We start from the raw sequence: 57,671 nt of genomic DNA, 5'->3' as shown, positions 1-57,671 counted from the left end.
CCCCCGGCCGGGAGTACGTCGACACCGCCGTGATGGAGTTCCGGCCGACGAACGGCTCCACCTCGCTGGGTGCCACCCCGAGCCTGGTCAGCCGGGCCGGTTTCCACCTGCGCGGCAACTCCAGCGCGATGTTCCCGAAGGTGCCGTACCGGCTGGAGTTGCGGGACAACACCGACGACGACCTCGACCTGCCGCTGCTCGGGTTGCCGGAGGACTCCGACTGGGTGATGCGTGGGCCGTACAGCGACAAGGCGCTGATCCGGGACGCCTTCGTCTACGGCCTGGGCCGGGAGATGGGCCGGCTGCACGCCCCCCGGTTCGCCTTCGCCGAGGTGTACGTCAACCTGGACAACCAGCCGGTGGGCGCGGACGACTACCAGGGCGTCTACATGATCGTCGAGACGATCAAGAACTCGAAGAACCGGCTGGACCTCAAGCAGCTCGACGAGGACGACATCACCCTGCCGAAGATCACCGGCGGCTACATCTTCAAGTTCGAGTGGCTGGCCGCCGAGGAGCCGATCCTGCCCTGCCCGGGCGGCGGCCCGAACTGCTGGAACTATCTGGAGGTGGTCGACCCGGATCCGCTGCAGCCGCAGCAGCGGGACTGGCTCAGCCAACACATCCAACAGTTCAACACCATGCTCAACTCGGCCGGGTTCGCTGATCCGACCACGGGTTATCCGGCCTGGATAGACGTGGACTCCTGGGTCGACAACATGATCATCAACGAGTTCACCCGGGAGATGGACTCGTACCTGCGCAGCGCGTACTTCCACAAGGACCGGGACGGCAAGATCGTCGCCGGACCGCTCTGGGACTTCGACCTGTCGTTCGGGGTCGGCGGCTACTTCGGCAACGACCAGGTCAGCGGCTGGCAGTACCAGCAGACCCGGAACCCGGTGGCGAACAACTGGTACAACCGGCTGGTCCAGGATCCGGCGTTCGTCAACCGGGTCAAGGTCCGCTGGCAGCAGCTGCGTCAGGGGCTGCTCTCCAACGCCCAACTCGAGGCCCGGATCAACAGCCTGGCCACCCCGCTGACCGCCGCCGCGGCCCGCAACTTCCAGAAGTGGCCGATCCTGGCCACCCGGATGGTCGGCCCGTTCATCACCCCGACCAACCCCACCTGGGCCGGTCAGGTGCAGTACATGCGGGACTGGATGTTCCAGCGGGCCGCCTGGCTGGACTCCACCGCCGGCTGGGGCGGCGCCACCACTCCCCCGCCGACCACTCCCCCGACCACGCCGCCAACAACCACCGCGCCGCCGACCACCCCCCCGGTGACCACACCCCCGGCCTCCGGCCGATCGTGTACGGCGACCTACAGCGTCACCAGCCAGTGGCAGGGTGGCTTCCAGGGCGACGTACGGGTCACCGCCGGCCCGGCCGCGATCAACGGCTGGCGGGTGGCCTGGACGTTCGGCAACGGCCAGACGGTCAGCCAGGCGTGGAACGCCACAGTCACCTCCAGCGGTTCGGCGGTGACCGCGACGAACGCGGCACACAACGGGGCGCTCGGCGCGTCGGCCAGCACGACCTTCGGTTTCATCGGCTCCTGGACCGGCACCAACAGCCTGCCCACGCTGACCTGCACCGCCTCCGGACGAGCGGAACCGGATCGGCGCCGCACCCCTGGTGGGGTGCGGCGCCGATCCGTTCGCTAGCTGACCCAGTGCGTTCAGTGCACGGTGACGACCGGCTTGGCCACCAGGTCGCGCAGTTCCTCGGGCAGTTCGGCGCCCATCTCGTCGGCGAGCCGGACCGCCTCCTCGATCAGGGTCTCGACGATCTGACCCTCGGGCACGGTCTTGATCACCTGGCCCTTGACGAAGATCTGGCCCTTGCCGTTGCCGGAGGCGACTCCGAGGTCGGCCTCCCGGGCCTCGCCCGGCCCGTTCACCACGCAGCCCATCACGGCGACCCGCAGCGGCACCGGCAGTCCTTCCAGACCGGCGGTGACCTCCTCGGCGAGCTTGTATACGTCGACCTGGGCCCGGCCGCAGGACGGGCAGGAGACGATCTCCAGGCCGCGTTCGCGCAGCCCGAGCGACTCCAGGATCTGGTTGCCGACCTTGATCTCCTCGACCGGCGGCGCGGAGAGCGAGACCCGGATGGTGTCCCCGATCCCCTCGGCGAGCAGCGCCCCGAAGGCGACCGCCGACTTGATGGTGCCCTGGAAGGCGGGACCGGCCTCGGTCACCCCGAGGTGCAGCGGATAGTCGCACTGCTCGGCGAGCTGCCGGTACGCCCGGATCATCACCACCGGGTCGTTGTGCTTGACCGAGATCTTGATGTCCCGGAAGCCGTGCTCCTCGAAGAGCGAGCACTCCCAGAGCGCCGACTCGACAAGCGCTTCGGCGGTCGCCTTGCCGTACTTGGCGAGCAGCCGCTTGTCGAGCGAGCCGGCGTTCACCCCGATCCGGATCGGCACCCCGGCGTCGCCCGCCGCCTTGGCGATCTCCTTGACCTTGTCGTCGAACTGCCGGATGTTGCCCGGGTTGACCCGGACGGCGGCACAGCCGGCGTCGATCGCGGCGAAGACGTACTTCGGCTGGAAGTGGATGTCGGCGATGACCGGGATCTGCGACTTCTTCGCGATCGCCGGCAGCGCCTCCACGTCGTCCTGGGACGGCACCGCCACCCGGACGATCTGGCAGCCGCTGGCGGTCAGCTCGGCGATCTGCTGCAGCGTGGTGTTGACGTCGGCGGTCAGGGTGGTGGTCATCGACTGGACCGAAACCGGTGCGCCGCCACCCACCGGTACGGAGCCGACCATGATCTGCCGGCTCGACCGCCGCGGCGCCAGCGGCGGCGGAGGTACGGCGGGCATGCCGAGGCTGACTGCGGTCACTCTGCACTCACCTTTGGATCAGCGTAATCGGGTTCACCACGTCGGCGGTGATGGTCAGCAGCGTGAAAGCGCCACCGATCAGGATCAACGCATACGTTACGGGCATCAGCTTGAAGTAGTCGACCCGCCCCGGGTCGGGTTTACCCAGTCGAGCGAAGATCCACGACCGGGCCCGCTCGAACCAGGCGATGGCGATGTGCCCGCCGTCCAGCGGCAGCAGCGGCAGCAGGTTGAAGACACCGATGAAGAAGTTCAGCGAGACGAAGAGCAGGACGAACACTTCCCAGAGGCCGTGCTGGACAGCCTCGCCGCCGAGCCGGCTGGCCCCGACGACGCTGATCGGGGTGTCGACGTCCCGCTCACCGCCGGTGATCGCGTTCCAGAGGGCGGGGATCTTCTGCGGGATCCGCTGCAGCGCCTTTGCGGTGTTCACGGCCATGGTGCCGGTGAAGTCGGCGGTCGCGCCGAACGCCCCGACCGGGCTGTACTTGATCATTGACGGGGTGCCGAGTCCGACCCCGAGCGCGGCGACCGGGGCGGCCGGGCCGTCCGGCTTGTCCGGCGACGGCCGCTGCACCGAGGCGAGGTTGACCTCGGAGGTCTGGGAGACGCCGTCCCGGACGTACGTCACCTGGACCGGTCCGGGCGGGGTGGCCCGGATCGCGTCGAGCATGTCGCCCCAGTTGGCCACCGGGCGGGTGCCGACCGCGGTGATCACGTCGCCGTTGCGGAGGCTGGCCTGGGCGGCCGGGCTGGCCGGGTCGCCGGGCTGGCAGGCCCGGGCGACGTTCTCCGGGACCACACAGGGGGCCAGTTCGATCCGGGCCGGCTCGCTACGGATCTGCTCGCTTGTCGTCGGGTAGTCGGGGTTCGGCAGGCCCATGAAGATCGCGGCGAACCAGAGCGTGACGATCGCGAGACAGAAGTGCGCCACCGAACCGGCCGCCATCACCGCGGTCCGCTTCCAGAGCGGCTGCCGCCACATGGCCCGGGGCTCGTCCGCCGGGTCGACGTCGTCGTCCTGCGGAGTCATCCCGACGATCTTGCAGAAGCCGCCGAGCGGGATCGCCTTGATCCCGTACTCGGTCTCACCCCGGCGGAACGACCAGACGGTGGGCCCGAAACCGACAAAATAGCGGGTCACCTTCATCCCGAACCGCTTGGCGACGAGCATGTGCCCGGCCTCGTGCAGGCTCACCGAGATCAGGATTCCCAGGGCAAACGCCACCACCCCGAGCAGGTACAGCATCAGGCTCCTTCCACCGCCATCGCGATGATCTCCTGGGCACGGGCCCGCGCCCAGGATTCGGCGGCGAGCACCTCTTCGACGGTACCCGGTTGGGCGAAATCCGGTGCGGCGTCGAGGACCCGCTCGAGCGTGTCGACGATGCCGAGGAACGGCAGCCGGCCGGCGAGGAAGGCGGCCACACACTCCTCGTTCGCCGCGTTGTAGATCGCCGGACGGCAGCGCCCGAACGTCCCGGCCTGCTTCGCCAGCCGTACGGCGGGGAAGGCGTCGTCGTCCAGGGCCAGGAACTGCCAGCTCTGGGCGGTGGTCCAGTCGACCGCCGGGGCGGCCTCGGCGACCCGCTCCGGCCAGCCGAGGGCGAGGGCGATCGGCAACCGCATGTCCGGCGGGCTGACCTGGGCCAGCGTCGAGCCGTCGGTGAACTCGACCATCGAGTGGATCATCGACTGCGGGTGGACCACCACGTCGATATCGTCGTACGGCACCCCGAAGAGTTCGTGCGTCTCGATCACCTCGAGCGCCTTGTTCACCAGGGTCGCGCAGTTGATCGTGATGACCGGACCCATGTTCCAGGTGGGGTGGGCGAGCGCCTGATCCGGCGTGACCCCGGTCAGCTCGTCCCGGCTCCGGCCCCGGAACGGCCCACCGCTGGCGGTGAGCAGCAGGCGACGTACCTCGGACCGGGTCCCGCCGCGCAGGCACTGCGCCAGCGCCGAGTGCTCGGAGTCGACCGGGACGATCTGGTCCGGTCGCCGCATCGCGGCCCGGACCACCGGCCCGCCCGCCACCAGCGACTCCTTGTTGGCCAGCGCGAGGGTACGCCCGGCGCGCAGCGCGGCCAGGGTCGGCGGCAGGCCGAGCGAGCCGACCACGCCGTTGAGCACGATGTCGCAGGGCCACTCGGCCAGCTCGGTCATCGCGTCCGGACCAGCGATGATCTTGGGGAGTTTGAAGTCGCCGCTGGACCAGCCCCGCTTCGCCGCCTCGGCGTAGAAGGCGAGCTGCAGGTCCTGGGCGGCGGAGGCCTTGGCCACCCCGACCGCCTCGACCTCCAACTCCAGGGCCTGGGCGGCGAGCAGGGCGACGTTGCCGCCGCCGGCACCGAGGGCGACCACCCGGAACCGGTCGGGGTTGCGCCGGACGATGTCGATGGCCTGGGTGCCGACCGAGCCGGTCGAACCGAGCAGGACGATCTCACGCGGGGAACTCACCCGGACATTCTCCCCGATCACCCCTGAACGCCCGCTGAGAGCCCTCAGCCCTCTCCCCCGGCTTCCTCCGCACCCTCCGGCGGGGCCTGCTCGCCCTCGTCCGGCGGGGCCTGCTCGCCCTCGTCCGGCGGGGCCTGCTCGCCCTCGTCCGGCGGGGCCTGCTCGCCCTCGTCCGGCGGGGCCTCCTCGTCGAGAAGGTCGGCCGGGTCGACCGAGAACGGGAACGGCTGCCGCATTTCGAAGACGCTGCCGGCGGCAGCGGCGGCGACCGGGCGGTACTCGCCGTCGGCCAACTCGAACAGGGCGATCGAGGGCACCCGATTACGCAGGTCGACGCGGAGGAAGAACGGCACGCCGGCGGCGACGTACTCGCGGGGCCGGTCGATGATGTCCTTACGCCGGTTGCCGGGCGAGACGATCTCGCCGAGCAGCACCGCCTCCGCGATCGGCACCGCGCTTCGGCCGCCGCCAGATCGACGGAGAACAACAAGATCCGGAATGAACAGATCGTCGCCGGAGACGACGTTGATCTCGGGATAGGCCCAGAACCCGGCCCGCCGCGCCGCGCGGTGCACCAGGTAGGGCAGTTCACGTTCGACAGACTGATGATCGATTCCGGCGTGGGGGGTCACGATCACGCTTCCGCTCAGGACCTCAACCTTGGGGCCGTTGGTCTCCGGCAACAGGTCGAGGGCGAGCTGAGCGGTCCACGGCTCGTCACGCCACCGCAGCACGTCGAACGACGGCTCGGACGCGAAAGGGGCCTGGGCCATCCGGCTCACCCCCTCAGCGGGACATTCTGCTCAGACCAGCCTAGCCGCGCAGCGCCGTACGCACAGCGTCGCACGTTTTGTCCGACAACTGACGCCCCCAAATCCGTTCGGGAGTCGCACCTTCGAATCCATGCCGGCCACGTCCAGCCTGGCCACCGGCTCCCACGCGCCTCGATTCAGAGACCTATCCAGTCACCCTAAGGCGAACTATTAGTGGTCCCGGCCGCAATGACAGCGGACTCCTTCGTCAAGTTCGGCGTCGAAGCGGTGGCGTAGATCGTGCCCCAGCGCCACGAGCTCTTGAAGCTGTTGGGAGGTCAGCCGCCGGCCTTCCCACATCAGCTCGGCAAGACCGGCTGAGTACGCGGGCGCGGGGATTTCCTCGGTCATATCGACCGCACACAACGCGGCAAGGTCACCGACAGGTATTCCGAGAAAGCGGGCGAACGCGCTGACGAGCTGCGGGTCAAGCGCCCTGCCTCCGAAGGCGATCTGGTTGACCGTGGGTCGCGAGAGGTACGGGCCGCCCGAGTAGAGCAGCAACTCGGCAGGGGACGTGCCCTTCAAGTTGCGATAGTGCAACAGCCGGCCGATGATTGCCCTTGCCCTGTCGTCGGGGACGGGCCAACGCGGCGGGGGGAGCATTCCTACCAGTGGCTGCTGCGGCATGGCACGGGCAGTGGCGAGCAGGACCGGCCGCGCCGGCGGCACGGCGACGTAGTCCCAGGCGATCCTGCCCGGGTCAGCCTTGGGATCCGTGGGAGCAAGATCGGCGGGTAGGTCCTGGCCCGCCAACACGAACAGATCTGCGGCGTGCCAGCCCAACATGGGGGCGAGACGCCGCAACGCTTCGGGCGCCGCGATGTCGCCGCCGACATCCCGGACCACGGCTGCGGCCTTCCAGCCGCGCACATCCGTCAGCCGGCGAAGGAGGACCTCGAACTCCATGCGACCTCCCCTGCTCGTTGTTCAGCAGATCGTTGATCTGCCACCCGTCGCCCTGTCCCGTGCGACGGATGGCAGGCTACAACGACCGGAAGCAACTGGACTAGTTCCTTCCTTGCCCCATTCTCGCGTCGCGCCAAACTGCTCCTGGTGCAAGTGAATAGCCGTTGGCCGTCAGGGCCTCGGAGGCCACGTCCTTGACCGGCATATAGCCGGCGAAGTTGTTTGGCCAATAGTGACCCGATTGATTGTCGTATCCGACGATCTGGCCACCGCTGACTTTGAGGTTCCCTGCCATGAACACCGGCTGCTTCTCTGCGAGGCTAGAATGCCCGGCACCCCAACTGCCGTAGGTGTCCGCCCGGTCGTGAGGCATGGATCGGACGGTTCCGTCGCGCATGACGACGAACAAGTGATCACCATCGGCCAGATTCGATCCGTCCGATTGCCAGGAGCCCACCGGAATCTCCGGCTGTTTGCTGTCGTCCGCGCCGTTCTCACCCATCCGGAACACCTTCCGAGGCTGGATCGGATCGCTCGGGCAATTGTGCACCAGGACTGACCGGTCGCCAGCGACCACGTAGTACGTGTGGATGTTCGCGATGGTGAGGTTGTGGACCGTGGCCTCCGCGACCATCCGGCGTTCGATCGCGGTGATCTGGACCTCGGTGCCGGCGCTGGTCCGGAGCCATTGACCAGATCGCAGGTCGGTGGCCTCGGTCCACTCACGCAACTCCGGCACCCAGAACGGGTGGTTGTCGGTGGCGGTGATCTCGGCCGACGCCGCTCCCCGCTCGCCGTCGATGTCGACGACGAGCCTCACCAGGTGCTTGGCACTGTCACGCTTGATCGCGGCGGCGACCGTCTCCACCTGGAGTCGCCCCGTCTTCGGATCGGTGGCGATAACCTTGTCGCCCGGCTCCACGTCCTCGATCGGCTTCGTCGAACCGTCCGCCATCAGGACCGTCGTGCCGGGTACGAAACTGCTGTCGCAGCCTCCGCGAGCCTTGCCAGTGCCACCGCCGCCGCTGGCGCCACCACTGCCGCGCGAGGAGCCGCCTGAGGAACCACCCGGCTTCGATCCGCTACCGCCGGACTTCCCACCGCTGCCGGCGGAGGATCCTCTCGGGTTGGACTTGGCCTGGGCCTGTTTCTGCTCCGGGTTACCGGTCTTCTTCGTATTGTTGACGGCCTTGTTACTGGTCGTATTGGCCTTCTCTGCGGCCTTCTTCTTCGCCAACTGCGCGGCCCGCTTCGCCCGCTCGATGGCGAGCTTCTTGGCGGTCAAGGCCGCCTGCTCCGCTGCCCGAGCCGCAGCCAGCACCGCCTCGGCGGCCCGTTTCGCCGCCCGCCACGCCTGGATCGCGTTGATCGTCCGGTCGATGGCCCGGATCACGCCCGGGATCTTGGCGATCTTGCCCCACGGGATCGCGTCCAGGATCAGGCTGCCGCACGACCACATGTCACCGCCGAAGCAGGCCATGGCGTCGTTGATGCCGATGAACTCCTTCAGCATGTACCAGGCCGAATCGAGGATCACCGACATCAGCGAGCGACCCATGGTGGCCTGCGCCTGGGCGACCTGCGCCGCCGACAGCCCTGCCCCGGCCAGCGCCGCCGCCATCTCTGAGGCGGTCAGCGACACCGACAGACCGGTCGGGTCCGACAGCGTCACCGGGTTGTTGTGGGCGTACGCATAGCCGTTGTTCTGCTGCGGGTCGGTCAGGTCCAGCACCGGGTCGGCGGAGAGGAACCGGCCCACCTGCGGGTCGTACAGCCGGGCCCCGAGCGGGGTGTAGCCGGACGAGTCGTCCCGCAGCGCACCGAGGAAACCGGTGTTGCCCTGCATGTTGAACGCCGGACCACGCTGGTTGCCGAACGGGTCCTGCTTGCGCAGCCGGATCGTCATCCCGGTCGTCAGGGAGACCTCGGCGTACGGGCTGCCCTGGTGGTCACCGGCGACCGCGACCAGGGTGGATCCGGCGGTGGGGTGCCGGTAGCGCATCATCACGCCGCCCGGCGCGGGGTACGAACGCTGGGTGTTGACCAGTGTCCCGCCCTGCTGGACGGTTACCTGGGCCTCGCCCAGGTTCAGGGTGGCCTGCCGCCCCTGGATGGTCAGCAAACGACTGCCGCCCGGCCCGTAGATGTGCCGGGTCTCGTCCTGTGCCTGCCACTTCTGCGCCGTCGCGGCGTTGTCGCAGGCGGCCAGCACGATCGGTGTGGCGTTGGCCGTCGCGCCGTCCTTGACCGCGGCACAGAGGTTGGAGGCGGTGTGCTTGAGCTGCCCCGCCGCGGTCCGCTCCAGCCGCTGGTTCGCCGAGCCATCGCACTTCTGGATCCCGAACGCCGACCCGGCGGTGTTCGCCGCCGGCTGCGCGCACCAGGTCTTGTCGTACGCGTGCAGTGTGCCCAGGTTCGGGTTGCTCTGGTTCGGAGCCGGAGTGAACGTGTACTTCTGCGCCGGAGTGCCGTTGCACGGGTAGAGCCGCAGTTCCCCACCCGCCGCCAGGGTGCCGCCGGCAAGGTCGATGCACTTGTTCGCCAGGCCGACGTACGGCGACATGCCCTTGCCACCCTGGCCGGTGATCCGCTCGATCTGGCCGTCGTACGTCCAGGTGAACGTCTGCTGGTCACCGTTCTCCACCGAGGTGACCGACTTGGTCTCGCCGGTCAGCTCGTACAGCCGCTCCGCCACCGCGGTGACCTCCGCACCCTGCGGGGTGCGGTAGTTCTTGGTCACCTTGGTCAGCGTCCGCGGCTGGCTGCCGTCGGCCTTGCCGTAGTCGTAGGTGCTCACCGCGTCCTTGGCGGTGTCACCGGTGAGATCCCGCTCCACCAGCTTCGTGCGGTTGCCGAGCAGGTCGTACTCGTACTCCTGCCAGTAGCCGGAGCCGTCGGTGCCGGCAGCGACGTTGACCGCACCACCCGAGCCGACCGGGCCACCCTCGCAGGATTCCTGGTTCGTGGCCGTCCAGGCGGTCCGCAGTTGGCCGATCGGGTCGTACGTGAAGCACTGGCGTTCCGCGATCTTCGTGGAGTGTTCGCGGATCGCGGTGACGTTGCCCGCGTCGTCGTACGCGTAGGAGCGCTGCGAGACCAGGTTGCCGGCGGCGACGGCGGTGTCGCCGACCTGCTCCCGGTACACCTGCTGGCTGGTCAGCGCCCCGCTGGCCTCGTCGTAGCTGGCCATCGCCCAGACCCGGTACGGCTGAGCGCCGAGCGTGGACCGGAGCAACTGACCGTACGGGGAGTAGACCGTCTCCGAGCCGTACCAGTCCGTGCCGGAGACCGACAGCGGCAGCCCGTCCTTGCTGTACCGAGCGACGATCTTCTCGGCGGGCAGGGCGCCGACGGCGGGCAGCGAGGTCGACTCGGGTAGCCCGGTGTCGGTGTACGCGTAGTTGTACGTGTACGACGTCTGGAGGCCCCAGGTGGTGGCGATCGCCGGCGGCAGGGTCAGCGTGGTGGACGTCGGCTGGTAGTCGGTGGTGTAGCCGCCGACCGTCTGGGTGTACGGCAGTCCGTCGGTGTACCGGGTGGCGGTCGCCGGCAGGCCCTTGCCGCCCGGGGCGGTGTCGTAGGTGTACTCGGCCAGCAGGGCGCCGCCGCTGTCGCCGAGCCGCTGCTGCTTCGGCCGGGACAGCTCGTCGTAGCCGTTCCAGACCGTGACACCCCGGGCGTTGGTGGTGGTCAGCAGCCGGTCCCGGTGGTCGTATGTCATCCGGGTGGCCCCGGCGTCCGGGTCGGTCGAGGTGGTCGGCCGGCCACGCTGGTCGTACGCCCAGGTCCACGGGCGGTTCGGGTCGGCGGAGTGCGCTGCCCGGACCAGCCGGCCCCGGGTGTCGTACTGGTAGCCCATCGAGGTGAACTCGGTACGGGCGGCGTCGGTGAAGGTGTCCACCCGGCTGGTCCGGCCCAGCCCGTCGGTGAAGATCCGGTAGGAGGCGGCCCCGGTCGGGTTCAACACCGTGGAGAAGTCGGCGCCGTAGCTGTAGTTGGTCGCCCGTCCCGGCATCTCCTCGCCACGCAGGATCGGCAGTTCCCGGGTGACCCGGCCGAGGCCGTCGTAGGTGTACCGGGTGGCGTTCGGCACCGCCGTGTCGGCGAGCGGCGTGAACAACGTGCCGACCGGGGAACCGTCGGCGAGGTACGCGTTGTTGGTCTGCCACACCTCGCCGGAGCTGTTGTACAGCGTGTCCGTGATCAGCCGACCGCCGCCGACCGCCTCGACCTGGCTCTGCCGCTCCCGGCCCAGACCGTCGTAGATGGTGACGGAGGTCTGGACCCGGTTCTCGTGCCCGCGGCTGAAGGTGGTGATGTACGGCGGCTTCCCGGCCGGTACGGCGTACTCGGCCCGGAAGTCCGGCACGGCAGCGGCGGACGGGGTGCGACCCGGACCCCACGCCTCGACGAGCCGGCCCAGTGGGTCGAACCTCGCCTCGCTGACCCGGTCGTTGAGGTCGGTGGTCTTGACCGCGTGGGCGCGGCCCGGATCCAACTCCTGGGTCTGCTTGTGCCCCAGCGAGTTCTCCTCGGTCACGCTGAACGCCTGACCGACGTCGGGGGTGTAGGTGATTTTGGAGGTCCGACCGTCCGGGTCGGTGGCCGACTTGACCCGGCCGATGTTGTCGAAGGTCCTGCTGCCGTCGGACTGGAACCCGGAGCCGTCGGCCTTGAGCGACCAGGTCTGCCGGGCAAGCCCCCGGTCCGCCCCGGACGGGGCGACCCCGTACGCCCGGTCGTCGTAGGCGACCTGGCTGGCGCCACTCAGTGTGGTCAGGTTGTCGAAGGTGGCGGCGGCGCAGGTCGTCGGGCTGGTCCGGGTCTGCTTGGTCAGCCCGATGATGTTCTTGTCGGTGTGGTGGTGGTACTCGAGGAGGGTGCAGGACTCGTCGCCGGTCCGTCCGGTGTCGCCGAGGACCTCGACGTGGGTCGGCAGGCCGTGGGTGGTCTCGAAGGTGGTCTTCGTCTCGACCATCCGCAGCAGGCGCGGGTCGTCGCCGGTGCCGGAGGATCGGGCGTACGCCACCTGGCGCGGCTCGGTGACCCGCCAGGAACGCAGCGGGGTCAGCCCGTCGTCCCGGTCCCGCCGGGCGAGTTCCCTGGCCTCCGGATAGGTCACGCTGCGGGTCAGCCAGTCGGCGTCGGCGTCGCCCGCGCTGGAGTAGGTGAGTTCCTCGGCGACCCGGCCGGCGAACGGCTCCCGGTCCTTGGCGATCTCGGCGCCGGTGATGTCCGCCACGGAGACGCTGTCCCCCATGCCCCGGAAGTACCGGGTGACGGACTTGGTCCGCCGACTGCCGATGTCCGGGTCGTCCGCTCCGGTGAGGACGGTGACCTGGGCGAAGCCGGCGAACTGGGAGTAGGTGCGGGTGCTCTTCTTGGTGAACTCCTGCTCGGCGAGCCGCCACCCCGGGTTCGCGTACCCGTACCGGGTGGTGGTGCCGAACGCGCCGTCGACGGCGGGCAGTTCCTCGACGCTCTCGACGACGTACCTGTGGAACCAGTCGATGTCCTCGACCGCCGGGTCGGGGTGCCAGAACGACGGGTAGCAGAGTCGGTTGTTCGCCTTCAGTTCGGCGGTGTCGCCCTTGCCGGGCAGGCCTGTGCCGGTACGGCAGTCGCCGGTCGGCTGCTTGTAGGTGACAACCGTTTCGCCGCCGTACTCGTTGACCACCCGGGCGATGCGCAGCCGGGAGAAGCCGGGCCGGTGGTCCTTTCTGACCCGGTTCGGCATGTCCTCGGCGTTGGCCATGAACCGGACCGGGTTGAGCCGGACACTGGCGTCGGTCGTGCCGTTGCGGCCGTAGCCGGTACGAGTGATCGACTCCAGCCAGAGCGCGGTGTTGGGGCCGGTCCGCAGGATCGGGAACGACTGCGTGAGCTGGTAGTCGTCCACGGCCTGGAGCGCGGTGTTGCCGGGGAGGCGCTGCGCCGAGGTGGTGATCTTGTCCAGTCGTTTGCGGGAGAAGAACGCCGGCCCGGCGTTCCAGCACTGCTTGTCGGCGACGCAGTTCAGGTCGGCCGGGGTGTCGTACCAGATCCGGTACTTGTTCGGGTCCTTGCTGCCGAAGTTGGCGTCGGTGCAGGTGGTCGAGCCCTCGGCGAAACAGCGCTCGGCCACGGTGAAGTTCACCCGGGCCAGGGGCGCCGCCGAGAAGACCGTGGTGGCGCGCTGCCCGTAGTCGATCCGGGTCAGGTAGCCGCCCCGGTCGTAGCCGACCGGGTCCTTGAAGTTGAAGTTCCGGGCGTAGTGGTTGGTCTCCTTGGCCCACCACAGGCTCATCGCGTTGCCGTGGACGTCCTCGACGTAGTCGAGACCCCAGCGCCAGGCCTGGGTGCAGGCGGAGCCGGCCCAGTTGCCCGCCTTGTAACAGGGCTCGTCCGGGTGGTTCCCGTACACCGGCACGGTGAGCACCGAGTTGGTCACCGGGTCGTCGGCCGCACTGCCCCGGTCCGACCACCCGGGCAGGCGGTGCCGACCGAAGTGGTAGCGGGTGCCGTCCCGGGTGGTGACGATCCAGTACTCGCCGTCGGCGTCCCCGTTGGCCAGGCTGGTGTCCGTCTCCAGCTGGACCCGGGAACCGTCGCCGTTCGCGGTGTGCCAGACCCCGGTGGTCTTGTCCCTGACCAGTTCGGTGGTCAGGCCGCCGAGGGAAAGGGTGGCGTTGTCGGAGCCCCAGCAGAGGTCTGCGGTGCGGTGGCTCGCGTTGTTCGAGCCCGACTTCTTCGAGTCCTGCCGGCAGTTGGCGTAGCTGCGGGTGATCGCCCCGGCGCTGTAGTCCCAGCCGTCACCGATCCAGGAGGCCTGGTTGTTGGTGGCCGAGGTCCGGCCGTCCACCGACTGCGAGGAGTACGACAACGCGACCCTCGGCATCAGCCCGCCGGCCGTCTCCGGCACCTGCACCTGGTAGGAGTAGGTGAACGCACCGGAGGAGGAGCCGGCGGCCCAGGAGCCTGAGGAGAGCAGCGGGGTGGCGGTGAAGTCACCGGCCGCCGAGGCGCCGGTGTCCAGCACACCGACCACACCCGAGCCGCTCGACGTGTCGGCGGCGGAGATCGCGGGGCCGGCGGCGGAGGCGCGGGCGGTCGAGGCGCCGAGCAGCGAGCCGATGGGCACGCTACCGGTCACGACCCGGCGGACCGGCAGTTCCGGCTCCTCAGGCTCGGGCTCGCCCTCGTCGGTGTCCTCGCCCTCACCCTCGCCGGTGCCGTCGCCGTCACCCTCGGGGTCGCCGTCCCCCTCGTCGCCCTCGTTCTCCTCGGGGTCGTCGGCGATGACGGCGGCGCGGGCCGGTGCCTGCGCGGCCGGGACCAGCTTCACCTCGCTGCGCAGCGGCTGGATGGGTGCCGTACCGGGGGCGAGGTCCAGGCTTCCGGTGCCGTCGCCGGGGGCGCAGTCGCCGGTCTCCGGGGCGTCGTAGACGCAGTCGGGCAGCACCATCACGCCGAACCGGTCGGCGGCCTGCGGCCCGTACACGTCGGCGAAGGCGGTGTAGTCGACGCTCAGCACGACCTCGCCGGCTGGGTCGGCGGTGGCCGGCGGGGTGATCTTCATGATCAGACCGGACACCCCGGCGGTCTGGGACGCCTCCGGGGCGGCGAGGTCGATCGTCCAGGTGCCGGCGACCGCGGCCGGATCACCGCCCTCCGGTACGCCGAGGGCGACCGGCAGGTCGTCGACGGGGAGACTGGCACCGGCCTCGACGCCGGTCAGGTCCACCACGCCGCTGTCCTGCTGCCACGGGGTGAGGGCCTGCGGCTCGTACGGGACCACCGGGGTGGCCTCGGCGGTGGTCAGGTTCGGATCGGCACTCTCGTCCTGCCCGATCCGCGCGCTGCGCGGAATGTCCGGCAGGTCGACCTGGATCCCGTCGCGGTCCATCCCGGTCCCGGGCACCGCCCAGGCGGCGGCGGGCAGACTCGTCGCGACCAGGGTCGCGGAGAGCGCCAGCACGATCGCCGTACGGCTACGACGCCGCCAGTGCCGACCTGGCTTCACCGGAGTCCGACGGCCGTGCCACCGCCGGGACAGCAAACCGGTACCACGCATGAGCGTCGACTCCCACCAGGCGCGAATTGAACGAGGACTGCGGGCAGGCCGCGAGCATGTGCCACGCATGGCACATGCGTGAGCACTCTGCGACAAGAGAATCGGTTGCTCAAGGTCACCGGACGTAACCACAGCGCACATCGAGTGATCCCTGTCACTGCATTATTCGGCACCAGTCACTGTGGACGGTACGACTCATCACCTGACGGTCCAATCACCGCATGTCCGTTACATCGCAGCCGCAAATACCCGCAGAAGGCCAGATCTCTGGCGTAACGCTCGATAGCCCGCGGAGCCAGGTCACGTATCCATAACTATCAAGGGATAGACGTAACTCCCCCACGGTGTGCGATCGTGTGGCCGCGTTCTGCCCGGCGCCCCGCCGGACGGGCTGCCTCACCCGCGTCTCCCCCATGTCCGCCCGGCCCAACAGGAGTGGATCCGCCGTGATCGCGCCTCGCCTGCTCAGTCCCTTCGTGCGTACGCGCACCAGGCTGGCTCTCAGCCTGGGCGTCGTGCTGGTCCTCGTCGCCGCTCCGCTGCCGTGGTGGTACGGGTCCGACGAGCCTCGGAAGGAGGCCCTCGGTGCCACCCCGGCACCGGCCGCCCCCCGGGACGAGACGGCCGCGATGACCGAGGCCCGGCAGACCGGCCAGGAGGTGCTGGTGGAGACGGCCACCACCGCCACCTCACTGACCTGGGCACGTCCGGACGGCCAGCTCCGGAGCACATTCCACGCCACGGCACAGCGGGCGAGGACCGCTACCGGGCAGTGGGCGCCGATCGACACCACGCTGATCCGGGGCGAGAAGACCTCCGGCGGCCTCGACGTCCGACCGGTCAACCCGCCGGTCCCGGTCCGCCTCTCCGGCGGCGGCACCAGCGGAGACGAAAGCGTGCTGGCCGAAGTGGACCTCGACGGCCACATTGTCGCGTACACCTGGCCGGGTCCGCTGCCGGAACCGGTCCTCGACGGACCGCGCGCCCTCTACCCCGAGGTCCGCCCCGGGGTGGACCTGCTGGCCGTCGCCCGCGACGACGGCGGTCTCGCCCAGGTGCTGATCGTCAAGAACCGCGCGGCGGCCGGAGCGGTCCACAGCGTCGGCTACGGCCTGCGCTCCGCCACGGCGGTCTTCCGGCACGACGCCACCACCGGCGGCGTCCGGATCCTCGACCGGGCCGGCCAGGAGATCAGCGCGATCCCCACCCCGTTCGCCTGGGACTCCGCCGGCCAGGACCCGGAGGCGCCCGAGGTCGCTCCCCGCACCGCCGTGGCCAGCCCCTCCGACGTACTCCGCCTCTCCGGCCTCAACGGCAGCGAACCCGGCTCCCGACACGCCCGGATCCCCACCCGACTGGACGGCGACGGCAGCGGGCAGGCCCGCCTGCACCTCGACGCCGCCACCACCGGCCTGCTCAGCGCCGAGGACGTGCTCTTCCCGGTCTTCCTGGACCCGACCCTGACCAGCGGTCGGCAGGCCTGGGCGACGGTCTACGCCCAGCACCCCAACACCAACACCTGGAACGGCACCAACTTCAACAAGGGCACCACCGACGCCCGGGTGGGCTACGAGCGGAACACCCCGCTGCGGGCCCGCTCCTTCTGGCGGATGGGGTACAGCTCCGCCCTGAAGGGCGCCACGGTCAGCTCGGCCACGCTCAGGATGTTGAACAACCACTCCTGGAACTGCAGCGCCCGGGAGATGCAGCTCTGGCTCACCGGCGCCATCTCCTCCGGCACCACCTGGAACGCCCAGCCATCGTGGAGCAGGGAGCAGCAGCGGCGCTCGTTCGCACACGGCTACGGCAGCAGCTGCGCCGACGAATACGTGGCCTTCAACGTGCTCGACGCCGCCCAGCGTGCCGCCAACAGCGGCTCGACGAACATCACCTTCGGCATGCGCGCGACGACCGAGTCCGACACGGTGACCTGGCGGAAGTTCCTGGTCAGTTCCACCGAGCTGAGCGTCGTATACAACCGACCCCCCAACCAGCCGACCAACGGCACCAGCAACCCGGGCGGTGCCTGTGTAGCCGGCACCGGTCCGGGGGTGACGGTCGGCAAGAGGGACATCACCCTGGCCGCCACCGCCACCGACGCCGACGGCAACCTGAAGGCGCTGCGCTTCCGGTTCTGGAAGGACGGCACCGCGGTTCCGGCGGGCACCCTGGACACCACACTCAGCAGCGGCCGAGGCGACGTGCTCATCCCCTCCAGCACGCTGCAGGACAAGGCCAGCTACTCGTGGGACGTACGCGCCGAGGACGAGTCCGGCAAGGTCTCCGACTGGTTCCCGAACGGCGACGCTCCCTGCCGACTCACCGTCGACGGTCAGAAACCCGGGACTCCGGAGGTCGGGAGCGACGTCTGGCTGGAAGCCACCCCGGACGGCGCCACCTGGTCGACGGTCAAGTTCGGCGGGACCGGCCCGGTCAGTTTCACCGCCACCGACGCGGTCAAGTTCCGATACTCCCTCGGCGGGGTCAGCCCGGTAGAGGTGACCGCCAGCGCCGGCACGGCCACCGTACCGGCCCTGAAACCACGGCACGCCGGTCCCAACACGCTCGTGGTGAACGCCCTCGACGCGGTCGGCAACGAGAGCGACCCGAAGAAGTACACCTTCTACGTGCCGCCCAGGGACGCCGCCGACGGCCCCGGCGACACCGGTGGGGACGGCATTCCCGACCTGCTGCTGATCGGCGCGGACGGCAACCTGCGCACCTACGCCGGCGACGTCAACGGCGAGCTGCACTCCTCACTCACCGCCTCGTACACCGCCGACCGGCAGCTCGACCCGCCGGGGCACTGGTACGACCCGGCGACCGGCAAGGCCGCACTCATCACCAAGTACGCCGACGTCTACCCGGGCGACGGTTCGACCGACCTGTTCGCCCGTACCCCGGACGGCGGTTTCTGGCTCTATCCCGGTGACGGATACGGCAGCTTCGACGTCGACCAGCGACTACGGGTCCTGCTGCCGGCGAACGCCCCGAACCCGGCCACCTGGACCCAGCTCAAGGCGATCGGCGACATCACCGGCGACAAGCTCCCGGACCTGGCGCTGCGGGCCGGGACCGCGTTCTGGGTGCTGAGCGGCTACACCGGCGCAAGTTTCCAGGAGGCGACCCTGATGCAGGGCACCGCGTGGGGCCGCGCGGAGATCGTCAACGTGGCGGACGTGGACCTGGACGGCACCCCTGACCTGCTCTGGCGCAACCTGGACACCGGAATCATGTACATCCGGCACGGCAAGCCGGGCACGGTCGCCGGCAGCGTGAACCTGGACTCGCTCAAGACGGCCGCCGGCTCGCGCAGCGGCGACGTCTCGTACGGGACCAGTTGGACCGAGACCAACATCAGCGCGGTGATCGGCATCCCGGACGTGAACGGGGACCGGGTGCCCGACCTGTGGGTCCGGTCCGGAGTGGACGGGCAGCTGCGGGTCTACCACCCGACGACCACCGACACGAGACCGGCGGTCCAGGTGGTGCTGCCGGAAAACCTGGCGGGCGTACGTGCCTTCGGCTGAGGCCCTCGCCATACTGAACGGGCCCGGACAGTCTCTCCTGTTCGGGCCCGTTCGGCTCTCCTGCCGTCCCGATCAGCGGTCGGGACCGGCCGAGGTAACCTTTTCCACCTCGTTCCGGCCGCACCGGTCGCTGTGACGGCCGCTCCATCAGTTAGACAAGCGGGGAATGACTGTGACGTTCACGGTTTCAGCCGCTCAACGAACCATCCGGCCTCATGACGAGCCGCCCATACTTCGGCAGGACGATGTCGACGAACTCCGGTGAACGAAGATCCTCCTGATCGGCGGCGTTCACATGGATTTGTACCGGCAGGTCGCCGACAGGGACGTAGAACCGGAGCACCGCCAGATCCAGCCCGTCACCCACCCGTAGAAGTCCGCTGGAGATGCGGATCGTGCCGTCGAAAACAACCGGCCCCACCGGATCGTCGACGGCGACGGCGGCAACACGGACGGTGGTAGCACCCTCCGCAGCACCGTTCTGAACCTGGACAACCATTTGGCTTTTCCCCACGTCGAGCAGGGGGTGGTCCCCGCTCTCGCCGAGGTCCTCGCCCGCGTCACTCTCGTTGTCCCCGACGAAGAGCACGCCCCCACCAAAATAGGCGCTGAGCTGCCCGAGTATCGACATGCCCAAATCCTATCTGGTTGGCCGAATCGTACAGGTTTCCGCCTCATTGGTTCCAGAATCGAGTTGCTCGCCGCGGGGAGCCGCGCGCATGCCGGAAGGGCCGTCCACTGTGGTCCCGTCGACTATCGTGCCACCGTCGGGGAGGATTCGACGTCTCTCCGCCCTACTCCTCAGACCGGGGCATCATGACCAATCGGATAAACACCAGCAGAATACTGCGCCGACTCGTGGCGGGGCTGGCGGCGGCGCTGCTCGCCACCTTCGCGGCGGCGTCGTCGGCCCGGGCCGACGAGCCGACCGGCACCATCGCCGGCACGATCACCAACAACGGCATACCGGTACCGGATGCGTCGATCTTCGTCTCCGCCGCCGACGGGTCGTTCGGTGAGTCGGGCATGACCGACTGGATCGGCCGGTACACGGTGTCGAACCTGCCGGTGGCCGGCTCGCCGTATCGGGTGTCGGTCGAGGCACCCGGCCACCCGAAGCAGTACGCCCACGGCAAGGCCGACCTTGAGTCCGCGACCCTGTTCCCGGTGACCGCCGACGGAGTGACCACGGTCGACGAGTCACTGCTGCCGACCGGGACGATCATCGGACGGTTCACCGACCCGGCCGGCAACGGCGTGTCGGCCTGGGTGGGCGCCTACGGTAGCCAGGGGGTACCCACCGGCGCCACCGCGGACGGGGACGGCAACTACTCGATTTCCGTACTGCCGGGCACCTACCGGGTCGGCTTCAACTACGGCAACACCCAGCAGTACGCGTACGGCACCTTCTCCTGGTCGCAGGCCTCGCTGTTCGCGGTGGCGGCCGGTGAGACCGTGACGGTGAACGACGTCCGGCTGGAGACCGGGACGATCGCCGGACGGCTGACCAACGCCGACGGCACCCCGGCGGCCGGCATCTCCGTACAGGCCGAGGGTGACACCTCCTACGGCTTCGGCGCGACCGACGACTCCGGCGCGTACCGGATCGAGGACCTGGTGCCGGGCGCCTACCGGGTGTACTTCCGACTGCCGTCCGGGGCTCAGCAGTGGGCACCGCAGGCGCTCACCCGGACCCAGGCGCAGTCGTTCGACGTGGCCGGTGGTGGGACGGTCACGCTGGACGAGCAGCTGGTGCCACTCGGCTCGATCGCCGGACGGTTCACCGACGCCAACGGTGCCCCGTTCCCGAACGTCTCGGTGATGGTGGACAGCGACAACGTCGAGGGCAACATCACCACCACGACGGACGCCGCCGGTACGTACCGGATCGACGGGGTCCCGGCGGCCGACTATCGGGTCCGGTTCTACGACTGGCAGACCAACCTCGACCAGTACGCCCACGGCAAGCGCAGCCGGGAGGCCGCCGACCCGATCACGGTACGGGCGGATCAGACCACCACCGTCGACGACCAGCGGCTGCCGACCGGCACCATCCGGGTCACCGCGAAGGACAGCCTCACCGGCGCCGCTGTCGACAACTTCTACGTCCAGGTCGGGGAACAGATCGTCAGTACGACAACCGGCGCCGTCCTACTGTCCGACATCGCGATCGGAACGCACACCGTGCGGGGCGGCGGCGACGATCACTTTCTCCCCGGCAACGGCCCGGAGGTGACCGTTACTGCCGGGCAGCAGGCTGAAGTCGAGCTGGCGCTTCAGCCATACGGGAAGATTTCCACGACGGTCGTCGACCGGGCCACCGGCGCTCCGGTCGGCGACGCCTGCGTCTATGCGCAGAAGGTGAGCACCTTCGTCGTCGAACTGGGTTGCGGGGGACAGAGCGACTCGACGGGCGCGGTGACGCTGCGGGTAAGGGATTCCGGCAGTTACAACGTCTTCGTCATGCCGGAGCGCGGTAGTCCGTACGGCGGGCAGTGGGTCGGTCCCACCGGCGGCACCGGTACACAGGCCGCGGCGACCCGGGTCACGGTGGCCCCCGGCGTCACCACCTCCCTGGCGCCGGTCCGCCTGGACCCGGTCGGCCGCATCAGCGGCACGGTGACCGGCACGAGCGGCGACCCTGTGCGGCACGGAATCGTGAGCCTTGTGGGCCCGAGCGTGCTCCTCGGCAGCGACACGTACCACTGGCCGGTCGCCGAGGACGGCAGTTACACGGTTGACCAACTCGGCCCATATCGGTGGCCTCTTCTCTTCGCCGCCGACAATCACCCGCTGCAGTGGAGCGGTGGTGTCGGTAACCGGCTGACCGCGAGATTGGTACCGGTTCACGCTGGTGGGACCACCGACTTCGACTATCGGATGAAGGCCGGCGCGAAACTACGCATCGGGCTGCCGGATGCGAACGGCGCGGGCCGCGTGGTCGTACGCAACGCGGTCACCGCAGATCCGGTCGGCGTGGCCGGCAACATCTCTCCCGACGTGTCCATCCCGGTCATCGGCACGCAACGGGTCAAGGTTGAAATCACCGGGGTCCCGCCCCAGTGGTACGGCGGCACGGACTTCGCCAGCGCGACGCCGGTGTGGATCCCCCGCTCGGGCACGGTGACGATCACCTTCCCGGCGAACTGAGCGGGCGGTCCGACTCGTCGGACAGGGCAGGCGGCCGGAGTCTTCGTACGCGGGCTCCGGCCGCCCGTTCGACCGGATCCTGCGCGTACCGCCCCGATCCGGCCGCGATGGTCAGGGCCGAGCGAGGTGGAACGTCTCCACCTCGATTCCGCCGTACCAGTCACGACGACGGCCGACCGGGGTCATGCCGAGCCGGCGGGCGACCCGCATCGACGCCTCGTTGTCGGGCGCGACCACGGCATAGAGTTCCTTCACCCCGAGCGCGAAGCCGCGCTCGACCGCACCCCGGGCCGCCTCGGTGGCGTAACCGTGCCCCCAGCACTCCGGGTCCAGGTGCCAACCGACCTCGATGTCGTCGGTCAGCTTCGCCTCGTCGACCCCGGGCAGCGGCTTCAGCATCACCGTGCCGACCACCAGCCCGTCGTCCCGACGCTGCACCGCCCAGATGCCGAACCCGTCGCCGAAGGTGGCGTTCCGGGCATGCCACCGGCGTACCATCTCGGCGGCACCGGCCGGCTCCCGCAGCGGAAGCAGCGGAGCGGCCAGGAAACGGGCCACCTCGGTCCGCGAGTAGATCTCGAAGACCCGGTCCAGGTCGGCCTGCTCCAGCGTCCAGTCCCGGATCACCAGCCGGTCCGTCGAGTAGATCGTCGCCATGGCGCCGGATGCTAGCCGCCGACCGGGCACCAGACCAGACCACTCCGTTTCCTCCGGCCACGGTCCTCGACGGGGCCGCGCAGCAGGGCCTCCCGGGCGCTGCCCGACAGGGGACCGGTCTCACCGCTGCCCGGTGAGCGCCGGCTGCCGGGGGTGTTCGGCCGCCGGTCCGCCGTCGGACTCGCGGATGCCGTACCGCCGGTAGACCCGGGCCAGCGGGCCGGGTGCCCACCAGTTCCACCGCCCGAGCAGTCGCATCGTCGCCGGCACCAGCAGCGCCCGGACCAGGGTCGCGTCGACCGCGATCGCCACGATCATCCCGATGCCGATCAGCTTGATGAAGACCACGCCGCCGGTGGCGAATCCGGCGACCACGACGGCGAGCAGCAGCGCGGCGGCGGTGATGATCCGGCCGGTGTACTGGAGGCCGGCGGCGACCGACGCGGTGTTGTCGCCGGTCCGGTCCCACTCCTCGCGTACCCGGGAGAGCAGAAAGACCTCGTAGTCGGTGGCGAGGCCGAACAGGACCGCCAGCATCAGGATCGGGTTGCTCGGTTCGATGAAGCCGGTCGGGGTGAAGTGCAGCCAGTCGGCGAGGTGCCCGTCCTGGAAGATCCAGACCACCACCCCGAACGAGGCGCCGATCGAGATCAGGTTCATCAGTACCGCCTTGACCGGCAGCAGCACCGATCCGAAGGCGAGGAAGAGCAGTACCAGCGTGGCGGCGGCCATGATCCCGGCCATCAGCGGCAGCCGGGAGGTGAGGCTGTCCAGCATGTCCAGGTCGGCGGCGGGCCGGCCACCGACCAGCACCTCGGCGCCGGCCGGTGCCGGCAGGTCGCGGACCAGTCGTACGACGTCCTCGGCGACCGGGCCGGTCGGCTCACCCGGGTAGGTCACCGACAGCAGGGTCGACCCGCCCTGGTTGGCGCTGACCTCGACTCCGGTCACCCCGGGCAGCCGGGACACCTGGTCGGCGAAGTCGCGGGCGCCGGTGGCGTCGGTGCCGGAGACCAGCACGCCGACCGGGGCGACGCTGCCGCCCGGGAACTCCGTCTGGATCCGTTCGGCGACCACCCTGGGCGGGGCGTCGGTGGGCAGGACCCGCTCGTCGAAGCCGCCGGCCTCCATCCGGAAGAACGGCGTGGCGAGCACCGCCAGCACCGCGACGACCCCCACCAGGTACAGCACCGGGCGGCGCATCACGCTGTGGGCCAGTCGGGCCCAGGCACCGGTTCCGCCCCCCGTCGGCGACGCCGCGCCCGGTCGGCCTCCGCCGGTCTCGGCCGCCGTCGACCGGCTGCGGTCCGCGCGGCGTCGGAACGGCAGGCGTACGGCGAGCGCGTTGATCCGGGTGCCGAGGATGGTGAGCAGGGCCGGCAGTACGGTCAGCGAGGCGAGCATCGCCACCAGGACGGCGGCCATCCCGCCCAGCCCCATCGACCTGAGGAACGACTGCGGGAAGATGAGCAGGCTGGCCAGGGCGGTGATGATGGTGAGTCCGGAGACCAGGACGGTGCGCCCGGCGGTCGCCATGGTCCGGGCGGTCGCGGCCGGTACGGGGTGTCCGGCGGCGAGTTCCTCCCGGAACCGGCTGACGATGAAGAGCGCGTAGTCGACGGCCATGCCGAGCCCGATCAGCGTGATGATGTTGATCGAGAAGATCGAGATGTCGGTGACCGTGCCGAGCAGCCGGACCAGGATGAACGCGCCGAGGATGGCCAGCCCGCCGACCAGCAGCGGGGTGGCGGCGGCGACCAGGCCACGGAAGATCAGGATGAGCAGGACGAGCAGGATCGGCAGGGAGAGCAGTTCGGCCCGGGTGAGGTCCTCGGCGGTCTGCTCGTTCGCCTCGGCGAGGAAGGCGATGTTGCCGCCGGCCTGGGTGGTGACGCCGGGGGTGTCGAGTGCCGGCCGCAGCGTGTCGTACGCCTCCTGCCGCTGGTCGGGGTCGGCGCCCCGCAACCGCAGCAGCGCGTACGTCGCGTGCCGGTCGTGGGCGACCAGGTTCGGTGCCTGGGTGTCGTACCAACTGGTCACCGTGGCGACCTCGGGCCGCTGCCGCAGCCGGTCGAGGGTGGCGGTGACCGGATCGCGGAAGGCGGGCTGGTCGACGGTGCTGGTGGGGCTGGACCAGAGCACGATCACGTCCGCGCTCTGGTTGCCGAGTTCCGCCTCGATCCGGGCGGCGGCCCGGCTGGATTCGCTGTCCGGGTCGTCGAACCCGCCTCCGGTCAGGGTGCCGAGAACCCCCACGCCCCAGGTCGCCCCGACGGCGACCAGCAGCAGGGCGGCGCCGAGCACCCACCACCGGAGTCGGCCCACGGCCCGTCCCCACCACGCGAACATCGCCCGTCCTCCCCGTCGACCGTTAGGGTCTTAGTCGTAACCACCACTCATCATGGTAAACGCCGTTCACTTTTGCAACAGACGTTCTTTCACGTCAAGGGGATTCGACATGACCGCGCCCACTCGCCGGGAACGCCTGCGTACCGCGACCGTCTCCGAAATCAAGGACGGGGCACGACGACTTCTGGTGACCGGCGGCCCGCCGGCGATCTCGCTGCGCGCGATCGCCCGGGACATGGGGATGACGGCCCCCGCCATCTACCGCTACTTTCCCAGCCTCGAAGCGCTGGTCGTCGAACTCGCCGGCGACCTCTACGACGAACTGCGGCACCAGGTGCAGGCCGCCCGGGACGCCGCCGGCGACGACCCGCTCACCCAGCTCGCCGCCATGTCCCGGGCGTTCCGGGCCTGGTCCGTCGCCCATCCGGCCGAGTTCATGCTCGCCTTCGGCAGTCCGGTACCCGGAATCGACGCGTTCGAGGAGGCGTGCGTCGACGAGACCCATCCCGGTGCCCGGTTCGGCGCGGTCTTCCTCCGGTCCTTCCTGGACCTGTGGCACCGGACGCCGTTTCCCACCCCGCCGGCCGAACTGCTCCACCAGCGGCTGGCCGGCTCCCTCGGCCCGCTGATGCGCAGCCACGGCGAACTGCCGGTCGAGGTGGCGTACGTCTTCCTGACCGGCTGGGCGTCGCTCTACGGCATCGTCTCGATGGAGGTCTACCAGCACCTCCGGTGGGCGGTGTCCGATCCGGACGCGCTCTTCGAGGTCGAGCTGTCGGCCTTCCTGGCCCGGCTCTCGCCGGGAGCCACCCCGCCGGGGACGGTTCGGGCTAGGCTCCCCGAGCATGAACGCCGAGATGCCGAACCGGGCTGACCTCGCCGCACCCGACCGGGCGGACGACACCCTGCCGCGCCGCGCCGACGTCGTGATCGTCGGAGCCGGGCACAACGGTCTGGTCGCCGCCGTCCTGCTGGCCCGCGCCGGCCTCGACGTGGTGGTGCTGGAGGCGGCCGACACGATCGGCGGCGCCGCCCGGACCGAGCGGCCGTTCCCTAGGGTCCCCGAGCTGCGGCACTCCACCGGCTCGTACCTGCTCGGGCTGATGCCGCCGGAACTGGTCCAGTTGCTCGACGTGAAACTGCCGACGCTGCGCCGGGACCCGCACTACTTCCTGCCCACCCCGGGCGGCCCCGGCTCGCCGTACCTGCTGTTCGGCGCCGACCGCGAGGTGACCCGGATGCAGATGACCCGGTTCTTCTCCCTCGCCGACGTGGCCGCCGACGACGCGATGCAGGCCGAACTCGCCGCGCTGCGCGAGGACCTCGCCCCGGCCTGGCTGGCCGAACCGCAACCGGTCGAGGAGATCGCCGACCGGCACGTCCGGCCCGCGCTGCGCCAGGCCTTCGTCGACCTGGTACGCGGCTCGGTCGCCGACTACCTGGCCCGGTTCGACTTCCGCTCCGAACTGCTGGTCTCGATGTACGCCGTCACCGACGGCCTCTCCGGGCTCAACGCCGGCCCGGACGACCCCGGCACCGGCTACAACTTCCTGGCCCACAACATGTGCCGGCTGCCCGGCTCCGGCGGCACCTGGATGATCGTCGAGGGTGGCATGGGCACCGTCTCCCGAACCTTCGCCGACGCCGCCCGCGCCGCCGGCGCCAGGATCCTCACCGGTACGCCGGTCGCCGCGGTCACCGTCGACGGCGGGGCGGCCAGCGGAGTCGTCCTGGCCGACGGGCGGACGGTCACGGCCGAGGTGGTGCTCGGTGCCGGTGACCCGTACCGGCTGATGGAGCTGGTGCCCGACGGCGCGCTGCCGGCCACGCTCACCGAACGGATGGCGGCGGTCCGGCGGACCGGCACCACCCTCAAGGTCAACCTGGCGCTGGCCGACCTGCCGACGTTCTCCTGCCTGCCGGCCGACGCGCCGAGCCCGTTCGGCGCCACCATCCACCTGCTGCCCGGCTCGGCGTCCCTGCTGCCCGGCGGTGGTGGCGGCGAGTCGCCGATGGCGGCGCTACGCGGCATGTGGGCGGACGTGCGGGCGGGACGGCTGCCGGAGGAGCCGACCATCGAGTGGTACCTGCACACCACCGTCGACCCGTCGCTGCGGGACCCGGCCGGCCACCACTCGTCCGCGCTCTTCGTCCAGTCCGTCCCGTACGCCCCGGCCGACGCCTCCTGGGAGGAACTCCTCCCCGGCTACGTCGACAAGCTGCTCGCGATCTGCGACCGGTACGCCCCCGGCACCTCGGATCTGGTCGCCGACGCGGTGCCGCTGACCCCGCCCGGGATCGAGGCGCACTTCGGCATCACCGGCGGGCACATCCACCACGTCGACAACACGGTGTCGTTCACCGACCGGATGCCGTACGCCACCGGACTCGACGGCCTGTACGCGGGCGGGGCCGGCTGCCACCCGGCGGGCAGCGTCATCGGTGCCGCCGGGCACAACGCGGCCCGCCTGATCCTCACCGACCTCGGCCGTTGAGAGCCCACCTGTCAGCAGCGGTTCCTGCCGGGCCCGGACCTCGTCCGGTCGCGGCGGGTCACCGGACGGTTCGGGACGCTGCGGGCAGCACCCGTCCGACCGCGCCCGTCACCGTCGTCCCCGGTTCGGGCCTGTCGAGGTAACGCGCCGCCGCGCCCGCCTCAGCCGGCCGGCTCGGGGCTCGGCTGCGGCACCGGCTCGTCGGCCCGGTGCGCCCGGATCCGGTGCCCGACGCTGGTCAGGCACCGCCCGCTCGCCAGGTCGAACCGCCAGCCGTGCAGCTGGCAGGTGAGCTGGCCGTCCTCGACGATGCCGAACCGGCTCAGGTCCGCCTTCAGGTGCGGGCAGCGCCGCTGCACCACCCAGTCGCCGAGCGTGATGTCCTCGGCGTCGACCGCCCGCTCGTGCTCGTCGTACCAGCCCTCGGCGTACTGGAGGCGCTCCTCGGAGAGGCACTTGAAGAAGGAGTAGACGAACTCGTTGTACTGCCCGATCCGGGCGGCCGAGAACCGGCAGGAGAGGAAGAGCGAGTTGACCCAGTCCACCTCGCCGATGTGCAGCAGGTGCTCGATCAGCGCCCGCTCGGTACGGAACCGGTACCGCACCTTCTCGTCCGCGTACGGCCGCACCTGCTTGCCCGGGAAGTCCACCACGATGGACTCGACCGATTCGCCGTCGTAGCCGACCAGGTCGAAGCGGACCGGGCCGCCGACCCCCTTGGCCAGGTAGATCGACTCCTCCAGCAGCGGCTCGATCCGCTGCTTCATCTCCTTGAGCACGTCGATCTCGGGGTGCCGCCAGGACGCCTTCTCCGCCTCGATGATCGGGCGCTTGCGCTCCCGCATCTCCTCCAGGTGCGCGACCTTGTTGGCGAAGAACTCGTCGACCGGGGTCGGATGGGTGGTCTCGCAGTTCTCCGTGGTCAGCTCCGCCACGCTGCCCGGCAGCAGGACCACGCCGTTGGTGCCGCCGACCTTGGCGTACTCGCGCATGAAGACCGACTGGTCGGGGAAGATGTTGCCCTCGTCGCCGTGGATGTCGTTGAACTGCCACAGTTCGTCGTCGAGGAAACAGGGCGGACCGGCGATCGGGAAGACGTACGACGCGTTGAGGTCGTTGATGTACCGCCAGGTCCGGTCGAACTGCCGGTCCCGCTTCTGCTTGCCGAAGGCGGTCTTGGCGGCGGCGGGCAGCTCGTAGACCATCGGGTACCAGATGGCGCCGGAGAACTGCAGCAGGTGCGCGTGCACGTGTCCCAGCTCGGCGAAGGTGCTGAGGTCGGTCGGCCGGGCGTCGTTCTGGTTCAGCACCCGTACGCCGTCGTACTCCACCCAGAGCGACGAGTCACCGATCGGACCGTCGGTCGGACTGGTCAGCGCCTGAATCATGATCTTCAGGCCGCCGTCCAGCTCGTGGACCTCGTTGGTCTTCGTTCGGAGGAAGCTGGTGAAACCCAGGTCGCGGAGTTCGTCCTCCAGCTCCGAGGTCGGGTACTCCGGCAGCAGCACCGTCGCCTTCTTCGAGATGAAGTTCTTCAGGTGGGCCGCGTCGAAGTGGTCCCGGTGCAGGTGGGAGACGTACAGGTAGTCGACCTGCCCCAGGCTCTCCCAGTCGAGCTGTGAATTGTCCGGAAATGGGAACCAAGAGGCGAAGTATGCCGGATTGACCCACGGGTCGCAGAGGATGCTCCCCGCACCGGTGTCGATCCGCATACTCGCGTGGCCCGTACCGGTCAGTCGCACCGCACCATCCCCCTGGACATCGGATCCCCTGGACATCAGCTGTCTCATCCCGCTGGCAGACAATCAAGGCGTACGCCAAACGCTACCGGAGCGCTCGGCCCGACCAACCCGCGACGTCCGGTTGTGCCCGTCGGTCCCGTTCGCCACGCTGAACCCCGTGACAGCCGGCACCGTCGCGCCGGCACCGCCCGGACAGCCGCCGTGGCGGTGGAGGGCGGAGGCCGGCCACGCCGGCTCCGCGCCACATGCCAGACTTACCAGGATCCGATCGTCAAGGAAGGACCGGAAAGTGGCTGGAAGCGAGCCGGTGACGTCACCCGACCAACACAAGCCCGGGCACCGGAAGGCGGGCCGGATCGGGGCGCTCGTCTCCGCGGCCGCCATAGTGGCGATGATGTTCAACAACAACGAGGTCAGCGGCATCGCGAAGCTCTGGCTCGGCGGCTTCGCCGCGTTCCTGGTCGTCGTGGTCATCGGCGACACCGTGCTGCGTCGCAACGGCCTGCGCTCCTAGGGCCCCGCTCCCTGCTCCCCGCGCTCCGGTCGCCCGACGGGCGACCGGAGCGCGACCGCTGGTCGGTGGGTCTCACTTGCCCAGCAGCAGGTCCTTGACCTCTTTCAGCGCGGCGTCAACCTCGGCCTCGAAGTAGCCACCCGGAACCAGACCGAACCGCATGGTGTCGAGGTCGGCGGGGTTGACCGGCATCGGACCGCGCCCGGACATGCTGCCGAGAATCCCCTCGAACAACTGGTCGACCTGCTCCGGGTCATAACCACTGCCGAAGCGCCGTACCTGGAAGGTGCGGCGGATGTGGTCGATCCGGGCCAGCTCACCGCCCGGACCGCCGAGTCCCGGACCCGCCATCGGCGGCGGCCCACCCATCGGCGGCCCACCCATCGGGGGGCCGGCCATCGGGGGGCCCGCCATCGGGGGTGGCCCACCGACCGGGTCACCCATTCCCCGACCGGGGCCGCGCAACTCCCGGTCAGGCATCCGAATCTCGGCCGTCATGTCCGCCTTGCCGTGTCGGCCGGCGTCAAACCCGTCGAACCGCTCTCCTGGCCCGAAGCCCGCGCCCGGTCCCCCCGGACCGCCGGGACCGAAGCCACCGCCGCCGGGGCCGCCGCCCGGTCCACCGGGACCGTAGCCACCACCTGGGCCGGCGCCCTGACCACCGGGACCGCCGGGACCGCCGGGGCCGAAGCCACCCGGACCGCCCGGTCCGAAGCCACCATCAGGAGCCACCCGCCCGCCAGGGCCACCGGGACCACCGGCCGGTCCACCGGGGCCGCCCGGCCCGAAGCCACCGCCGGGGCCGCCAGGGCCGCCGGAACCACGAGGCGGAAGTGGGGCACCCGGGGCACGTTGCGAATCGAACCCACCCCTCGGCGGCTCACCACCACGCTGCGGATCGAACCCACCTCGCGGCGACTCACCCGCACCCCGGGGATCGAACCCACCTCGCGGCGACTCACCGCCACGCTGCGGATCGAACCCGCCCCGCGGATCGAAACCACCCCTCGGCGGCTCACCGCCACGCTGCGGATCGAACCCACCTCGCGGATCAAACCCACCACCCCGCGGCGGCTCACCACCACGCTGTGGTTCAAACCCACCCCGGGGCGGCTCACCCGCACCACGCTTGGGCTCGAAGCCGCCGAACGTGCTGGTGGGCTCGTCGTACTGGCCGTACCGGTCGCCGGGCGGTCCGACCTGGGCCGGCATCGGCCGAGGCGGCAGTGCACCCAGGGGCAGGCCACGGTCGTCGCGGCTCGGCGGACCCATCCGGTCGGCCGGGCCACCCGGCGGACCGAACCGCTCCGGCGGACCCATCGGCGCCCCCGGACCCATCGGCGTCCCCGGGCCCATCCGGTCCGGCGGGCCGAGTCGGTCCGGCGGGCCCATCCGGTCCGGCGGGCCCATCCGGTCGGGCGGGCCCATCCGGTCGGGCGGGCCAAGTCGATCGGGCAGCGCGCCGCGGTCGTTCATCCGGGACTCGCCACCCCGGGCGCCGCCGCCCCGCTCCTCCAACTCGGCGATCTGCCGTTCGACCCGGTCGAGGTGCAGGTCCACCTGCCACTCGTCATAGCCGCCGAAGCGCACCCGGAAGACGACGTCGTGCACCTCCTGAGAGGCGACGGGTGCCCCGATGGGCTCACCGGCGAGCGTGGCCTCGACACGGTCCAGAAACGAGTCCACCTCTTCGACCTTGTAGCCCCGCCGGAGCGCCTTGCGCCGGAAACGCTGACCCTGACTCGCCACTATGTCTCCTGGTTCGCTCGCTTCACTCGCTATGCCGTCCCGCTGCGCGGGTCGGCGCCGCGAGTCGCACTGTAAAGCCCAATGCCCCGTTCGATCACTGCGTCACCGCCGCGGCGGCCAGCTGGCCGCAGGCGCCGTCGATGTCACGCCCCCGGGTGTCCCGGACCGTGGTCGAGACCCCCGCCGCGCGAAGGCGTCGAACGAACTCCCGCTCGACCGGCTTCGGGCTCGCGTCCCAACGGCTGCCCGGGGTCGGGTTGAGCGGGATCAGATTCACGTGGGTCAGCCGACCGGCCAGCAGGCGACCGAGCAGGTCGGCCCGCCACGGCTGATCGTTCACATCTCTGATCATCGCGTATTCGATGGACACGCGGCGCCCCGTACGCTCCGCGTAGTTCCACGCGGCGTCCAGCACCTCGGCCACCTTCCACCGCTGGTTGACCGGGACCAGTTCGTCGCGCAGCTCATCATCGGGCGCATGCAGCGACAACGCAAGGGTCACCGACAGCCCCTCCTCGGCCAGCCGTCGCATGGCGGGGACCAGGCCGACCGTGGAGAGCGTGATGTGGCGCTGGGAGAGACCGAGCCCTTCCGGGGCGGGGGCGGTCAACCGCCGGACCGCCGCGATGACCCGGGAATAGTTGGCCAGCGGCTCGCCCATGCCCATGAAGACCACGTGGGACAGCCGGGGCGGGGAGCCGGCGATCGCGCCGGAGGCGGTCACGCCGGCAAGGTGGACCGCCTGGTCGACGATCTCCGCGGTGGAGAGGTTGCGGGTCAGGCCGGCCTGCCCGGTGGCGCAGAACGGGCACGCCATCCCGCAGCCCGCCTGGCTGGAGATACAGACGGTGACCCGGTCCGGGTAGCCCATCAGGACGCTCTCCACCATCGACCCGTCGTGCAGCCGCCACAGCGCCTTGCGGGTGGCGCCGTCGTCGGTGGCGACCTCGCGGACCGGGGTGAGAAGGTTCGGCAGCATCGCCTCGGCGAGCCGTTCCCGGGTGGCCGCCGGCAGGTCCGTCATCTGTGCCGGGTCCCGCACCAGCCGGCCGAAGTAGTGGGTCGACATCTGCCGGGCCCGGAACGCCGGCTCGCCGAGCTCGGCGACGAGGGCCTGGCGGCCCGCCAGGTCAAGGTCGGCGAGATGCCGGGGTGGCAGGGCGGCGCGGCGCGACGGAGTGGACCCGACCTGGGTCTCGGCGGCGATCTGGATCAAGGGCAGGCTCGTCATGGCCTGTCCAGTCTCCCACGTCCGCGCGACAACGCACCTGGCCGGAGGTGCCGAACCCGCGTGGTCAGCCGGTGGAGACGCGGGAAAACGCTCACGTGACGTTCATCCCATCGGAGCCATGAGCGCCAGGAGCAGGTAGCCGGTCGGCACCGCGAACAGGATCGAGTCGAGCCGGTCCATCAGGCCGCCGTGTCCCGGCAGCAGGTTGCTCATGTCCTTGATCTTCAGATCGCGCTTGATCATCGACTCGGCGAGGTCACCGAGAACCGCCGCCACCGAGACGGCGAGGCCGAACAACGCCCCCCACCAGGGTGCGACGTCCAGCAGGAGCCACAACAACAGCGCGCTACCGAGCGCCGCCGCCGTCACCGAGCCGGCGAACCCCTCCCAGGACTTTTTCGGGCTCACCGAAGGGGCCATCGGGTGCTTCCCGAACGCGACCCCGGCGGCGTACCCGCCGGTGTCGGAGAGCACCACGGCGACCAGGGTGACCAGGACGCGCAGGTGACCGTCGCCCGGTGCGGCGGCCAACAGCGCCGCGAAGCCGCCGAGGAACGGCACGTACACGGCGATGAGGGTGGCGGCGGTCATGTCCCGCTGGTAGCCGGCCGGGCCGTCGCCGAGCCGCCAGACCAGCGTCGCCAGCACCGTCACCAGCAGACCGAGACTGAGCGCGTCGGGCCCGGCCCACCAGGCCAGCCCGACCATCAGCAACCCGCCGGCGACCAGCGGCACGAACGGCGGGTGGGCGCCGTTGGCGCGTACCGCCCGGGTCATCTCCCAGATGCCGACCGCGATCGCGGCGGCGATCACGGCGAGGAAGGCCGGGCGGAACAGAAAGAGGGGTACGACGATCGCCGCGCCCAGGCCGAGTCCGACGCCGATCGCAGCCGGCAGGTTACGACCGGCCCGCCCGGTCCCGGCCGGTTTCCCGGCACGTGTCGCGCGGCGGCGTCCGGGGCCGCGCCGGCGCGGTGGCGACTGCTCCGGGTCACCGTCGTCCACCCGTACCTCCGAACCGGCCCTCGGCTCGGGACCGTCCGTCCGACCGGGGCCCGTTTCCAGGCCCGGAACGCCCCGCGGATCCGGGCCGGTCTCCGGCACCGGCCCGACCCGCGGCCAACCGACCGGGTTGGTCGGGGCGTCCGCGACGTCGTCGGGGTCCGGGTACGCCGGCCCACCGTCCACCCGGTCCCGCGCCCACGGTCCGGGCTCCGGGTCGAGGTCGTGGTGTCCGTTGTGCTGAGCCGCGCCGCGCCCCGCCCCGGGACGTCCGGCCGGCGCGTACAGGTCCGGCGGCAGGTACGACTCCGTGGGAACGGCAGGCTCGTGCTGGTCCGGGTATGCCGGCACCGGCGGATAGGTGTCGGGCGCGACACCGGTGTGCCGCGCCCGAACCAGGGTGTCATCGTCACCGGCTGGCCACGGCCGGCCCGGCGGGACGTCCCGCCGCTCGGGGCCACGGGTCCGTTCGGTGCCGCGCGGCTGCTCCGGCCGCTGCCAGCCACGCGGCTCCGTGCCGCCGTACGGGTCGACGTGGGACATCAGACCTCGAGCAACTCTGCTTCCTTGTGTTTCACCAGCTCGTCGACGTGCGCGACGTACCTCTGGGTGAGGTCGTCCAGCTCCTTCTCGGCGCGCCGGCCGTCGTCCTCGCCGGCCTCGCCGTCCTTGACGATCCGGTCGAGCTCCTCCTTGGCGCGGCGGCGGACGTTACGGATCGCCACCTTGGCTTCCTCGGCCTTGTGCCGGGCCACCTTGATCATGTCCCGGCGGCGTTCCTCGGTCATCTGCGGCAGCAGGATCCGCAACTGGTTGCCCTCGTTGCTCGGGTTGACCCCGAGGTCGGAGTCGCGGATCGCCTTTTCCATCGCGTGCAGCTGCGACGCGTCGTACGGCTTGATGATCGCCATCCGCGGCTCGGGCACCCCGACGGAGGCCATCTGGGTGAGCGGCGTGGGGCTACCGTAGTAGTCGATGATGATCTTGGAGAACATGGCCGGAGTGGCACGCCCGGTGCGGATCGCGCCAAACTCCTCCTTGGCGTGCTCGACCGCGCGCTCCATCTTCTCCTCGGCCTCGAGGAGGGTGTCGTCGATCACCTGCTCCTTCGCCTCCTTCTGCTGGATGGTGCTTCGATAAAACGGCTCACGCCGTGATCAGGGTCCCGATACGCTCGCCACCGACGGCCCGGATGATGGTGTCGTCGCCCTCGGCGCCGAAGACCAGCATCGGCAGGCCGTTCTCCTCGCAGAGGCTGAACGCCGCCGCGTCCGCGACCCGCAGCCCACGACGCAGCACGTCGGAGAAGGTGATCTGGTCCAGCTTGCTGGCGGTGGGGTCGGTACGCGGATCGGCGGTGTACACACCGTCGACGCCGTTCTTGCTCATCAGTACCACGTCGGCGTGGATCTCCAACGCCCGCTGCGCCGCCACCGTGTCGGTGGAGAAGTACGGCATACCGGCACCGGCGCCGAAGATCACCACGCGACCCTTCTCCAGGTGCCGGATGGCCCGCAGCGGAATGTACGGCTCGGCGACCTGGGCCATCGTGATCGCGGTCTGCACCCGCGTCTCGATGCCCTCCTTCTCCAGGAAGTCCTGCAGCGCCAGGCAGTTCATCACGGTGCCGAGCATCCCCATGTAGTCGGCCCGAGCCCGGTCCATCCCGCGCTTCTGCAGCTCCGCGCCGCGGAAGAAGTTGCCGCCGCCGACCACCACCGACACCTGCACGCCCCGGCGCACCACGGTGGCGATCTGCCGCGCGATCGCCTGGACCACGTCGGGGTCGACCCCGATCGCACCGCCGCCGAACACCTCTCCGGAGAGTTTCAGCACCACCCGACGGGCCCGCCCAGGAGGCGGTGCCGTGGGGTCGTCCGTCGCCGAGGTCCGGTCACTCACAACCTGCGTCATCCGACCCGCCTTCCCACGCCGCAACCCGGCGCCACGTCACCCAACTGCCGCTGCTGACCCTACGTGACAAGGAGGCCGCGGTGCCTGTCACGTACACCAGCGGCCTCCTCTTGCCTGCTACACCCCGTCGACGCCCGGGTCAGGGCATCGACGGGGAAACGATACGACTCAGGCCTGCCCGACCTCGTACCGGACGAACCGGGTGACCTCGATGCCAGCCTCGGCGAGGACCTGCTTGACCGACTTCTTGTTGTCGGCGACCGACGCCTGCTCGATCAGGACGTAGTCCTTGAAGAAGGCGTTGACCCGACCCTCGATGATCTTGGGCAGCGCCGCCTCCGGCTTGCCCTCCTCACGGGCGGTCTGCTCCGCGATGTGCCGCTCCGAGGCCACCGTCTCGGCCGGAACCTCGTCGCGGTTGACGAACTTCGGCCGCATCGCGGCGATCTGCATCGCCACCCCGCGGGCGTCGGCGTCGGCCGCCTCGTCCGACTTGCCGGTGTACTCCACCAGCACCCCGACCTGCGGCGGCAGGTCCTGCGCCTTGCGGTGCAGGTAGACCGAGACCGTGCCGTCGAGCTTCGCGAAGCGGTTCAGTACCAGCTTCTCGCCGATCTTGGCCGACTGCTCCTGGACCGCGTCCGCGACCGTACGGCCGTCCGGCAGGGTGGTGCCGAGCAGCGCCTCCGCGTCGGCGACCCCGGACCGCTCCCCGTGCTCGACGAGCAGCTGGGCGAACGCGATGAAGTCGGCGTTCTTGGCGACGAAGTCGGTCTCGCAGTTGAGCTCGAGCAGGGCCTTGCCCGAGTGGGCCACCAACCCGTTGGCGGCGGTCCGGCCGGCCCGCTTGCCGACATCCTTGGCACCCTTGATACGCAGGATCTCGACGGCCTTGTCGAAGTCGCCCTCGGCGTCGGTGAGGGCCTTCTTGCAGTCCATCATGCCGGCGCCGGTGAGGTCCCGGAGCTTCTTGACGTCCGCGGCGGTGAAGTTGGACATGACTCTCTCTTCGATGTGTAACGCGGCTGATTCGGTGGTCTTCTGCGGTTCACCCGAACGGGACTACCCCGATGCGGGGCCGTCGTGCCTGTCACCCGGCCGGGGTGCCGCCGCAGCGCGACGGCACCCCGGCCGGGTAGGTCACTCGGCGGCGGCGGAAGCCGGCTCGCCGGCCTTCTGCTCCGAGTCGACGGCGGCCTTCTTCTCGGTGTCCTCGATCAGCTCGCGCTCCCACTCGGCGAGCGGCTCGTCCGCGCCGACCACGCCCGGCTCGGGCTTCTCGTCGGTGCCCCGACGCTTGCCGGAGCGGGCGATCAGGCCGTCACCGACCGCCGACGCGATGACCTTGGTCAGCAGCTCGGCGGAGCGGATCGCGTCGTCGTTGCCCGGGATGGGGAAGTCGACCTCGTCCGGGTCGCAGTTGGTGTCGAGCACCGCGATCACCGGGATGCCCAGCTTGCGGGCCTCGTCGACGGCGATGTGCTCCTTCTTCGTGTCGACCACCCAGATCGCGGCCGGCACCTTCTGCATGTCCCGCAGGCCCCCGAGGGTGCGGGTCAGCTTGATCTTCTCGCGGGAGAGCTGCAGGGTCTCCTTCTTGGTGTACCCGGCGGCGGTGCCGCTCAGGTCACCGAGGGCCTCCAGCTCCTTCATCCGCTGCAGACGCTTGTAGACCGTCTGGAAGTTGGTCAGCATGCCACCGAGCCAGCGGTGGTTGACGTACGGCTGGCCGACCCGGGTCGCCTGCTCGGCGATGGCCTCCTGGGCCTGCTTCTTGGTGCCGACGAACAGGATGCTGCCGCCCTCGGCGACGGTGTTGCGGACGAACTCGTACGCCTTCTCGATGTAGTCGAGGGTCTGGCGCAGGTCGATGATGTAGATGCCGTTGCGCTCCGTCATGATGAAGCGCTTCATCTTCGGGTTCCAGCGCCGGGTCTGGTGCCCGAAGTGGACACCACTCTCCAGCAGCTGACGCATGGTCACGACGGCCATGGTGGGGTACTCCTCAAGATCCCTGGTTGTCACGCCCGGCCGGTAGCCGGGCGTCCTGGTGCCTGGTCGCCGGCCATGACGGACCCGATCAAGATCGGGACCAGGGGGCCGTCGCCCCACGGACAGACCGTGGAGAGGGCACGCGAGGTCGACCGCGCAGGGCGGTCGCCAGTGGTCAAGTGTACGCCTCGTCCCGTTCCGCGGCGCGCAAACCCCCGCCGCCCGCCCACCACCACCAACGCCCACCTGAACGGACCTGGACATCCGCCGCCGGAAGGGCGGTGACGGTGACGATCCACCGCCCCGCCGTGACCGGCACGGAACCGGACATCCGCCACGTACCGCCGGTGACGGTGACGACCGACCACGTCCCCGGCACCGCCGGTACGGCCCCGCCCGGCGGGCCGCCAGCCCTGCTCAGCCGGCGGCCAGCCCGCTCAACCGGCCGCCAGCCCCGCCGCCAGGAAGAGCACGAGACCGACGGTGAGGTATCCGGTCGGCGGGCGGAGCCAGACCCGGGCCGGATCCCCGAAGGCCGCGGCGCTGGTCGCCAGGCCGTACAGCCCGGTGGCGAAGGCCGGAATGCCCAGTGCCAGGAAGGTGCCCGCGAGGACCGCCGAGGCGGAGACCGGGTCGCCCACCATGCCGCTGGCCAGGACCCGCAGGGCCGGCACCTCGAAGACCAGGGTGAGGATCGCCAGGACCACCGCCAGGGCGGGGCGGCGACTCCGGTAGATCCCGTCACCCGCACTCGCCCCGGGCATCGCCGGGGACACCGGTACGTCGGGGCGCCGCAGTGCCGCCCGGTCGAGCGGCTCGGTGTGGTGCCGCCCCGGTCCGGCGCCCGGCGGCACGTCGTACCCGGCCCGGGAGTCGACCTGCGGCAGGAGTCCGGTGGGCTCCTGCACCGACGCCGGCTGTTCCGGGCCGGGTGAGGTCGGCACGGGACCAGGTTCCGGCAAGTCGCCACCGGGGCCGGGAACGTCGTACGCCGGCCCGTCACGGTGCTCCGCGCCCCCGTGAGCCGGGGTGGTGCCGTGCCTCGGACGCCCGCCGTCCTGCATTGTCGGTGCCGGACCGGGCACCGCCGGTTCCACGTCGCGCGGCGCCGGTTCGGGACCGCCGAACGCCGGTTCGGCACTCCGTCCCGACACCTCACCTCCGCGCCCGGACCCGTCGGTCCCACGCACCGGCTGCACGATCGGGTAGCCGCCGAACGGGGAGCGTGCCGCATCCGGCTCGCCCGGCACCGCACCGCCCACCGTCGTACGGGTGTCCGCGCCGGCCCCGGCCGGCGAGGCGACCCGGAACTGCTCGGTACCCGCCATCTCCCACGGCCGCGACGGGTGGCCGTCCTCCGCGGTCAACGGGCCCGGCGCGTAGCCGGGCGGCGGCACCTCGTATCCCGGCGTGAGCGGGTCCCGCGCCGGGACGTCCGGTTCCGCCGGGCGGAAACCGGCATAGCTGTTCCGGTACGACTCCTCCGCCGTCGTACCCCGCCACCTCGAGTCGGTGTAGCCCGGTTCGTCGACCTGCCAGCCACCCGCCTGATCCCCTGGAAAGCCGCGTTGTTGATCCACGGCCAGGGACCGTATGTGACCTGCTCCGGAATCCGCCACCTCGCTGACCCGGATGCCGGCTTAACTGCTGCTATTCGCCGTTGATCGGCCTTGTTGGGGATTTTCCGGTAATGGTGGCCGACAGTTCCACCGAGGTACGGGAGGCGTCCCGCCCGGAATCGCGCCGCTACAGAGGTTGAAAGGCTGACGTCGTTCGACGTGTCTGCGTGATCTTCGTCGATGGTTTGGGAGTTCGAGGTGATGAGGCATCCGGCTGGTGGTGGCATGAACGCGGCGGCCCGGGCCCGGCGTGAGGAGGTCCTGAGCCAGGCCGCGACGATGCTCGAAGAGTCCAAACCAACAACGCAGATCGCTTCTGAGCTGCGGGGCTCCGAGAAGTCCGTCCGTGAGTGGCGACGTAGATGGGCAGCCGGCGGAACGAACGCCCTGGCGTCGACCGGGCCGGGCGGCTCGGACTGCAAACTCTCCCCCGAGCAGCGCAAAGAACTCACGAGAACCCTCGATGAAGGTCCTCTGGCCCACGGCTGGGAGGACGCCCGCTGGACCCTGGCCCGGGTCGCCGAGGTCATCGAACGCCGCTTCGCGGTCGGCTACACCCTGCGCGGGGTGTCCTATCTACTGCACTTGCCGGAGCCCTGACGCTGTGACACCGCGTGCGCCGGGCGGCGCACCCGTCCGGATCGCCGCACCTCCGGCCGCTTAGGATCGAATTCCTCCAAGCATGGTCGGTCGGCGGGTGGACGCCGAGTCAGACATGGCAGGTGTGTCGTTTTGCGGATCGCAAGTGTGAACGCCTGGGGTGGCGCGTTGTGCGACGAACTCGTCAAGTGGCTGCCCGACAGTGGGGCGGACATCGTCTGCTTGCAGGAAGTCACCCGGACTCCCGGCCTGGCCGGGTGGACCCGCTTCGAAGACGGCGAACGGGTCCTGCCCCAGCGGGCCGACCTGTTCGACGATGTGCGCATCGCGTTGCCGCACCATCAGGCGATCTTCCTGGCCGGCGACTCAGGACCCGTATATGACGACGAGGGTGGCCGGCATCGACAGGACTTCGGTCTCGCGACCTTCGTCGCCGAGCATCTGCCGGTCACTGGTGTCGATTCCGCCTTCGTGCACGGTCAGTTCGTCGACCATGACGCGTGGATCTCGGACCGTCCACGCATCGCGCTCGCGGCGCGCACCGTCGACCGCGCCACCGGCCGGTCGGTGTGGGTGGTGCAGGTACACGGATTACGCGATCCGGCCGGCAAGGCAGACACCCCGGCGCGGCTGCGCCAGGCAGAGCGACTCGCGGAACTCGTCAACCGGGTACGCGGTCCAGAGGACCTGGTGGTGGTCTGCGGTGACTTCAACCTGCTGCCCGGCAGTGAGACGTTCGACGTGCTGGCCGCGATCGGCCTGACCGACCTGGTGGGCCCGGCCGACACACGGACGTCTCATTACCCTAAACCGGTGCGGCACGCGAGCTACCTGCTCGTCTCCGATGTTGCCGCCGTCAAGCGGTTCGAGGTCCTGACTGAGCCGGAGGTTTCCGACCACCGTGCCCTGATCCTCGACATCTAGCTCCGGGTGGGGCTGGGCTCGTCGCGGGCACGTACGAATCTACCGGCGACCCCACCAGGCCACCATCACCATGATCGGGTTCGACAGCCACCGCATATTTGACCGATCGGTCCAGATGCTTTACCGTCGGGATCATGGCAAGGGCCAAGGAGTTCGATCCGGACACGGTGCTACAGCAGGCGTTGGAGCTGTTCTGGCGGCGCGGGTACGAGGCGACGTCGATGGCGGACCTGGTGGAGCATCTGGGAATCGCCAAGGCGAGCATCTATGCGACCTTCGGCAACAAGCAGGAGTTCTACGCCAAGGCGCTGCGACGCTACCTGGACACCACCGATCCGCGGATCATGGCCGAACTGTCGCAGCCCGGACCGGTGCTGCCAGCCGTGAAATCGCTGGTGGAGCGCTATGTGACCGAGGCGGCCGAGGATGACCAGCAGCTGGGCTGCATGGTGGTCAACAGCGCAGTGGAGTTGGCCGCCCGCGACCCCGGGGTGGCACGGCTGGTCGAGGCGAGCTGGGCGCACCTGGAGACGGCACTGACCTCAGCGTTGATGCGGGCCAAGGCGCAGGGTGAGCTGTCCGCGGACGCGGATCCGCAGGCCCTGGCGCGGTTCCTACTGGTGTTCTTCCAGGGCGTGCGGGTGCTCGAACGCACCCTCGACGCCGGGATCCGACTGCGCGACGCGGCCGCAGTAGCGCTCTCGGCGCTGCGCTGACCGCTACCACTGCGCTCCTCTGCGGGCGCACCCGCTTCGGACTACATTCGAGACTGATTGTTCTAGAAAGATGGGGGTGTCATGAGCGTGCCGGCGACCCCGGCGACGGTGACTGGAGCGCACCGGGCCGGCGGGTTCGCGGCGTTGGCAGCGGTGCAGGTAACGATGATCTCCTCTATCACGATGGTGACGGTGGCGTTGCCGGTGCTACGGGTGCAATGGGGGTTAGGTTCGTCGGCACTGGTGCTGGTATCGACCGCCTACAGCGTGGCGTTCGGTGCGTTGCTGCTGGTCGCGGGGCGTGCTGGCGATAGGGTCGGGCATCGCAGGCTGTTGCTGGGAGCGTTGGCGATGTTCGTGGTGGCATCGCTGGCGGCGGCGGTCGCGCCGGGGCTGGTGGTGCTGATCGCGGCGCGATTCGTGCAGGGGGTGGGGGCGGCGTTCGCTGTCCCGGCGGCGATGGTGCTGATCCCGGCGGTTGTTCCCGCGCAGCGGCGGCAGCGGGCAACAGCGGTGTGGGGGGTGCTGGCGGTGACCGGCGCTGGTGCCGGCACGGTGGCCTCCGGGCTGGTGGTGCAATGGGGGTCGTGGCGGTGGCTGTTCGCTGCGCCGGCCCTGGTCGCGCTGGCAGCGGCCGTCGTCATCGCCCAGCGGGTGCCGGTGTTGCCGGCGGCGGGGACAGCGCGGACCAGGGTAGCCACGGCGACGTTGCTGGTCGCCGGGCTGACAGCGCTGATCGGCGGGCTCGCTGTGGGATGGCTGCCCGTGACCGGTATCGGGCTGGCGCTACTGGCCGGGTTCGCGGTGACTCAGCGCCGCGCCGGTGGCGCGCGGTTGTGGCCGAGACTGTCCGTGTCGGCGACGTCGGGGCTGGCGGCGATCCTGCTCGCCGCGGGCGCGATGGCCTCGCTGTACTACCTGTTGACCCTGCGCCTGGCTGCGACCGGGCACGGCCCGGCCGCGATCTCGCTGCGGTTCCTGGCCCCGGCCACGGCGGTGCTCGCCGCCGGGCCACTCGCGGTACGGCTGCTGGCCCGCTACCGGGCATCCCGCGTGCTGGGGACCGGGCTCACCGTCGCAGCCACCGGACTGCTGCTGGTCAACGCGTCGCTGTCTGCACCCGCCCTCCAACTGTTCGGGCTGCTGACGTTCCCGGTGGGGATCGGAGTGACGCTGTCGGCGGCCACGGTGACCATCATGGGCGCGGCGACAGACGCCGACCGCGGACTGCTGGCCGGGGTGACCAATACCGCCATGGAGATCGGTCCGCCGCTGGTGCTGGCCCTGGTCGCACCCCTGGCCGATACCCACGGCGACCGCACCAGCATCCTCAGCCTGACCGCAGCTCTGGCACTCACCGCACCGCTGGCTCTACTCACACGCCCCGCCCGCCGGTAGAGCGTTCGGCCCGCGACACGGATCCCGACCATCCATTCCTGTCCGACCATTGCGAAGTACATCAAGGGAACCTGACATGAGCGCGCGTTTCGACAACAAGATTGTGCTGATCACCGGAGGCGCCGGCGTGATCGCCGGATTCACGGCGCAAGCCTTCGCCGACCGTGGCGCCACCGTGGTGCTGGCTGACCGCAACCCCGACAAGCTCGCCGCAGCCGCAGCCCGTCTGCGACCAGGCTGCGGCAAGATCGACTGGGTGAATGCCGATGTCACCGACAGCAGCCAGGTCGCGGCCATGGTCGCCGAGGTCGTGCGTCGCCACGGCGGGTTGGACGTGGCGTTCAACAGTGCCGGGACCTTCGGCAGGGGCGCGCCGGTCGCCGACCTCGATGAGGACACCTGGTCGGCGGTGCTCAACGTCAACCTGACCGGGGTGTTCCTGACGATGAAGCACGAAATCGCTTACATGCGCACTCAAGGCAGCGGCGTCATCGTCAACATGGCCTCCAACATCGGCGCCCACGGCCGCCGACCTGGCCTGGCCGCCTACGCCGCATCCAAGGCTGCGGTCAGCGTGCTGACCCAGACCGCCGCCCGCGACCACATCGGCGACGGCATCCGCATCAACGCCGTCAGCCCTGGCGCCAGCGACACCCCCATGTCCTACCGGCCAGGGGAAACCCAGGCCGACCGCGACGCCCGTGTCAAGGTCGCCGTCCCCGCCGGACGTGTCAGCGACCCGGCCGAGGTCGCCGCTGCCGTGCTCTGGCTGGCCTCCGACGAATCCAGCTTCGTCGTAGGCCACGACCTCGTCGTCGACGGCGGTGCCACCGCCTGACGCACACCGCTACCGCTGCGGGCCCCAAGTTCCGCAACGGCACCGGGGCACCGCCGGCCCTGACGGACACCACCACCTGGGCGACACCGAATGGCGCGACCTGGACGCCGCCGTGCGCTCCGCCACGGCCTGCGGCGCCGACGGCGTCGTTCTCATCGGGTGGCCGATGGACGGCTGCATGATCGACAACTACCTGCACCGCGCCGCCGACGTCACACCGGTACGGGCGGTGGTCCTCGGCTCCCCGATGTTCGGCTGGCGCGACTCCATCGATGGCCAGATCCGCCGGCTTGCACATGCCGGGCTGGTTCACACACATCCTGGTGTGGATCGTCGAGCACAAGGCGCGGCTGCGACTGACCGACCTCGGCCACGCCGACCGGGCCGACGCACGTACCGTCCCGACGTTGCTGTTCCACGGCACGGCGGACGTACTCGTGCCGGCCCGATCGAGCGACCAGTTCGCCCGCTCCCGACCGGACCTCGTCGAGTACCACCGGGTCGACGGAGCCGCGCACACCGAGGCGTGAAACGCCGACCCGGACCGGTACACCGGCGTGCTCCGCTCGTTCCTGATTCGGACCATCGACACGCCATGACCAAGGTGTGCCGGCAGACAGGTCCGGTCGCGGGGCCGTTGCATGGGTGGGTCCGTAGCCGGCGGGAGGTCGGAAGCCGGTTCGCAGCCGCTGCAGCCCTCGTACTCCTCCACGTCGACCAGCGCCCACACCGTATGACAACACTCCGTGATCAACACCTTGCCTGCCAGCAACAGACCGATCTCCTCGCCGGCTTCTTCGCCAACACCGGCATGACCCTCGACTCCGCACCACCGTGACGACCCGAACCTCAGCCTCTCAACCCCTGTAGCACGGCGCCACCATGATCGTCCGGCTGTCCACAGCATCCCCGGATATCCACAGTTCCGCCGGTCGGGGTTGCCCGGCCGGCGGAACGTCGGCACGGTCGGCGCCATGAGTGGGCTCAGGCAGGCCGTCGGCGCGTACGGGGAGCGCTGTGCGGTACGACATCTCGTCGAGGCCGGACTGCGGGTGGTCGCCCGGAACTGGCGGTGCGCGTACGGCGAGGTCGACATCATCGCCTGGGACGGCGAGGTGATCGCCTTCTGCGAGGTCAAGACCCGTCGGGGCGACACCTTCGGCACCCCCGCCGAGGCGGTGACCCCGGCGAAGGTACGCCGCCTGCGTCGGTTGGCCGCCGAGTGGTTGCGGACCAGCGGCATCCACGCGGAACAGATCCGCTTCGACATCGTCGAGGTCCGTCCGGCTCGCACCGGGGCCGCCCGGGTCACCCACATCAGGTCGGCCTTCTGAGCCCGACCGGAAGCGGCCGACGCGACGCCTTCCCGCCGTCACGTCGCCGCATCCCGGTGGCACGGCGAGCTGGCACGTCACGGGCTGCCATAACACACCTCGCCCTTGATCGTCCGACTGTCCACAGGGCACCCGGTTATCCACAACAGAGGACCACCGGCCCACGCGGGCGCCGTCCAGCCGGCACCGTCGAGACCATGACACCGACAATCAGCGGGTACGACCGATGAGCTACGCCAAGGTGCTCTGTGTCGGTCTGGTCGGGGTGACCGGACACCTCGTCGAGGTCGAAGCCGACCTCGCGCCCGGCCTGCCCACCGTCGTCCTCTCCGGGCTGCCGGACACCGCGCTCAACGAGGCGCGGGATCGGGTCCGTGCCGCGGTGGTCAACTCCGGGCAGCGCTGGCCGAACCGACGGATCACCCTCAACCTGCTTCCCGCCACCCTGCCGAAACACGGTTCCGCCTTCGATCTGGCGATCGCCGCCGCCCTGCTGGGCGGATCCGGCGAGTTGCCGCTGGCTCCCCTGGACAAGGTCGCGGTCCTCGGCGAACTGGGCCTCGACGGCACCGTCCGGCCGGTCCGGGGCGTGCTGCCGATGGTCGCGGCGGCCGCCCGGGCCGGGATAACGCGGGTCATCGTGCCGGTGGAGAACGCGGCGGAGGCGTCGGTGGTGCCGGGCGTGCACGTCCGGGCGGTCGACAGTCTGCACCGGCTCGTCGGGTTCATCCGTGACGGCGCCCCGCTGCTGACCCCACCGTCCCCCTCCCCCGCTCCGCCCCGGCCGGGACCGGACCTGGCCGACGTGGCCGGACAGGAACTCGGCAGGCGGGCGCTGGAGGTGGCCGCCGCCGGAGGACACCACCTGGCCCTGATCGGTCCGCCCGGCGCGGGCAAGACCATGCTCGCCGAACGGATGCCCGCCATCCTGCCGCAGCTGGACGACGAGGCCGCACTGGAGGTCACCGCCCTGCACTCCATCGCCGGCCTGCTGCCGCCGGACGGCCGGTTGATCCGCCGACCACCGTTCCAGGCGCCGCACCACACCGCGACGGTCGCCTCCCTGGTCGGTGGCGGATCCGGGCTGGCCCGACCGGGGGCCGTCTCGTTGGCCCATCGGGGCGTGTTGTTCCTGGACGAGACCCCCGAGTTCCAACGGGGCACCCTGGAGGCGCTGCGACAGCCGCTGGAGAGCGGGCGGATCTCATTGAACCGGTCCCGAGGTGGCACGGAGTATCCCGCCCAGGTTCAGCTGATCGCCGCGGCGAACCCGTGCCCGTGCGCGAAGCCGGCCGGGGACGTCGCCTGCGAGTGTCCGCCACTGACCCGTCGCCGCTATCTGGCCCGACTCTCCGGGCCGTTGCTGGACCGGATCGACGTACAGGTGACGCTGGCGCCGCTGCGTGCCGCCGAACTGATGGACAGCGGACGGACCGTCGAGTCGTCGACGGTGGTCGCCGCGCGGGTCGGCCGGGCGCGGGCCGCTGCCGCCGCCCGCTGGGCCGACGGTGGATGGCGGGTCAACGCCGAGGTGCCGGGCCCGCACCTGCGACGTCCGCCGTGGCGTCTGCCCACCCGCGACACCGAGGCGCTCCGGAAGCTCCTGGACTGTGGCGTCCTCTCCGCCCGCGGCTTCGACCGGGTGATCAGGGTCGCCTGGACCATCGCGGACCTGGACGGACGGGATCGTCCGGAGGCCGCCGACATCGACGAGGCGACCCAGCTGCGGACCGGGAGCGTGGGATGAGCGAGCCGATCACATCCGGACCGCCCGGGGCCCGCCCTGCGGCCGACGTTCACGGTACGAGCCGCGGCATGTCCGGGATGGACGAGGCCAAGGTGGCCAGGATCGCCCTGACCTGGCTGTTGGAACCGGGTAACCGTGCGGTGTTCCGTCTGGTCAGGCAGTACGGTCCGGTCGACGCGCTGCGCCGGTTGTGCGCCGGGGACGTCACCGACGAGCGACTGCGGGCCAAGGCTGCGGCCCGTCTCGGCGCCGGCGACCCGTGGCAGGTCGCGAGCACCGCCGCCGAGATCACGGAGCGGCTCGGTGCCCGGCTGGTGACCCCGGAGGACAGCGAGTGGCCGGCACAGCTGGGACACCTCGAACGGCTCACCCTGGCCCATGCCGACCGGCGGGTCGACCAGGAGATGGCGCCACCGCTCTGCCTCTGGGTACGGGGTGGCTGGGACCTCGGCGAGACCCTGGAGCGTTCGGTGGCGGTGGTCGGCTCCCGGGCCGCCACCGCGTACGGGCAGCACGTCGCCGCCGGCATCGGCTACGGCCTCGGCGACCGGGGCTGGACCGTCGTCTCCGGCGGCGCCTTCGGCGTCGACGCCGCGGCGCACCGGGGCGCACTCAACGCGGGTGGTCGCACGGTGGCGGTGCTGGCCTGCGGTGTCGACCGTCCCTATCCGGTCGGCAACACCGCGCTCTTCGACCGGATCGCCGAGGTGGGGCTGCTGATCAGCGAGTGGCCGCCCGGGGCGGAGCCGCTGCGGCCCCGCTTCCTGATCCGCAACCGCGTCATCGCCGCCGCGACCGCCGGGACCGTGCTGGTGGAGGCGGCGGCGCGCAGCGGCGCCACCCAGACGCTGCGTCGGGCACTGGCGCTGAACCGACCCTCGATGGTGGTACCGGGCCCGGTCACCTCCGCCATGTCCGTCGGCGCGCACGAACTGCTCCGGGAACACCCGAACGCCCGCCTGGTGACCGGCGTGCCGCACATCCTCGAGGAGGTGGGACGGATCGGCGTGGACCTGGCGCCGCCGGCCCGGGGGCCGGCCCGGCCCCGGGACGACCTTGACGACGAGTCCGCGCTGGTCCTGGAGTCGGTGCCCCGCCGCGGCACGGTGGGGCCGGAGGTGCTCGCCGCCCGGGCCGGGCTCGACCTGCGTACCGCGCTGCGGAAGCTGTCCATGTTGGAGCAGCTCGGCCTGCTCGTCCGGCGTGACGACGGCTACGCCCTCCCCACCGCCGGGGTCGGACGTCCCGGAGCCGGCCGCGTCCCCGGTGTGCCGGGTTGACGTCGCCACCGTTGGGAGCCACCGTGCATGGGTGATGCGTCGCGCGGAACGCCACAGCACCCGGGCCCGCCACGAGGCCCTACCGCCGCCGTTCCAGAACGCCGTGGACGAGTTCGCCCAACACCTCGCCCGGGTGGAGAACCGGTCGGCGCACACCGTACGCGCCTACGTCGCGGACGTGGTGTCACTGCTCGACCACGCGGTCCGGATGGGTTGCGGTGATCCGGGTGCCCTGGACCTCGCCGTGCTGCGGAGCTGGCTGGCCCAACTGCGTACCCTCGGTGCCGCCCCCGCCTCACTGGCCCGGCGAGCCGCGTCGGCGCGTACCTTCACCGGCTGGGCGCACCGGACGGGCCGTACGGACACCGATGCCGGCGCGGCCCTGGCGAGCCCCCGGACCCGCCGGGAGCTACCCGCCGTGCTCCGCGCCGACCAGGCGACCCAACTGGTCGAGGCCCCCGTCGACGACGGCTCTCCCGAGGCGGTACGGGACCGGGTCGTGCTCGAACTGCTCTACGCCACCGGTATCCGGGTCAGCGAACTGTGTGGCCTCGACCTGGGCGACGTCGACCCGGCACGGCGGGTGGTCCGGGTCCTCGGCAAGGGTGACCGGGAGCGCACGGTGCCGTACGGGCTGCCGGCGCAGCGGGCCATCGACGACTGGCTCCGGCGTGGCCGACCGGTGCTGGCCGGTCCGGCGAGTGGTACGGCGCTGCTGCTCGGCACCCGCGGCGGCCGGATCCAGGCGACGGTTGTCCGACGGATGATCCGCCGCTACACGCAGACCGCCAACCTGCCCCGGACCAGCCCGCACGGTCTGCGCCACTCCGCCGCCACCCACCTGCTCGAGGGCGGTGCGGACCTGCGCGCGGTCCAGGAACTGCTCGGGCACGCCTCGCTGTCGAGTACCCAGCTCTACACCCACGTGTCGACGGAGCGGCTCCGTGCCGCGTACCGACAGGCGCATCCCCGGGCCTGACCAGGCCGGCAGCGCTCCGCCGGGCCCGGCCGACGGTTAGGATCATGCGGTGAGCACGACCGGGCCGCAGCCGCCCGAACCGATTCCGGGCGCTCGACTCCTGTTCTCGCTGGACGCGGGCGTCGCCCAACTCAACCACGGCTCGTTCGGCGCGGTCCCGATCTCGGTCCAGCGGGTTCAACAGCGGCTCCGGGACGAGACCGAGGCGAATCCGATGCGGTTCTTCACCCTCGGACTGGTCGACCGGATCACGCACGCCCGCCGCCACCTGGCCGGTTTCCTCGGCTCCGACCCGGAGGGCACGGCGCTGATCCCCAACGCCACCACCGGCGCCGCCATCGTGCTGCAGTCGCTGCGTCTGGAGCCGGGTGACGAGGTGCTCTGCACCGACCACGGGTACGGCGCGGTCAGTCTCTCCATCGATCGGGAGGCCCGGCGCACCGGGGCTGTCCGCCGTACCCTCACCGTGCCGTTGCAGGCCACCGACGAGGAGGTTGTCGAGATCGTCCGGGCTGGGCTGCGGCCAGGTCGTACGAAGCTGCTTGTCGTCGACCACATCACCTCGTCCACCGCCCGGCTGTTCCCGGCGGCGGCGATCGCCGCGACGGCCGGGGAACGCGGCGTGCCGGTCCTGGTCGACGCCGCGCACGCCCCCGGAATGCTGCCGATCGGCGTCGACACGATCGGCGCGGACTTCTGGGTGGGCAACTTCCACAAGTGGGGTTTCGCGCCGCGGGGCACCGCCGCTCTGGTGGTGGCGCCGCAGTGGCGGCGACGGATCGAACCGTTGGCGGTCTCCTGGCAGCAGGACAGCGGTTTTCCGCTCTCCGTCGAGTGGCAGGCGACGCAGGACTACAGCGCCTGGCTCGCCGCCCCGGTCGGGATCTTCACGCTCCGTACGCTCGGAATCGAGCGGGTACGGGCACACAACGCGGAACTCGCCGCGTACGGGCAGTGGCTGGTCGGTCAGGCCCTGGGCGTGGCGCCGGCCGACCTGCCGAATCCCGGCGGGCCGATGGTCTCGATGCGGCTCCTCCCGCTACCGGCCGGTCTGGCGACCACCTTCGCGGACGCGGTGACACTTCGAGAGCGGATCGCCGACGAACTCGGCGTCGACGTCGCGATCAACGCGTGGAACGGCCGGGGCTGGCTCCGGCTCTCCGGACAGATCTACAACCGGGTGGAGGAGTACCAGCGGCTGGCCGAGGCTCTGCCCGCCCTGCTCGCCCGGCACCGGTGACAACCCGGGCCGGGCTGACGGCTCGGCCAGATTGACGGCCCAGGCCGAATGGTCAATCCGGGCCCCCGGATCCGGACGGTCAACCGTGCCCGGACCCGACGTCGACGGGGAGCAGCCGGACCCGTCCGAGCCCGAGTAACAGCAGGGGGTCGAGGTACTCCTCGCCCCGACGCAGCCCCCAGTGCAGACAGGAAACCGTCGGACATCCGGGATGGCCCGGCTGGAGCGACCCGAGCGGGTCCCCGGCGGCTACCCGGTCACCGGCCCTGACCTCCGGTCGTACCGGCTCGTAGGTGGTCCGCAACCCGTTCGGATGAGCCACGCTGACGACTGGCCGGCCGGCGACCATCCCGGCGAAGAGGACCACACCGGCCCCGGCCGCCCGTACCGTCGCCCCGGACGACGCGACAAGATCGACACCACGGTGCCCGCGGGCCCACGGGCGAGGTGGCGGATCGAACTTGCGTACCAGCCGGGGCGTCCCGTCCAGCGGCCAACGGAAGGCGTCGGCCGGGGCACGTCGGACCGGCACGACGGACCCAACCGACGGAAGCCCGACCCGCCCGCCCGGCGGCAACGCGGTCGAACCGCCCGCCGGGGACGCGACCAGCGCTCCCGACCATCCGGCAGCGGGTACTCCCGGCGTGCCGGCGACCAGCACCACCGACAACACGGCCGCCAGCACCGTCGACGCGGCAGCCAACACCGTCGACAACAGCCCCACATTCGGGGACGGTGGTGGCACCGGCAACGTGGCCGCCCGATCGCGTGGTCTCCCTCTCATGGTCCTGCAGCGTCGTCCCGCCCACCCGCTGCCGCAACCGGGTTGACCCGTACCTGTGGACAACCGCCCCGACTGTGGAAAACGCCCGCGAAGCCCGATGATCTGTTATGTCCGCTCTGCTCGCGGCGCCGCGCGGACCGGCCACCACCTGCTCGGAAAGCTCCCCTAGTCTGGACCTCCAGCACGGGGACCAGTCCCGTTACCGGGTCAGAGGAGTGTTGATGACCGCACTGGACGAGGTGAGTCGGCCGGGTCGCGTGGCCGAACCCGAGGAGGCCATCAGCCTCGAGGAACTCGGTCTGGCCGCGCGCAACCACGCACTGCCGCTGGAGGCGCTGCGCTACGACGTCACCCCGGTCGGTCTGCACTACCTGCTCATCCACTACGACATCCCGGACCTGGACGCGGAGCGGCACACGCTGACCATCGACGGCCGGGTGGAGCGGCCGTTGACCCTCGATCTCGACGCGTTGCGCGACCGCCCCCGGGTCACCCGGCGGGTCACCCTGGAGTGTGCCGGCAACGGCCGGGCGCTGCTGACACCCCGGCCGGTCAGCCAGCCGTGGCTGAGCGAGGCGGTGGGTACCGCCGAATGGACCGGTACGCCGCTCGCTCCGCTGCTCCGCGAGGCCGGGCTCGGCCCGGACGCGGTGGACGTGGTGTTCACCGGGGCCGACCACGGCGTCGAACGCGGCGTCGAACAGGACTACCAGCGGGGTCTGCCGGTCGCCGAGGCGCTCCGGGACGAGGTGCTGCTGGCGTACGAGATGAACGGGCTTCCACTGCTGCCACAGCACGGCGCGCCGTTGCGGCTGGTGGTTCCCGGCTGGTACGGCATGGCGCACGTCAAGTGGCTGACCCGGATCAGCGTGCTCGACCGCGAGTTCGACGGTTACCAGAACGCGGTGGCGTACCGGGTCCGGACCGATGCCGACGATCCGGGGGTACCGGTGACCCGGATCGAGCCGCGCGCTCTGCTGAAACCGCCCGGCTTCCCCGATTTCATGTCACGTACCCGGGTGGTGCGGCCCGGGCCCTGCATTGTGGAGGGCCGTGCCTGGTCGGGCCACGGGCCGGTGACCGGGGTCGAGGTGACCACCGACGGCGGGGTCACCTGGGTTGCGGCCGAGCTGGTTCCGGACCTGTCGAGCCCGGACGGGGCGTCTGGGCCGGAGGCGGTCGACGACCGGTGGGCGTGGCGCCGCTGGCGGTACGAGTGGACGGCGACGCCGGGTCGCTACACGCTCGGCGCCCGGGCGACCGACGCCTCGGGCCGGGTCCAGCCGGTCGAACAGCCGTGGAACCGGGGCGGGTTCGCGAACAACCTCGTACAGCGGGTCGAGGTGCTGGTCGCGGCGGAGCAGTAACCGGGGCGGCGGGTCGGGCGCCGAGGTGACGGGTCCGGCCGGTACGCCGGTCGGGCCGCTCCGCCCCCGACGACTGGCTCAGTCGGTCAGCGCCTGCGGAGCCGCTGGTCGGGCCGCTCGCGCCGGCGGCAACCCCCGGGCCCCGGCCGCGACCTGGCCTGGCCTGGCCGCAAACCCGGCCGTGGCCTCGACTCCGGCCCACCTGCGCCAGACCGGTCAGCCGCCGAAGCCGGAATCAGCGGGTAGCGAGATATCAGGCTTTTCCAGCTCTTCGACGTTGACGTCCTTGAACGTCATCACCCGGACATTCTTCACAAATCGCGCTGGCCGGTACATGTCCCAGACCCAGGCGTCGTGCATCTCCACCTCGAAGTAGACCTCGCCGTCAGAGTTACGGACGTGCAGATCTACCTGGTTCGCGAGATAGAACCTGCGCTCGGTCTCCACCACGTAGGAGAACTGGCGAACGATGTCGCGGTACTCCCGATAGAGCTGCAGCTCCATCTCGGTCTCGTACTTCTCGAGATCTTCCGCGCTCATCCCACTCCGCCTTCCATGGCCACATCTTCCCCCACCGACGCTGATGGCCGAGGCCGCTCGCCCAACGCCACGCCGACGGTACTCCCTAGCTGGCCGGCCCGCGCCATCGACTCGATCCCGCCGAGCCCGGCAGGGCGCCGGGTCCGGGGCGGATGACCGATCCGCCCGGAGACAGTGGCGACGTTGACGTACGAGAAGCGGTGTTCCGGGCACGGACCGTGACGTTCCAACGCGGCGGTGTGCTCGGCGGTGATGTATCCCTTGTGCTCGGCGAATCCGTACCCGGGGTGCTGGTCGTCCAGCTCGACCATGATCCGGTCCCGGGTCACCTTGGCCAGCACACTCGCCGCCGCGACACAGGCGGCGACCTGGTCACCCTTCCACACCGCGAGCCCCGGCACACCGAGGCCGTCGACCCCGAACCCGTCGGTCAGCACGTACTCCGGGGAGACCGGGAGCGAGGCCAGCGCCCGACGCATCGCGGCCAGGTTGCAGACGTGCAGGCCCCGGAGATCCACCTCGGCCGCCGGAATGATCACCACCGCGTACGCCAGGGCCCGTTCCACCACCTCGGCGTAGATCCGCTCCCGGGCCGCGGCGGTGAGCAGCTTGGAGTCGGTCAGCCCGTCGATCTCGCCCCGCCGCCCCTCCGGCAGGACCGCGGCCGCCGCCACCAGTGGACCCGCGCAGGCACCCCGGCCCGCCTCGTCGGCGCCGGCGACGTACCGGAAGCCACGCCGCCGCAGCGCGCGTTCCATCGCGTAGATGCCGCCCTCGCGGCGGACCACCGTACGGGGCGGGGTCAGCACGCCTTCTCCCCCTCCAGTGCCCGGCGCAGCAGCTCGGGCAGCTCCTTCGGATAGAACCGCTCGGTCGTGCCCGCCAGTTCCGTCATCGTCCACCACCGGTGGGCGTCGATCGTGTCCCGCTCGACCGAGTCGAATCCCGCCGTGTCCACCTCCCACGGGCCGGTCCGGACCAGGAAGAACTGCTGCTCCTGGCGGTACCACCGGCCGCCGAAGGAGAACTCCGTCGTCTCCCGCCAGACCGGTTCGCCGATCTCGTCCGGAGCGACCCGCAACCCGGTCTCCTCGGCCAGTTCCCGCGCGGCCGCCACCTGCGGCGACTCGTCCGGGTCAAGGCCGCCGCCGGGGGTGAACCAGTACCGGTGTTCCGGTCGCGCCGGGTCCCAGCCCCGGAACATCAGTACCCGGTCCTCGCCGTCGACCAGCAGCACCCGGGCGGCCTGGCGAGGGGTGAAGACGGTCATCCGACCAGCCTAGTCCGGGGCGGGGCGACCACGCTTCCCACGGCGCTCCGGACCCGGTCGCCCCGTCCACCCGGCACGCCGCCGACGCGGCATCCGTCAGCTCTTGGGATCCGTCAGCTCTTGGGATCCGGGATGGCGTCGAAGGAGTCCGGCACGGACAACCAGGTGGCGCGGCCGACCGGCCAGAAGACGGTGAAGGCCCGCCCCACCACGGAATCCTCGGGGATCGTCGCGACGTCGATGTTGCTCTGGCTCTGCTGCCAGTGCTCCAGCGAGTCGCCGGACTGCGAGCGGTGGTCGCCCATCACCCACAGCCGGCCCGGCGGCACGGTGATGTCGAACTCGGTGTCCGCCGCCGGATCCGGTACGCCACCGGGGTCCCGGAAGATGTACGGCTCGTCCAACGACTGACCGTTGATCATCAGACGGTCCTGCTCGTCACAGCAGACCACCCGGTCGCCACCGACCCCGATGACCCGCTTGATGAAGTCCTCGCCCTCCGGGTTGCCGGTCCACTGGGTCGGGGCCTTGAAGACCACGATCTCCCCCCGGTGCGGCGACCGGAAGTCGTAGACCAGCTTGTTGACGAGCACCCGGTCGTCGATGTCGAGGGTGTGCTCCATCGACGGGGACGGAATCCAGAAGGTCTGCAGCACGAACGCGCGGACCAGCACCGCGACCAGGATCGCCACGCCCAGCAGGATGGGCAGCTCCCGCCAGAACGAACCGCGCGGCTTCGGCTTGTCGGTCTGCTCGTCAATCACGGATGGAGCCTACGACGCCGGGTCCCGGACGTACGCCGGGAACGCTGGGTAACGAGCAGAGAGCCCAGAATTGGCATGGCGATGGCCGTATCTCCCAGGTTGGGGGCGGTTTGCGGAGTGCCGTCCCGGTGTCCGTCACCGGCACCCGGTGCGTCCAGGGTGGCCGGGGCGGCGACCGGCGTCGGCAGGTCCTCGAAGGTATCCGGCACCGGCAGGGAGGTCCAGTGGGACAACGGCCAGACGATCACAAAGGCCCGGCCGATCACGTTGTCGATCGGCACCGTCCCCTGGCAGCGCGCGTCCTGCGACACCAGCCGGTGGTCACCCATCACGAACAACTGCCCGGGAGGCACCACCACCTCGTCGAACCGGCGGGACCGACACTCGTCCCGGTTCGGCGGCAGGTCCAGTGGGGAGTTCTCCAGCACGTACGGCTCGTCGAGCGGAGCGTCGTTGACGGTGACCCGACCCTGGTCGTCGCAGCACCGTACCCGGTCACCGGGGAGTCCGACGACCCGCTTGATGAAGTCCTTGTCGCCCGGGCGGCTCACTCCGACCAGGTCGCCGATGGTCCGTCCGAGCTTCGCGACAAATCCGGGATCCGGCTCCTCGGTGAGCTGTGGTGCCCACTCGGCGGTTCCCCGGAAGACCACGATCTCGCCGCGTACCGGATCCCGGAGGTCGTACACGATCTTGTTGACCAGCACCCGGTCGCCGATCAACAGGGTGTCCTCCATGGACCCCGAGGGGATGAAGAACGCCTGGAGCAGGAAGGTACGGATCAGAACGGCGAGGCAGAAGGCGACCACGAGCAGGAGCGGCAACTCCTGCCAGAGCGGCATCTGTTTCCGGGTGCGTCGGGATCGCCGGGGCCGACGACGCCATGGTTCGACATCGTCCTCTTCGTCCACCCTACGCACCACGCATCTCCCCGATCCCGAGACACCGCGCCATCACCGGACCAACTCCGGTGATGGCGCACCGCGAGCGGTAGCGCGGGGTTGTACCGCGACCCCGACGGAGCCAGGGTCGCGGTATCGCTTCTGCCCGTGCGGCCAGCGTAGTCGGCGTGGCCCGGGACGGCACCCCTCGATCGCCTCGGCGTGGTCGGTCGGATCAGCCTCAGCTGGCCCGCTTCTCCCGCTTCTCCTTGATCTTGGCCTTCTTGCCCCGCAGCTCACGGAGGTAGTAGAGCTTGGCCCGGCGGACGTCACCGCGGACCATCACCTCGATGCGGTCGATCGCCGGGCTGTTGAGCGGGTAGGTCCGCTCCACCCCGACGCCGAAGCTGATCTTGCGAACGGAGAAGGTCTCCCGGAGTCCGGCGCCCTGGCGCCGGATCACGACACCCTCGAAGATCTGGACCCGGGACCGGTTGCCCTCGACCACCCGGGCGTGCACCTTCACGGTGTCACCGGCCCGGAAGTCCGGGAGGTCGGTCCGCTGCGACTGGGCGTCAAGGGCGTCCAGGGTGTTCATCGCTGCATCCTCGAAGGCTCACGGCGCACCGATCGTCGGCGCGCGGATGGGTGATTCTGATCCCCACGACAGGCCCGGAACGGGCCCTGGCGGGGATCCTCGCAGCCGTACGCGGGCGCGCACGACTGCGGCAACCCCACTACTCTGCCATATAGTCAACCGAGGGTTGAAATCCGGTCCCGGCCAGGGTCGCCACATCCTTCTTGTCCAGCTCGGCCGGGGCGAGCGCGGCGAGCATGTCCGGCCGGCGCTCGGCCGTCCGGAGCAGGGCCTGGTCCCGCCGCCACCGGGCGATCCGGCCGTGGTCACCGGAGCGGAGGATCTCCGGCACCTCGTGCCCCCGCCAGCTCGGCGGCTTGGTGTAGACCGGCGCCTCCAGCAACCCGTGCGCGTGCGACTCCTCGGCCAGCGAGTCGGCGTTACCCAGCACGCCCGGCAGCAGCCGGGTGACCGCCTCCATGATCACCAAAACCGCGACCTCGCCGCCGAAGAGCACGTAGTCGCCGAGCGAGACCTCCGTCACCCGCATCCGGGTCGCGGCGTGGTCGAGCACCCGCTGGTCGATCCCCTCGTACCGGCCGCAGGCGAAGATCAGCCGGGATTCGGCGGCCAACTCGTACGCCGTCGACTGGGTGAACCGGGCCCCGGCCGGGGTCGGCACCACCAGCCGCGGCGGCTCCGCCCCCGGCGGAGCCAGCGCGTCCAGCGCCTCCCCCCACGGCTCGGGCCGCATCACCATGCCCGGCCCACCGCCGTACGGGGTGTCGTCGACCGTCCGGTGCACGTCGTGGGTCCAGGTCCGCAGGTCGTGCACGGCGACATCCAGTACGCCGGTCGCCCGGGCCCGCCCGATCAGGGACAGCTCCAGCGGAGCGAGATATTCCGGAAAGATCGAGACCACGTCGACCCGCATGTGAGGAAGGGCCCCTCTTGTCGCTTCTTGGGTAGGAAGGGCGCCTGCCGACACCCCAGCCGGGCGACACCTCAGAGGTCGAGCAGCCCCGGCGGCGGGTCGACGACCACCCGTCTCCCGGCCAGGTCGACCTCGGGAACCATCGCCCTGACAAACGGGATCAGCGCGGTACGCCCCTCGGGGCGGCGCAGGACCAGCAGGTCCGAGGCGGGCGCGTGGTCGATCCGGGCGACCTCGCCGAGCACCTCACCGGCGGGCGTCACCACGGTCAGCCCGACCAGCTGGTGATCGTTGAACTCGTCCGGGTCCTCCGGCGCCGGCACCGCCGCGCTGTCGACCCAGAGCAGGGTGTCGCGCAGCGCCTCCGCCACGTTCCGGTCGTAGACCCCGTCGAAGGTGACCAGGAGCCGGCCCTGGTGCCACCGGGTCGCCTCGACCGTGAGTTGTTCGGGCACCCGGACAAGTT

Annotated in this window: 44 protein-coding genes and 2 pseudogenes (2 of these 46 running past the window's edge); 18 read left to right on the top strand and 28 right to left on the bottom strand. The window is 70.6% G+C overall.

Annotated elements, in window-relative coordinates; all coding sequences use genetic code 11:
* Window positions 1-1,667, top strand: the 3' portion of a protein-coding gene (locus ABGB21_RS15415) for a CotH kinase family protein (protein WP_347678269.1). It extends 523 nt beyond the left edge of the window; the window shows 1,667 of its 2,190 coding nt (coding positions 524-2,190); its start codon lies beyond the left edge, outside the window; its stop codon occupies window positions 1,665-1,667.
* A 14-nt stretch (window positions 1,668-1,681) separates the two neighbouring features.
* On the opposite strand, the gene ispG is transcribed toward ABGB21_RS15415, so the two are convergent.
* The 6 genes from ispG to ABGB21_RS15385 form a co-directional block, all read right to left on the bottom strand.
* Window positions 1,682-2,854, bottom strand: a complete 1,173-nt coding sequence (gene ispG, locus ABGB21_RS15410) for a flavodoxin-dependent (E)-4-hydroxy-3-methylbut-2-enyl-diphosphate synthase (protein ID WP_347653892.1) — start codon at window positions 2,852-2,854, stop codon at window positions 1,682-1,684.
* A gap of 7 nt (window positions 2,855-2,861) precedes the next feature.
* Window positions 2,862-4,103, bottom strand: coding sequence for a site-2 protease family protein (locus tag ABGB21_RS15405; protein ID WP_347653891.1), 1,242 nt, complete (start codon window positions 4,101-4,103; stop codon window positions 2,862-2,864).
* Window positions 4,103-5,314 (bottom strand): 1-deoxy-D-xylulose-5-phosphate reductoisomerase, encoded by a 1,212-nt coding sequence (dxr, locus tag ABGB21_RS15400; RefSeq protein ID WP_347678267.1) that lies wholly within the window; start codon window positions 5,312-5,314, stop codon window positions 4,103-4,105. The genes ABGB21_RS15405 and dxr overlap by 1 nt, the downstream gene beginning before the upstream one ends.
* Before the next feature lie 44 nt (window positions 5,315-5,358).
* Window positions 5,359-6,087 (bottom strand): Uma2 family endonuclease, encoded by a 729-nt coding sequence (locus tag ABGB21_RS15395; protein ID WP_347678265.1) that lies wholly within the window; start codon window positions 6,085-6,087, stop codon window positions 5,359-5,361.
* Window positions 6,088-6,297: 210 nt separating this feature from the next.
* Window positions 6,298-7,035 (bottom strand): hypothetical protein, encoded by a 738-nt coding sequence (locus tag ABGB21_RS15390; protein WP_347653887.1) that lies wholly within the window; start codon window positions 7,033-7,035, stop codon window positions 6,298-6,300.
* A gap of 100 nt (window positions 7,036-7,135) precedes the next feature.
* Window positions 7,136-15,088 (bottom strand): ricin-type beta-trefoil lectin domain protein, encoded by a 7,953-nt coding sequence (locus ABGB21_RS15385; protein ID WP_347678263.1) that lies wholly within the window; start codon window positions 15,086-15,088, stop codon window positions 7,136-7,138.
* Between the two features lie 446 nt (window positions 15,089-15,534).
* On the opposite strand from ABGB21_RS15385, the gene ABGB21_RS15380 reads away from it, so the two are divergent.
* Window positions 15,535-18,618 carry a DNRLRE domain-containing protein gene (locus ABGB21_RS15380; RefSeq protein WP_347678261.1) on the top strand — a complete coding sequence of 1,028 codons (3,084 nt, stop codon included), beginning with the start codon at window positions 15,535-15,537 and terminating at the stop codon, window positions 18,616-18,618.
* Between the two features lie 187 nt (window positions 18,619-18,805).
* Here the strand turns inward: ABGB21_RS15380 and ABGB21_RS15375 are convergent, their stop codons facing one another.
* Complete coding sequence (locus ABGB21_RS15375) at window positions 18,806-19,249, bottom strand: hypothetical protein (RefSeq protein ID WP_347653883.1); 444 nt, start codon at window positions 19,247-19,249, stop codon at window positions 18,806-18,808.
* A 185-nt stretch (window positions 19,250-19,434) separates the two neighbouring features.
* Between ABGB21_RS15375 and ABGB21_RS15370 the strand changes: the two genes are divergently transcribed.
* Window positions 19,435-21,768, top strand: coding sequence for a carboxypeptidase-like regulatory domain-containing protein (locus ABGB21_RS15370; RefSeq protein WP_347678259.1), 2,334 nt, complete (start codon window positions 19,435-19,437; stop codon window positions 21,766-21,768).
* A gap of 111 nt (window positions 21,769-21,879) precedes the next feature.
* Here the strand turns inward: ABGB21_RS15370 and ABGB21_RS15365 are convergent, their stop codons facing one another.
* Together ABGB21_RS15365 and ABGB21_RS15360 are read right to left on the bottom strand one after the other, a co-directional pair.
* A complete protein-coding gene (locus ABGB21_RS15365) occupies window positions 21,880-22,425 on the bottom strand; it encodes a GNAT family N-acetyltransferase (protein WP_347678257.1) in 546 nt (181 codons plus the stop codon).
* A gap of 120 nt (window positions 22,426-22,545) precedes the next feature.
* Window positions 22,546-24,774 (bottom strand): MMPL family transporter, encoded by a 2,229-nt coding sequence (locus ABGB21_RS15360; RefSeq protein WP_347678255.1) that lies wholly within the window; start codon window positions 24,772-24,774, stop codon window positions 22,546-22,548.
* Between the two features lie 109 nt (window positions 24,775-24,883).
* Here ABGB21_RS15360 and ABGB21_RS15355 point away from each other — a divergent pair, with 109 nt between their 5' ends.
* Both ABGB21_RS15355 and ABGB21_RS15350 read left to right on the top strand, forming a co-directional pair.
* On the top strand, window positions 24,884-25,648 hold the full coding sequence (locus ABGB21_RS15355; RefSeq protein ID WP_347653875.1) for a TetR/AcrR family transcriptional regulator: 765 nt from the start codon (window positions 24,884-24,886) through the stop codon (window positions 25,646-25,648).
* The gene (locus ABGB21_RS15350; protein ID WP_347678348.1) at window positions 25,632-27,269 is read left to right on the top strand and encodes an NAD(P)/FAD-dependent oxidoreductase; all 1,638 of its coding nucleotides are present in this window, start codon (window positions 25,632-25,634) and stop codon (window positions 27,267-27,269) included. The genes ABGB21_RS15355 and ABGB21_RS15350 overlap by 17 nt, the downstream gene beginning before the upstream one ends.
* Before the next feature lie 161 nt (window positions 27,270-27,430).
* Here ABGB21_RS15350 and ABGB21_RS15345 read toward each other — a convergent pair whose 3' ends face one another.
* The gene (locus tag ABGB21_RS15345; RefSeq protein WP_347678346.1) at window positions 27,431-29,011 is read right to left on the bottom strand and encodes a Rieske 2Fe-2S domain-containing protein; all 1,581 of its coding nucleotides are present in this window, start codon (window positions 29,009-29,011) and stop codon (window positions 27,431-27,433) included.
* Between the two features lie 289 nt (window positions 29,012-29,300).
* On the opposite strand from ABGB21_RS15345, the gene ABGB21_RS15340 reads away from it, so the two are divergent.
* Window positions 29,301-29,525, top strand: coding sequence for a hypothetical protein (locus ABGB21_RS15340; protein ID WP_347678253.1), 225 nt, complete (start codon window positions 29,301-29,303; stop codon window positions 29,523-29,525).
* Between the two features lie 72 nt (window positions 29,526-29,597).
* Here the strand turns inward: ABGB21_RS15340 and ABGB21_RS15335 are convergent.
* The 9 genes and pseudogenes from ABGB21_RS15335 to ABGB21_RS15295 all read right to left on the bottom strand — a co-directional run.
* Window positions 29,598-30,212 (bottom strand): annotated as a pseudogene (locus ABGB21_RS15335) (cell division protein DivIVA); the annotation flags it as partial.
* 453 nt (window positions 30,213-30,665) lie between these two features.
* Window positions 30,666-31,274: pseudogene (locus tag ABGB21_RS15330) on the bottom strand (DivIVA domain-containing protein); the annotation flags it as partial.
* Window positions 31,275-31,368: 94 nt separating this feature from the next.
* Window positions 31,369-32,505 carry a 23S rRNA (adenine(2503)-C(2))-methyltransferase RlmN gene (gene rlmN, locus ABGB21_RS15325; protein WP_347653872.1) on the bottom strand — a complete coding sequence of 379 codons (1,137 nt, stop codon included), beginning with the start codon at window positions 32,503-32,505 and terminating at the stop codon, window positions 31,369-31,371.
* Window positions 32,506-32,607: 102 nt separating this feature from the next.
* The gene (locus ABGB21_RS15320) at window positions 32,608-34,050 is read right to left on the bottom strand and encodes a phosphatidate cytidylyltransferase (protein ID WP_347678251.1); all 1,443 of its coding nucleotides are present in this window, start codon (window positions 34,048-34,050) and stop codon (window positions 32,608-32,610) included.
* Window positions 34,050-34,607 carry a ribosome recycling factor gene (frr, locus tag ABGB21_RS15315; protein ID WP_347653870.1) on the bottom strand — a complete coding sequence of 186 codons (558 nt, stop codon included), beginning with the start codon at window positions 34,605-34,607 and terminating at the stop codon, window positions 34,050-34,052. Before frr ends, ABGB21_RS15320 begins: the two co-directional genes overlap by 1 nt.
* 46 nt (window positions 34,608-34,653) lie before the next feature.
* Window positions 34,654-35,421 carry a UMP kinase gene (gene pyrH / locus ABGB21_RS15310; protein WP_347653868.1) on the bottom strand — a complete coding sequence of 256 codons (768 nt, stop codon included), beginning with the start codon at window positions 35,419-35,421 and terminating at the stop codon, window positions 34,654-34,656.
* A 168-nt stretch (window positions 35,422-35,589) separates the two neighbouring features.
* Window positions 35,590-36,420 (bottom strand): translation elongation factor Ts, encoded by an 831-nt coding sequence (gene tsf, locus ABGB21_RS15305; RefSeq protein ID WP_347653867.1) that lies wholly within the window; start codon window positions 36,418-36,420, stop codon window positions 35,590-35,592.
* 141 nt (window positions 36,421-36,561) lie between these two features.
* Window positions 36,562-37,413, bottom strand: a complete 852-nt coding sequence (gene rpsB, locus ABGB21_RS15300; RefSeq protein WP_347653866.1) for a 30S ribosomal protein S2 — start codon at window positions 37,411-37,413, stop codon at window positions 36,562-36,564.
* A 437-nt stretch (window positions 37,414-37,850) separates the two neighbouring features.
* Complete coding sequence (locus ABGB21_RS15295) at window positions 37,851-38,993, bottom strand: hypothetical protein (protein WP_347653865.1); 1,143 nt, start codon at window positions 38,991-38,993, stop codon at window positions 37,851-37,853.
* 219 nt (window positions 38,994-39,212) lie between these two features.
* Here ABGB21_RS15295 and ABGB21_RS15290 point away from each other — a divergent pair, with 219 nt between their 5' ends.
* The 11 genes from ABGB21_RS15290 to ABGB21_RS15240 all read left to right on the top strand — a co-directional run bounded on the left by ABGB21_RS15290 (window position 39,213) and on the right by ABGB21_RS15240 (window position 50,088).
* Complete coding sequence (locus ABGB21_RS15290; RefSeq protein ID WP_347678249.1) at window positions 39,213-39,632, top strand: helix-turn-helix domain-containing protein; 420 nt, start codon at window positions 39,213-39,215, stop codon at window positions 39,630-39,632.
* Between the two features lie 132 nt (window positions 39,633-39,764).
* The gene (locus ABGB21_RS15285) at window positions 39,765-40,556 is read left to right on the top strand and encodes an endonuclease/exonuclease/phosphatase family protein (RefSeq protein WP_347653864.1); all 792 of its coding nucleotides are present in this window, start codon (window positions 39,765-39,767) and stop codon (window positions 40,554-40,556) included.
* A gap of 134 nt (window positions 40,557-40,690) precedes the next feature.
* Complete coding sequence (locus tag ABGB21_RS15280) at window positions 40,691-41,272, top strand: TetR family transcriptional regulator (protein ID WP_347678247.1); 582 nt, start codon at window positions 40,691-40,693, stop codon at window positions 41,270-41,272.
* A gap of 87 nt (window positions 41,273-41,359) precedes the next feature.
* Complete coding sequence (locus ABGB21_RS15275) at window positions 41,360-42,670, top strand: MFS transporter (protein ID WP_347678245.1); 1,311 nt, start codon at window positions 41,360-41,362, stop codon at window positions 42,668-42,670.
* A 76-nt stretch (window positions 42,671-42,746) separates the two neighbouring features.
* Window positions 42,747-43,508, top strand: a complete 762-nt coding sequence (locus ABGB21_RS15270) for an SDR family oxidoreductase (protein ID WP_347678243.1) — start codon at window positions 42,747-42,749, stop codon at window positions 43,506-43,508.
* 272 nt (window positions 43,509-43,780) lie between these two features.
* Window positions 43,781-44,038 carry a hypothetical protein gene (locus tag ABGB21_RS15265; RefSeq protein WP_347653860.1) on the top strand — a complete coding sequence of 86 codons (258 nt, stop codon included), beginning with the start codon at window positions 43,781-43,783 and terminating at the stop codon, window positions 44,036-44,038.
* A gap of 444 nt (window positions 44,039-44,482) precedes the next feature.
* Window positions 44,483-44,842, top strand: coding sequence for a YraN family protein (locus tag ABGB21_RS15260; protein WP_347653859.1), 360 nt, complete (start codon window positions 44,483-44,485; stop codon window positions 44,840-44,842).
* A 226-nt stretch (window positions 44,843-45,068) separates the two neighbouring features.
* Entirely contained in the window at window positions 45,069-46,589 is a 1,521-nt protein-coding gene (locus ABGB21_RS15255; protein ID WP_347678241.1) for a YifB family Mg chelatase-like AAA ATPase, read from the top strand.
* Window positions 46,590-46,657: 68 nt separating this feature from the next.
* The gene (locus ABGB21_RS15250) at window positions 46,658-47,869 is read left to right on the top strand and encodes a DNA-processing protein DprA (RefSeq protein WP_347678239.1); all 1,212 of its coding nucleotides are present in this window, start codon (window positions 46,658-46,660) and stop codon (window positions 47,867-47,869) included.
* A gap of 34 nt (window positions 47,870-47,903) precedes the next feature.
* Window positions 47,904-48,848, top strand: a complete 945-nt coding sequence (locus tag ABGB21_RS15245) for a tyrosine recombinase XerC (RefSeq protein ID WP_347653913.1) — start codon at window positions 47,904-47,906, stop codon at window positions 48,846-48,848.
* Window positions 48,849-48,897: 49 nt separating this feature from the next.
* Window positions 48,898-50,088: an aminotransferase class V-fold PLP-dependent enzyme gene (locus ABGB21_RS15240; protein WP_347653855.1), complete on the top strand. Its 1,191-nt coding sequence runs from the start codon at window positions 48,898-48,900 to the stop codon at window positions 50,086-50,088.
* 79 nt (window positions 50,089-50,167) lie between these two features.
* Here the strand turns inward: ABGB21_RS15240 and ABGB21_RS15235 are convergent, their stop codons facing one another.
* Complete coding sequence (locus ABGB21_RS15235; RefSeq protein ID WP_347678237.1) at window positions 50,168-50,812, bottom strand: M23 family metallopeptidase; 645 nt, start codon at window positions 50,810-50,812, stop codon at window positions 50,168-50,170.
* Between the two features lie 281 nt (window positions 50,813-51,093).
* Between ABGB21_RS15235 and ABGB21_RS15230 the strand changes: the two genes are divergently transcribed.
* The gene (locus ABGB21_RS15230; RefSeq protein WP_347653852.1) at window positions 51,094-52,239 is read left to right on the top strand and encodes a sulfite oxidase; all 1,146 of its coding nucleotides are present in this window, start codon (window positions 51,094-51,096) and stop codon (window positions 52,237-52,239) included.
* Between the two features lie 216 nt (window positions 52,240-52,455).
* On the opposite strand, the gene ABGB21_RS15225 is transcribed toward ABGB21_RS15230, so the two are convergent.
* The 8 genes from ABGB21_RS15225 to rimM form a co-directional block, all read right to left on the bottom strand.
* Window positions 52,456-52,779 (bottom strand): DUF2469 domain-containing protein, encoded by a 324-nt coding sequence (locus tag ABGB21_RS15225; protein WP_007075222.1) that lies wholly within the window; start codon window positions 52,777-52,779, stop codon window positions 52,456-52,458.
* Entirely contained in the window at window positions 52,776-53,588 is an 813-nt protein-coding gene (locus tag ABGB21_RS15220) for a ribonuclease HII (RefSeq protein ID WP_347653851.1), read from the bottom strand. Before ABGB21_RS15220 ends, ABGB21_RS15225 begins: the two co-directional genes overlap by 4 nt.
* The gene (locus tag ABGB21_RS15215) at window positions 53,582-54,049 is read right to left on the bottom strand and encodes an NUDIX domain-containing protein (RefSeq protein WP_347653850.1); all 468 of its coding nucleotides are present in this window, start codon (window positions 54,047-54,049) and stop codon (window positions 53,582-53,584) included. The genes ABGB21_RS15220 and ABGB21_RS15215 overlap by 7 nt, the downstream gene beginning before the upstream one ends.
* Before the next feature lie 113 nt (window positions 54,050-54,162).
* Complete coding sequence (gene lepB, locus ABGB21_RS15210; protein ID WP_347653848.1) at window positions 54,163-54,813, bottom strand: signal peptidase I; 651 nt, start codon at window positions 54,811-54,813, stop codon at window positions 54,163-54,165.
* A complete protein-coding gene (gene lepB / locus ABGB21_RS15205) occupies window positions 54,810-55,736 on the bottom strand; it encodes a signal peptidase I (RefSeq protein ID WP_347678235.1) in 927 nt (308 codons plus the stop codon). Before lepB (ABGB21_RS15205) ends, lepB (ABGB21_RS15210) begins: the two co-directional genes overlap by 4 nt.
* A 199-nt stretch (window positions 55,737-55,935) precedes the next feature.
* On the bottom strand, window positions 55,936-56,292 hold the full coding sequence (rplS, locus tag ABGB21_RS15200) for a 50S ribosomal protein L19 (RefSeq protein WP_347653846.1): 357 nt from the start codon (window positions 56,290-56,292) through the stop codon (window positions 55,936-55,938).
* 139 nt (window positions 56,293-56,431) lie between these two features.
* Window positions 56,432-57,205: a tRNA (guanosine(37)-N1)-methyltransferase TrmD gene (gene trmD, locus ABGB21_RS15195; RefSeq protein WP_347653845.1), complete on the bottom strand. Its 774-nt coding sequence runs from the start codon at window positions 57,203-57,205 to the stop codon at window positions 56,432-56,434.
* A 71-nt stretch (window positions 57,206-57,276) separates the two neighbouring features.
* Window positions 57,277-57,671 carry the 3' portion of a ribosome maturation factor RimM gene (rimM, locus tag ABGB21_RS15190; protein ID WP_347653912.1) on the bottom strand. It continues 166 nt past the right edge of the window, so the window shows 395 of its 561 coding nt (coding positions 167-561); its start codon lies off the right edge, out of view; the stop codon is at window positions 57,277-57,279.

This window comes from Plantactinospora sp. B24E8, assembly GCF_039871735.1.
GTDB lineage: Bacteria > Actinomycetota > Actinomycetes > Mycobacteriales > Micromonosporaceae > Plantactinospora.
Note: the sequence above shows the minus strand (reverse complement) of the source record. Positions and strands in the feature narration are given on the sequence as shown.

Coding starts and splice junctions, on each gene's coding strand:
- ABGB21_RS15405 (WP_347653891.1), bottom strand. CDS start 4,103: ATGCTGTACCTGCTCGGGGTGGTGGCGTTTGCCCTGGGAATCCTGATC.
- ABGB21_RS15395 (WP_347678265.1), bottom strand. CDS start 6,087: ATGGCCCAGGCCCCTTTCGCGTCCGAGCCGTCGTTCGACGTGCTGCGG.
- ABGB21_RS15390 (WP_347653887.1), bottom strand. CDS start 7,035: ATGGAGTTCGAGGTCCTCCTTCGCCGGCTGACGGATGTGCGCGGCTGG.
- ABGB21_RS15385 (WP_347678263.1), bottom strand. CDS start 15,088: ATGCGTGGTACCGGTTTGCTGTCCCGGCGGTGGCACGGCCGTCGGACT.
- ABGB21_RS15375 (WP_347653883.1), bottom strand. CDS start 19,249: ATGTCGATACTCGGGCAGCTCAGCGCCTATTTTGGTGGGGGCGTGCTC.
- ABGB21_RS15370 (WP_347678259.1), top strand. CDS start 19,435: ATGACCAATCGGATAAACACCAGCAGAATACTGCGCCGACTCGTGGCG.
- ABGB21_RS15365 (WP_347678257.1), bottom strand. CDS start 22,425: ATGGCGACGATCTACTCGACGGACCGGCTGGTGATCCGGGACTGGACG.
- ABGB21_RS15360 (WP_347678255.1), bottom strand. CDS start 24,774: ATGTTCGCGTGGTGGGGACGGGCCGTGGGCCGACTCCGGTGGTGGGTG.
- ABGB21_RS15355 (WP_347653875.1), top strand. CDS start 24,884: ATGACCGCGCCCACTCGCCGGGAACGCCTGCGTACCGCGACCGTCTCC.
- ABGB21_RS15350 (WP_347678348.1), top strand. CDS start 25,632: ATGCCGAACCGGGCTGACCTCGCCGCACCCGACCGGGCGGACGACACC.
- rlmN (WP_347653872.1), bottom strand. CDS start 32,505: ATGACGAGCCTGCCCTTGATCCAGATCGCCGCCGAGACCCAGGTCGGG.
- ABGB21_RS15320 (WP_347678251.1), bottom strand. CDS start 34,050: ATGTCCCACGTCGACCCGTACGGCGGCACGGAGCCGCGTGGCTGGCAG.
- pyrH (WP_347653868.1), bottom strand. CDS start 35,421: ATGACGCAGGTTGTGAGTGACCGGACCTCGGCGACGGACGACCCCACG.
- tsf (WP_347653867.1), bottom strand. CDS start 36,420: ATGTCCAACTTCACCGCCGCGGACGTCAAGAAGCTCCGGGACCTCACC.
- rpsB (WP_347653866.1), bottom strand. CDS start 37,413: ATGGCCGTCGTGACCATGCGTCAGCTGCTGGAGAGTGGTGTCCACTTC.
- ABGB21_RS15290 (WP_347678249.1), top strand. CDS start 39,213: ATGGTTTGGGAGTTCGAGGTGATGAGGCATCCGGCTGGTGGTGGCATG.
- ABGB21_RS15280 (WP_347678247.1), top strand. CDS start 40,691: ATGGCAAGGGCCAAGGAGTTCGATCCGGACACGGTGCTACAGCAGGCG.
- ABGB21_RS15270 (WP_347678243.1), top strand. CDS start 42,747: ATGAGCGCGCGTTTCGACAACAAGATTGTGCTGATCACCGGAGGCGCC.
- ABGB21_RS15265 (WP_347653860.1), top strand. CDS start 43,781: ATGGCCAGATCCGCCGGCTTGCACATGCCGGGCTGGTTCACACACATC.
- ABGB21_RS15260 (WP_347653859.1), top strand. CDS start 44,483: ATGAGTGGGCTCAGGCAGGCCGTCGGCGCGTACGGGGAGCGCTGTGCG.
- ABGB21_RS15255 (WP_347678241.1), top strand. CDS start 45,069: ATGAGCTACGCCAAGGTGCTCTGTGTCGGTCTGGTCGGGGTGACCGGA.
- ABGB21_RS15250 (WP_347678239.1), top strand. CDS start 46,658: ATGTCCGGGATGGACGAGGCCAAGGTGGCCAGGATCGCCCTGACCTGG.
- ABGB21_RS15245 (WP_347653913.1), top strand. CDS start 47,904: ATGCGTCGCGCGGAACGCCACAGCACCCGGGCCCGCCACGAGGCCCTA.
- ABGB21_RS15230 (WP_347653852.1), top strand. CDS start 51,094: ATGACCGCACTGGACGAGGTGAGTCGGCCGGGTCGCGTGGCCGAACCC.
- ABGB21_RS15225 (WP_007075222.1), bottom strand. CDS start 52,779: ATGAGCGCGGAAGATCTCGAGAAGTACGAGACCGAGATGGAGCTGCAG.
- ABGB21_RS15215 (WP_347653850.1), bottom strand. CDS start 54,049: ATGACCGTCTTCACCCCTCGCCAGGCCGCCCGGGTGCTGCTGGTCGAC.
- rplS (WP_347653846.1), bottom strand. CDS start 56,292: ATGAACACCCTGGACGCCCTTGACGCCCAGTCGCAGCGGACCGACCTC.
- trmD (WP_347653845.1), bottom strand. CDS start 57,205: ATGCGGGTCGACGTGGTCTCGATCTTTCCGGAATATCTCGCTCCGCTG.